A 50,414-nucleotide genomic window follows, 5' to 3' on the forward strand; every position below is an offset into this window, starting at 1 on the left:
CCCGCCACTTCCGGGAGCTGCTGGGGCAGGAAGGCCAGGCGCCGGGCAAGATCCCGCTGGCCATAGCGCGCCAATGGTTCCCCGTCCAGCCGGATCTCGCCTTCGTCCGGTCTCATCTGCCGCGCCATAAGCTGCATCAGGGTGGACTTGCCAGACCCATTGTGACCGAGGATGGCGGTGAACTCGCCGTCACGCAGGGTCAGTTCCTCCAGGCCGAGTATCGTTCGCCCGTCACGGTGAACCCGGATATCAGACAGCGACAGCTTCATGACTCAACTCCTCCAGTTGGCGCCGCTCCCGCTCCGAATGCGCCAGCTTGGGGCAGGACGAGCAGTAACAGCCGTCATCCCGCCGGTAATGCATGCAGCAGGCGCGGCGCTCCAGCCCCAGCACTTCCCGTCCGTTCTGGAGCTGCAGGGGCAGATACCGGCTCTGATGGCGCAATCCGGCTGCCGCCAGCCATGCCTCGCCCAGTGACTGAAGGCGCTCGTTGCTGAATCCGGTTTCGACCATCGCCAGGCGCTGCAGGGCAAGTAACAGAATATCCGCCATCAGGCGGTTGGCCGTCAGTGGCTTGATCCGGGCAACACGCCTCAGATCCTCGAGAAGCGCATCCCGAACCCTGAGCAGCCTTGCCGTGGCGTCCCTGATGAGCTCCTCCTCCACAGCCGGCGCGACAGGCCAGTGTTCCTGAAGCCTGAAACCCGCGACGATGCCCTCTTCCACTCTCTGCCACAGCCGATCAACCGGGACCACGACGCCATGGCCATGCACGCCCAGGACCGAGAGGAACACGGGCTGCCACATCAGAAGCGTCCAGGTTCGCACCGAGGAATACGGCTCCCCGGCTTCTGGATAGGCGTCCGCCCAGACACTGTGAATCGCGTCGATCACCCGGGCATTGTCAGCACCGTGCTCGAGGCCCGGTTCCGCAGACGGCGCCGCTGCGCCGTTGAGCCCCGGGTGAACCCGAGCCGCAAGCGCAAGGAAAGCCGATTGTTCACAATGATCCGATGCCTGCATAAACCGCACTCGCGGGTCCGGAGACCGGGTGGACAAAACTCCGTGCCATTGTGCAGTCCCGGGGGAAATAGCGCAAATACGAATCCGTATCATTTGGGGAGCACTGATGACGACGGTTGCTTCCCAGGACCCTCTTCGCTAACCTGAGACCGTTATTCCAACCATCGGGAGAGCGGCCGTGACCGCCGGACTGAAAGAAGCAACTCTGATCGTGCACCCCGCACGCTGGGCGAACCCGCGCTGGCGATGGTGAAGCGTCACCACTGAGCGCCCGTGGCCGAAGCCACGATTCCACAACGCCCATGCTTGTTTCAGGAAAGACCCATGACGCCCGAACAGTTCGACGCCTATGCCGGTGAAGGCTATAACCGCATTCCCGTTCACCGGGAAGTGTATGCGGATCTCGACACCCCACTGAGCACCTATCTCAAGCTGGCCGACGGCCCCTACTCCTACCTGCTGGAATCCGTCCAGGGCGGCGAGAAGTGGGGCCGTTATTCCATCATCGGCCTGCCAGCCCGCGAACGGGTACGGGTGAACGGCCATGAGATCGTGCACGAATCCGACGATGGCGTAATCGACTCGCTCACCGCCGAGGATCCGCTGGCCTACATCGAGGCCTTCCAGGCCCGTTACCACTCCCCGGACCTGCCGGACATGCCGCGCTTCAACGGCGGCCTGGTGGGTTACTTCGGCTATGACACGGTGCGCTTCATCGAGCCCCGGCTGCGGGACAGCGTACCGCCGGACGAGCTGGGCACACCGGATGTCCTGCTGATGGTTTCCGACGAAGTGGTGGTGTTCGATAACCTGCGCGGCAAGCTCCACCTGATCGTCCAGGCCAGCCCGGCAAGCGCCGGAAGCTATGAAGCGGCCGTTCAGCGGCTGGATGAACTGGAAAAACGGTTGCGCGAAACCCGTGTCACCAGCCCGGTTTCCGAGGCCACCGGCAATCGCATCGAGGAGCGTGACTTCCACTCGGACTTCACCCAGACCGACTTCGAAGCGGCGGTGGAGAAGATCCGGGAATACGTGTTGGCCGGCGACGTCATGCAGACCGTACTCTCACGACGCATGTCCGTGGCCTTCGAAGCCCCACCGCTGAATCTGTACCGTGCTCTGCGCTGCCTCAATCCCTCGCCCTACATGTACTTCCTCAACCTGAAGGACTTCCACATCGTGGGCTCCTCGCCGGAGATCCTGGCTCGAGTCGAGGATGAGGAAGTGACGGTGCGCCCCATCGCCGGCACCCGCAAGCGCGGCGCCAGCCGCGAAGAAGACGAGGCGCTGGAACGGGAGTTGCTGGCCGACCCCAAGGAACGCGCCGAACACCTGATGCTGATCGACCTGGGTCGCAACGATATCGGCCGTGTGACCGAAACCGGCTCGGTGACGCTCACGGACACCATGACGGTCGAGCGCTACTCCCACGTCATGCACATCGTCTCCAACGTCACCGGCAAGCTGCGCGAGGGCCTCTCCTGCATGGACGTGCTGCGCGCCACACTGCCGGCGGGCACGCTCAGCGGCGCCCCCAAGATCCGCGCCATGGAGATCCTGGACGAGCTCGAACCGGTCAAGCGCGGTGTCTACGGCGGCGCCGTGGGCTACCTCTCCTGGAGCGGCAACATGGACACGGCCATCGCCATCCGTACCGCGGTCATCAGGGATGAGACCCTGCATATCCAGGCGGGTGCCGGTGTGGTGGCGGATTCCGTGCCGCGCCTTGAATGGAAGGAGACCCAGAACAAGGGTCGCGCCATCTTCCGGGCCGCCGACATGGCCCTGACCGACTTCGACCACTGAGGCGAGGGAGACCCGCATGCTGTTGATGATCGATAACTACGACTCCTTCACCTACAACGTGGTCCAGTATCTGGGCGAACTGGGCGCCGATGTGGAGGTCCACCGCAACGACACCATCAGCCTCGACGAGATCGAGGCCATGGCCCCCGAGCGGATCGTGATCTCGCCGGGCCCCTGTTCACCGGACGAGGCCGGCATCTCGCTGGAGGTGGTGCGCCGCTTTGCCGGTCGCATCCCGCTTCTGGGCGTGTGCCTGGGTCACCAGTGCATCGGCCAGGTCTTCGGCGGCAAGGTGATCCGTGCCGGCCAGGTCATGCACGGCAAGACCTCGATGATCCATCACCGGGGCGAGGGCGTTTTCGCCGGGCTGGAGAATCCGTTCGAGGCCACACGCTACCACTCGCTGGTGGTGGACAAGGATCACTGGCCCGACAGCGAACTCGAGATCACGGCCTGGACCGAGAATGAGGACGGCTCCATGGAGGAGGTGATGGGCCTGAGGCACCGTACCCTGACCATCGAGGGTGTGCAGTTCCACCCGGAGTCGATCATGACGCGCCACGGCCATGAGCTGTTGCAGAACTTTCTGAACATGACGAACCGGGGGTAGACCACCATGGACATCCAGACCGCCATCGCCAAAGTCGCCGAGCGACAGGACCTGAGCACCGAGAACATGAAGGCTGTGATGCGCACCATCATGCAGGGCGAGGCCACGGACGCTCAGATCGGTGGCTTCCTGATCGGCCTGCGCATGAAGGGCGAGGCCATCGACGAGATCACCGGCGCCGTGGAAGTCATGCGGGAGCTGGCCACCGGCGTCACGCTGGATGTGCCCAATGTGGTGGACATCGTCGGTACCGGCGGTGACGGGGCCAACCTGTTCAACGTCTCTACTGCGGCTACCTTCGTTATCGCCGCGGCCGGTGGCAACGTGGCCAAGCACGGCAACCGCTCGGTTTCCTCGCGCAGCGGCAGCTCAGACCTGCTCGACCAGGCCGGGCTGCGACTGAACATGACGCCGGAGCAGATCACCCGCTGCGTGCACGAGCTGGGCGTGGGCTTCATGTTCGCCCCCAACCACCACACGGCCATGAAGCACGCCGTGGGGCCCCGCAGGGAGCTGGGCATCCGCACCCTGTTCAACATCCTCGGGCCCATGACCAACCCGGCGGGCGTAAAGCACCAGGTGATCGGTGTGTTCAACGGCGACCTCTGTGTGCCCATGGCGGAAGTCCTGCGCCGGCTCGGCAGCGAGCATATCCTGATTGTCCACTCCGAGGACGGGCTGGACGAGATCAGCTTGGCCAGCCGGACCCGGGTCGCGGAACTGAAAGACGGTGAGATCAGCGAATACCATATCCGCCCGGAAGACATGGGCATCAGGGCCCAGCCGATCTTTGACCTCCAGGTGGCCGACGCCGCCGAGTCCCTGGCCCTGATCCGGGAGGCCCTGAGTCCGAGTCCGGGTGAGCGCGCCGCCGTCGCCCGGGACATGATCGCGCTCAATGCCGGAGCCGCACTCTATGCCGGCGACCTGGCGGAATCACTGACCGAAGGCGCTCGCAGGGCCCTGGCCGCCATGGAAAACGGCAGTGCCCTGGAACGCATGGAGCAGCTGGCCGAACTCAGCCAACGAATGGAGCAGGCGGAATGAACGACGGTACGCCCACGGTTCTCAAACGCATCGTCGCCCGCAAGCATGAGGAAGTGGCCGAGCGCCAGCGGCGGTTGTCTTTCGAGGACTGCCGGAGCGAAGCGCGGGAACAGCCCGCCACGCGTGGTTTTGCCGCCGCACTGCAACGGCGGATCGATGCCGGTGATCCAGCGGTGATCGCCGAGATCAAGCGGGCCTCGCCCAGTGCCGGTGTGCTTCGCGACCCCTATGACCCCGCCGCCATCGCCCGCGACTACGAGGCCCACGGCGCAGCCTGCCTCTCCGTCCTGACCGACAGGGACTTCTTCCAGGGCGGTGAAGCCGACCTGTTGGCCGCCCGTGAAGCCTGCACCCTGCCCGTCCTGCGCAAGGACTTCATGGTGGATGAATACCAGATCCACGAGAGCCGCATTGCGGGCGCCGATTGCATCCTGCTGATCGCCGCCTGCCTGTCCGTCAACCAGATGCAGGCGCTGGCCGGGACCGCCCGGGAACTGGGTATGGATGTTCTCGTGGAGGTCCATAATGAGGCGGAGCTCGACCAGGCACTGCAAGTGGACAGCCCGCTGCTCGGCATCAACAACCGGGACCTCCACACCTTCGAAGTCTCCCTGGACACCACCCGGACCCTCCACCAGCGCGTACCCGACGGGCGCCTTACCATTACGGAAAGCGGCATCCACACCCGTAAAGACGTGGACGCCATGCGCGAACGCGGCATCCACGCCTTCCTGGTGGGCGAATCCTTCATGCGGGCGGGGAGCCCCGGCTACCGGCTGGGCGAGCTGTTTTTCACCTCCGCCCCGCGGTGACCGCAAACATCACCACCTGGGAGCCACGCCGAAAGCCCGCCGCCAGCATTACACCGCTGCGGACGCCCGCTGGGAAATGCGGTCGTACCAGGCCTGCAGGTTCGTCTGATCCGGCTGGATACCGATCTTGTTGACCTTGTTGAAGTCGACGGTGCACAGGGCACTGATGTCCGCCGCCGTGAAGTGATCGCCCACGATGAACTCACGCCCTTCCAGGTGCTTGTTCAGGAAGTGCATGAATTTCTCCACTCCCTTGCGGCATTCCTCGCCCCATTCCGGGAACGGTGTCATCCGGTCCTTGAATACGCCACTCGTATGCTGGAAGCACATGCCGGTGGGCATGAAGAAATAGAGCTCAAGCCAGCGCAGCCACTGCTCCACTTTTGCCCTGTCCAGCGCATCCTTGCCCAGCAGCGGCGGCTGCGGGTGCAGCTCCTCGAAGTAGCGGCAGATGGCCATGGTCTCTGAGATACAGGTGCCGTCATCGAGCTCCAGCACCGGCACCTTCTTCATGGGATTCTTCTGTGCGAATTCGGGCGTAAGGTTCTCGCCCTGCTGAAGATCCATCTCAACAAATTCCGCCTGGTCGAGAATGCCCTTCTCGGCCATGAACATACGCACACGCCTCGGATTGGGCGCCTTTTTCATTTCGTAGATTTTCATCATCGGGTTCCGTAAACAACCATGGTTTTACCGGAGACCTGTACCAGGCCCTGGTCTTCGAGTGTTTTCAGGACGCGGCCCACCATCTCGCGGGAGCAGCCCACGATGCGGCCGATTTCCTGGCGGGTGATCTTGATCTGCATGCCGTCCGGGTGCGTCATGGCATCCGGCTCCTCGCACAGGTCGAGCAGCGTGCGCGCGACCCGGCCGGTCACGTCGAGGAAGGCCAGATCGCCAACCTTGCGGGTGGTCTGGCGCAGGCGCGACGCCATCTGTTCGCCGATGAAGTACAGGACCTTCGGGTCTTCCTGGGAGATCTCGCGGAACTTGGTGTAGCTGATCTCGGCAACCTCACACTCGGTCTTGGCCTTCACCCAGGCGCTGCGCGAGTCCATGTTGTCGAACAGGCCCATTTCGCCGAAGAAGTCGCCGGCGTTGAGGTAGGCCATGATCATCTCGCGGCCGTCGTCGTCCTCGATGATGACGGTGACAGAGCCCTTGACGATGTAGAACAGTGAGTCGCTCTTATCGCCGGCGTAGATGATGGTGCTCTTTGCCGGGTAACGCCGCCGGTGGCACTGGGACAGGAAGTAGTCCAGGTGCTTGGTCTTGTTGTCGACGGGTCTGGCAATACTGGTCATGATGGCATCCTGATTCTGTTATGGACGTTTCCGTTCTGGCCCCGGCGGGGCATCTCCTTTTGATAGCACCCAGTATAGAACAGCACAAGGGGTTCGTCGTCCGGTGCGATACCCTCAAGATTTAAGGCTGTGGTAGCCTGCTCCTTTCCTGCAGGGAGGCGCGGTCTGGCGGTGTTATCCGGGAATCGCTATGAATCCATCCCTGGACGCTGCGCGGTCGCCATCCCTGGCGACCGAGCTTCCCGTATAACACCGCCAGACCAAACCTCCATCCAACGTTTTGGGAGATCGCCGCTGTTATGGCCATGAACACCACGATTAACTGGACCGGCGCCGCCAGCTTCCGCGCCACCACCGGCTCCGGCCACGACATCCAGCTGGACGGCCCGCCCGACCACGGCGGCGAGAACCAGGGCGCACGCCCCATGGAAATGATGCTCGTCGGCCTCGGCGGCTGCACCTCCTTCGACGTCATGAGCATCCTCCAGAAATCCCGCCAGAACGTCACCGACTGCCGCGCTGAAGTCACCGCCGAGCGCGCGGATACGGTTCCCTCCGTTTTCACGAAGATCCATATCCACTTCCACGTGACCGGACAGGATCTGAACGAGAAACGCGTCGCCCGCGCCATTCAGCTTTCGGCCGAGCAGTACTGCTCCGCCTCGATCATGCTGGAAAAAGCCGGGGTTGAGATCACGCATGATTACACCATGTATGAGGGGTAAGGGGGCAACGAGCAAGGAGCGAGAAACAAGGTCCCGGTCATCAAGGCGGTCTGAGCAGCAAAGGCGGTGGCAGCCAATTAAATGCCTTGTGACAACTTCCGATTCAGTCGGGGAAATCCCTGAGCAAACCAATGGTGTTCAGCCCAGAGCGACGCAGGCATAATACGCGGCTTTACCGGCACCGTGTGCAAGAGAGTGGAGGGGCATGCCGATGGAACCCAAACTGGAACTTCACGGCTTCAACAACCTGACCAAGTCCCTCAGCTTCAATATCTACGATATCTGCTACGCGCGCACCGAAGAGCAGCGCAAGGCCTACATCGAGTACATCGACGAGATGTACAACGCCGAACGCTTGACCCAGATCCTCACCGACGTGGTGAAGATCATCGGCGCCAACATCCTCAACATCGCGCACCAGGACTACGACCCCCATGGCGCCAGCGTCACCATGCTTATCGCCGAGCACGAGGAAGCCCCGGAAGGCAACATCAGCGAAGCCTCCCCCGGCCCGCTGCCGGAAACCCTGGTGGGTCACCTCGACAAGAGCCACGTCACCGTCCACACCTACCCGGAAAGCCACCCCTACGAGGGCATCAGCACCTTCCGGGCGGACATCGACGTCTCCACCTGCGGCCTCATCTCACCGCTGAAGGCGCTGAACTACCTGATCCACAGCTTCGACTCCGACATCGTCACCGTGGACTACCGCGTGCGCGGCTTCACCCGGGACGTCAACGGCAAGAAGCACTACAGCGACCACGAGATGAGCTCCATCCAGGATTACCTCACAGAGGACACCCGCGCCGCGTACCAGATGATGGACGTGAACGTGTACCAGGATAACCTTTTCCACACCAAGATGATCCTGCGCGAGTTCAACCTCGACAACTACGTCTTCGGGGTAAACGCAGCCGACCTGGACAAGGAAGAAGCCGACGATATCCTCCAGCGTCTTCAGAAAGAAATGCTGGAGATCTTCTACTCCCGCAACCTGCCCTGAGCACCGGGGACCCTCCTCCCCACACCCGTTATCCCTGCTGACTCCACACCCGGTCCCGGGTGCCAATGGGCACGCCCCTGCATACCGTTACATTGCTGAATGTCACTTTCTTCACTGAAAGTCTTTACACCGAAGTATACATTCGTCTACGTTGGTAGACAGATGTATACAGGCAAGCAGGGAGAAGGCCCATGGCCCAACAACAACATGGCACCATCGCGACCCGACACACCCAGGTGGCCATCATCGGCTCCGGCTTCTCCGGGCTGGGTATGGCCATCCGGCTCAAGGGGGAGGGCCGCCACAGCTTCCGGATCTTCGAGAAGGATGACGGCATCGGCGGCACCTGGCGGCAGAACCACTACCCCGGATGCGCCTGCGACGTGCAGTCCCACGTCTACTCCTATTCCTTCGAGCCCAATCCGGAGTGGACGCGGATGTTCGCGCCCCAGGAGGAGATCCGCCAGTACCTGGAGCACTGCGCCGACAAGTACCGGATCCGCCCTCATATCCACCTGAACACGCCGTTGACCGAGGCAAAATGGGATGAGTCCAGGGCCCTCTGGCAGCTGAAGGACAACCACGGGCGTGATTTCACCGCCAGCGTCCTCGTCTCCGGCATGGGCGCCCTTTCGATTCCGGCCTATCCCGACATCCCGGGTACGGACCGCTTCCAGGGCAAGGCTTTCCATTCCCAGGACTGGGACCACGACTACGACCTGACCGGCAAGCGCGTAGCCGTGATCGGTACCGGCGCCTCGGCCATCCAGTTCGTGCCCGAAGTGCAGAAGGAAGCCGGGCAGCTCTACCTGTTCCAGCGCTCCGCCCCCTGGATCATGCCCAAGCCGGACCGTGAGATCAGCGAGAAGGAACGCGGTATCTTCCGGCGCCTGCCAATGGTCCAGCAACTGGAGCGCAAGGCGCTGTACTGGATGCTGGAGAGCCGGGTCGTGCCCATGCTCATCAACCCGAAGCTGCTCAAGGCAGCCCGGCATATGGCGAAATCCCATATCCGCCGCCAGATCAGCGACCCGGAGCTGCAGCGCAAGGTCACCCCGGATTACGAGTTCGGCTGCAAGCGGGTCCTGATGTCCAACAACTATTACCCGGCGCTGGACCAGCCCAACGTCGACGTGGTGACCGACGGTATCCAGGAGATCACGGAGACGGGCATCGTGACGACGGATGGCCAGCACCGTGAAATCGACGTGCTCATCTACGGCACTGGCTTCAAGTCCACGGACCCGGTCCCGAAGGGACTGATCAAGGGCCGTAATGGGCAGGACCTGAACGAGTTGTGGCAGGACGGCCCGGAGGCCTACAAGGGCGCCGCCATCTCCGGCTTCCCCAACCTGTTCATGGTCATGGGCCCGAACACCGGCCTGGGGCACAACTCCATGGTCTACATGATCGAATCCCAGATCCAGTACGTGATGGATGCCATCCGCACCATGGAAGAGAAGGACATCGACTGGGTCGATGTTAAGCACAGGACGCAGAGGCAGTACAACCAGCGGCTACAGGGCCGCCTGGATGGCTCCATCTGGAATGATGGGGGCTGCACCAGCTGGTATATCCATCCGGAGACGGGCAAGAACGTGGCCCTGTGGCCGGACTTCACCTTCCGCTTCAGCCGCCAGACACGCCAGTTCGACGCCGCCGCCTACCACGCCGGTACTGCCGGGGAGCAGGCCGGCACCGGATTCCACGACCAGGTATCATCAACCAAAGCCAACCTGGAGGAACAGCCCGCATGAAGTCCTTTTCCGGCAAGGTAGCCGCCGTTACCGGCGCAGGGTCCGGCATTGGCCGGGCCCTGGCCTGCGCACTGGCAGCCGAGGGCTGTCACCTCGCACTGAGTGATGTGGACGCGGAGGGCCTGGCTGAAACCGCCCGCCTGTGTGAAAACCGGGGCGTCAACGTGACCAGCGCCACGGTCAATGTGGCCAGACGCCGCGAGGTGGAAGACTGGGCCAAAAACGTGGTCCGCGACCACGGCCAGGTCAACCTGATCTTCAACAACGCCGGCGTGGCCCACGCGGGCTCCGTGGCCGAGTCCAGCTACACGGACTACAACTGGATCCTGGACATCAACTTCAAGGGCGTGCTCTATGGCACCAAAACCTTCCTGCCCTACCTGAAGGAAGCCCCCGGCGGCGGCCATGTGGTCAACATCTCCAGCATCTTCGGTCTCTTCGCCCAGCCCGGAATGAGCAGCTACAACGCCACCAAATTCGCGGTGCGCGGATTCACTGAATCCCTCCGCCAGGAACTCGACATGGAAGGCGGCAGCGTTTCCGCCACCTGCGTGCATCCTGGCGGCATCAAGACCAACATCGCCCGCACCGCACGCATGGACGAGAGCATGTCCGAGCTTATGGGTGAGGAGACGGGCGCCCTGACAGCCAACTTCGAGAAGCTGTTCCGTACCACTGCGGATGACGCTGCACAGGCTATACTGAAGGCTGTAAAGCGTGACCGCCGCAGGCTACTGATCGGCACAGAGGCGCATGCCGCGGACTGGATGCAGCGACTGCTGCCCGCCGGCTACCAGGGCCTCGTGACCGGTGCGCTGAAGCTCAACCGCCAACGCCAGAGCGCAGCACGGAGAAGCTGATGGAAGCGACCACCTTCAATGCGATACTGGACTCCCTCCAGAAGGTAAGCGACTCCTACCTGAAGGCACCCTCGGCCCAGCCGGACCGTGCAACGCTGGATCGCTGGCAACCAGCGACCAGCGCCTGGCAGAAGCTTCAGGCCATCAGTGGCTGGATTCCCGGCATCCAGGCGGAAAGCATCGAGATCGACGGACACCGCATCCAGCATTGGCGCATCGGCTCGGGGCACGGAACGCCGGTGGTTCTGCTCCATGGTTTCGGCGCCAGCAAGGAGAACTGGGCCAGCCTGATTCCGGCCATCCGACGCCGCAGTATGACGCTCTACCTGCCGGATCTGCCCGGGTTCGGCCAGAGCGACTACCGCGCGGACGCCCGCTACACCTACGAGGTCCAGGCCCGGCGCATGGCGGAATGGGCCAGGCACCTGACCCTGCCCCCGGCGTTCTGGATCGGCTCCTCCATGGGCGGTGCTGTCAGTGCCACCCTGGCCGCGAACCACCCCGAACACGTCGCCGGCCTGGTCCTGATGAATGCCGCTGGAATGGGCAGTGCCCGCCACAGCCCCATGGAAAGCCAGCTCATCGAGGGACGGAACCCGCTGATCCCCGGTAACGCGGACGAAACCCGCACTCTCTTCCGCTATGCCACCTGGCGGGGGCGCGGGGTCTTCAGCCGTGTCATGCCCCTGGCGATGGGGCCGGAAATGCGCCACCGGCGCCCGGTCAACCAGCACCTGTTCATGGACATGATGCAGCCCCACGAGCGCATCCCGGAGCTTCTGGAGCGGGTCCAGGCGCCGGCACAGGTGATCTGGGGCGAACGGGACCAGGTCCTGGACGTTTCCTGCGCCCACCACTACGGCGCACTGCTGCCCAATGCGGAAGTGACGGTGCTTCGGGGTATCGGCCACCTTCCGATGCTGGAAGCGCCAGTACAGACAGGCCGGCTGGTCCGCCGCTTTCTGCGCGACCACGGCTGAACACGGGCGCTACCAGGCGTAGCGCTTGTGTTCCATCAACTCCAGTATCCGTGGCCTGAGGATCAGATCGATGGCGAGGGGCAGCTTGGGCCCCGGAATCACGATCGTGTCCTGGCGTGACATGAAGCTCCCCGGAATCATCTGCAGCAGACGCTGGAAATCCACATCCGCGTAGTGGCGGAAGTGGACCACGATCATGCTCTCATCCGCGGACGGCACCTCCCGCACCACGAAGGGGTTCGAGGTGTCCACCGTGGGAACACGCTGGAAATTGATGTGGGTATTGGAGAACTGCGGCACGATGTCCTGGACGTAGTCGTCCATGCGGTTGATGATCGTCTCCACCACCTCATCCTGGCTGTAGCCCCTGTGGTGGGTATCCCGGTGAATCTTCTGGATCCATTCAAGATTGACGATGGGCACCACCCCGATCAGGAGATCCACATGGCCGGCCACGTCGTGCTGCTCCGTCTGCACGCCGCCGTGCAGCCCCTCATAGAACAGCAGGTCGCAATCCGCCGGCAGGTTCTGCCAGGGCGTGAAACTGCCCGGTTCATGACCCTCGGCGATCAGCTCGCGGTCGTCATCGTGCACGTATTCCCGGTACTGCCCGGTGCCGGTACTGGCAAAATCCTGGAACAGGGCTTCCAGCTTATCGATGTGGTTGGCTTCAAGACTGAAGTGGTTGAAGTCACCATAGTCGCCGCGCTCGGCAACCAGCGCCATCTCCTCCCGGGTATAGCGGTGAAAGCTGTCCCCGCTGACGGTGGCCGCATGCAGGCCCTCACTGACAAACAGCTTTCTGAAGGCACGCCCGGTAGTGGTGGTGCCGGCACCGGAGGATCCGGTGACCGCGATGATCGGGTACTGGCTGGACATGATCGAATGGCCCGCTCTGCACTGGGGGTCCCTGTTTCGGGAATCCGCTATGGTGCATGGGGGACCGTCGACTGGCAAGCCTCAATGATGCAGCAGCCGTGGCCGGGCGATGGCACTGCCCTGAGCATAGTCCACACCGAGCTCGCGCAGCCGCTCAATCCGTTGCGAACGGCTGACCCCGGAAACAACCACTTCCGCTCCCAGCTGGTGGGCCGCCGTCACCACCGCCCTAAGCCTGGGCTCCCGGCCAACTTCATTCTCCTCCTGGGATCTGGCACGCACACGAATCAGATCCACAGGCAGCCGCCTGACCAGGTATGCCAGCCCAGCATCGGTTTCATCCGCATCCAGACAGATGCGACAGCCCAGCTCCCGCACCTCGCGCATGAACAGCGCCACGGTATCCGGGTCCGCGAGAGCGTCCGCGTCCGAGATGCAGAACCAGAGGCGGTGCACGGGGCAGGGCTGGATCCGGAAAACCTCGTGGATGAATCGCACCAGCCCGGGCTCCGTGAGCGTGTAGCCCAGCACCGGGATACAGATGCCCGGATCGGCTTCCGGCAGCGTCTGCATCGGGCGTGACAGGCAGTCCAGTACCGCCTGCATCAGCCACTCATCCAGATTCCGGGCACCGGCGAAGCGCTCCGCCAGGGGAATCAGCTCCCGCGCCATCATCAGGTTGCCATGCTCATCCGGAAGGGTCATCAGCAGCTCATACTGCGCTGCCATACGGGTTGCCCCGTGAAGTGGGATGATCCGTTGGGCCTGAAGCATGAGTTCCTCCTGCCGCAGCCGACCATTGCCCGCCAGCCGATCCACCAGGCGGCGTATATAGCGGCTGCGTTCGGCGGGGACACTGGCAAAACGGAAGGCGGGCGGGTACTCGAACGGCGCCGTCCTGGCGGCTTCCTCCGCCAGGTGGTACCAGCGGGAAGCCGTCACGATGGCTGGATCACCCACGGCCACGCCAGCGCAGACGTGATTGCCGCCATCCGCGACCAGTGCATTGCAACGCTGCATCAGCAGGACCAACCAGGACTCAAGGTTCGCCCGCTGGCACCGGAACGCCATCCGGCGCGCGCCAACCTGCCCGACCATACCGCCCTTCCCGAGCTCCCGACGCACTTCCCCCGCCAGGGCTGCCGCATCAGCACTGCGATCCCATGACAGCACCACCAGTGCCTGCTCACGGTCCAATGGCGCGGCGTGCAGGACACGCTCCAGCCATCCCAGGAAGGTCTCACGATCCGCGAGTCCGGTCTCGGGATTCAGCGTATGCTCATAGATCCGGCGTTCATAGAGCTGTTCCAGAAGCCGCCCCAACGCCTCTTCCACGAGAGACTGCTCCTGGCGTTTGACCGGGATAAGCGCGCCCTCAGCCACCTGATGGGCAAGCTCAACCAGACTGAGGTCATACTGTTTGCGCCCCGAGGGCGTTACCAGCACAAACCGGCGGCGCCGGGCATTGGTCCAGGCCAGGCGCACCGGCGGCTGCCCATGGTGTCCGTCCATGAACCAGCTGCCGAGAGGCATTCCTTCGAGCCCGGGACGCCACAGCTTCAGCCACTCATCATCCGCTGACTCGTCCGCATCCTGCGCAAACCCCTCGCTCAGACGTACCAACTGCTGAACGCCCGCTTCCCGTAGACAGGCGTTGAGCATGGCACGAGCTGAATCACAGTCGCCCTGAACACCACAGATGGCCTCAAGCTGCGCACTGACATCGTGGCCGCTGCACTCACCCGGATGCCGATGATACGCCAGCAAAGCATCCAGTAGCGCCAGCGCCTTCCGCCATAGGGTACTGGACTCCCCTTCATGGAGATGCAGAAGCACCAGACGGTTGCGCCAGTCATTCTCGACAAACCGCAATACCGACAGAGGAATCGGCCCTCCCAGAAGACGGGCATCCAGCGCACTGTCGGTGGCTGCCTCTGCTTCCCGCAGGCGCTCGCTGCCCGCCACCGCCTTGGTCACCCGGCGCAGATTGCGCTGGTGCGCGTCATCGCGCTGCTGGAGCTCCGCGCTGAGAATCCCGGCCGCCTCGGCCAGGGCCTCCTCATCGGCCCCCTCCGGAGAACGCAGCGTTCGGAGCAACGCATCAGGCCAGGGGCCCGGACTCTCATAATCCGCGGTTTCGAGGTCGCCGATCCGGTTGAGCAGCTTCCGCAGGGGGTGGTCCTTGAGAGCCAATGCCTCGGGGTTCCTCGCCAGATTCCGTTCGACCACCGGCGTCAGCCAGTCGAGCAGCGTCCGGCCGCGCCCGGTCATACGGGGGCTCTCGCCCATTGTCCGGATGAGGTCCGGAACCAGCTCTCCCGGAAAGACGCCGGAGCCTGACTCGCTGTCCCCGTAAAGACGGGCAATGGCCTCATGCATCGCAACCCCGCCCAGAGGCTCCTGGCGCATGGCTTCAGGCTCAATCAACGAGGGTACCGGTGGGATCGCAGCCTGCCGGACTGCCGCCTCCGCCTGGCGCCCACGGGCGCTGGCGGACGGGGCCCGGCTTGGGACCACACCCGGAGCCTGATGGGGCCTGGAGGGAGCAAGCCCGGACTGGGCCAGCAACATCTCGAAACCCTGAAGGGCATCGTCGGCGAAGTGGATTACCAGGAACCCGGGCCCCGAACGGACCACGTACCCACGAATCGTCTGCCAGCGGTCCAGAGTCCCGTGATGGAACTGGAGTCGGATACAGTCCCCCCCTGACTCCAGCCAGCTCCGGACCGCAGGTTCGCGCGAGGCGGGGTAGCGTATCGAAACCGCTTCCGAGGAGAAATCGGTCACCTGACAGAGCCAGGAGAGCCCCTGGGGCGTCACGGCCCTTACAGCGAGGCGGATATTGTGCCGGCGCGTATCGCGTCGATCAGCGTTACGGCTGAGCAGTCCTGCGTTTCCCCTTTCCATGAGGTTGTTCCCTGCATTTCCGATAACGGCAGCAGCCTACGGTGATACCACATGGAGAGACCATTACGGGTTTCCGTATCGCGGTAATCCGCAGGTCAGAGTTGCTTCACGAAAATCCGGGAATTGCGACCTGTGTCATAGTCTCGGCGTTTTTCCGGTGGCAAGGCATCCGCGCCAACCAGTTCAAAGCCGCGCTCCGCAAACCAGTGTGAGGTCTGCGTGGTCAGCACGAACAGCTCGCCCAGCCCTTCCGCCCGAGCGTGGCGTTCGGCCATGGCAAGCAGACGGTCGCCGCGTCCTCCCCCCTGGTAGTCCGGGCTCACGGCAAAGCACGCCAGCTCCATCATGGCACTGGATGGATAGGGGTAGAGGGCAGCGCAGCCAACCACCCGGCCGTCGCGCTCGTCCACCAGGAAACGGTCAACCTCGGTCTCGATCAGATCCCGGGGGCGGCTGACGAGAATGCCCCTGGCCTCCAGCGGCTGAATCAGTTCCTGGATGCCACTGATGTCCTCCGGCGTTGCGAAGCGGATGTGCTCGTAGTCGTCGTCGGTCACCAGGGTACCGAGACCATCAAGGGTGAACAGTTCCTCCAGCAGTGCGCCTTCACGCCCATAGCTGATGATGTGCGCACGGCGGACATTGCGGTCGCAGGCATTAGCCGCGGCATCGAGCCCGGCCGCGTCGTCCTCGCCCAGATGGCCTTCGCTGAGCAGCTCCCGGGCACGGGCAACGCTGATTTCCCGCATGAGCTCACCGCTCGCATCCGGGATGCCACTGCGACCACTGAACAGGATGAGCTTATCCGCCTCCAGTGCCGCCGCGGCTTCCCCGGCCACCTCCTCGTGGGAGAGATTGAAGGCATCACCGGTGGCGGAGTAGCCCAGCGGGGGCAGCAGGACCACCTGCCCCAGCGACAGCTGCTCACGGATACTGGTGGCGTCCACCCGGCGTACCCGCCCGGTGTAGCCGTGATCCACACCCCCGATCACGCCGATGGGACGGGCAGTCAGCCAGTTGCCGCTGGCCACCCGGATCTGGGCCCCATGCATGGGCGAATTGGCCACTCCCATGGAAAGGTGGCTTTCCAGCAGCGCCCGAACCCGGCCAACCGCCTCAAGTACCAGCGGCAGCTGGGTTTCCGTGGTCACCCGCAGCCGCCCCTGGTAACCGGAGGTCTCACCCGCCTCATCCAGGCGCTCGCGGATCTGCGGCCGCGCCCCGAAAGCTACCACCAGCCGCACCCCCAGACTCGCCAGCAGGGCGATGTCATGGATGATGGTGGTCAGGTTCGGATGCGCCAGCGCGTCACCGCCCAGGGTGATGACAACCACCCGGCCGCGATGGGCATTGATGTACGGCGCGGAATGGCGGAACCAGTACAGCCAGTCTTGGTCACTCACCCCGGATCTCCTCCCTTGGCGCAGCATTGTTCGATCAAGCCGGTCAGTATAGTCACCATGGGCTCGATCTGGGAGAGGGCCAGGAATTCATCCGGCTGGTGGGCCTGGTCAATGGAGCCCGGCCCCAGCACCAGGGTCTCCATGCCCAGCTGCTGCAGAAAGGGCGCTTCGGTGGCGAAGGCGACGCCTTCCGCCGCATGCCCTGTGAGCCGCTCACAGATCCCCACCAGCCGGGCGGTTTCCAGTTCCTCAAACGGAGGGACCCCGTCAAACAGGGGTTCAAACGTGCAGCTGAGGCCCCGCTGCTCTGCCACCGGCCCCACCCGCTCCAGGATGCCCCGACGGAGCGCCTGGGGATCCATCCCCGGCAGCGGGCGCAGGTCAAAGTGAAGCTCGCATTCCGCACAGATACGGTTGGGGTTGTCGCCACCATGGATATGGCCGGGATTCAGGGTCGGGTAGTCCACCCGGAATCCGGGATGGCGATGATTCCTCTGCAGCTCATCCCGGTACGCCAGAATGCGCGTGAGTGCCTCATTCATCCCTTCCAGGGCATTGCGCCCCAGCGCGGGGTTGGAGGAGTGGCCGGACTGCCCCCGGAACACGAGCCGTTCCATCATGATGCCCTTGTGCATGCGCACCGGCCGCAGTTCCGTGGGCTCGCCGATCACCGCATGCCGTGCCTTCGGGCGACCGGCTTCAATCAGTGCCCGGGCCCCGCCCATGGCACTCTCCTCGTCCGCCGTGGCCAGGATCACCAGCGGTTCCGCCAGGTCCTGCCCGCGCGTGCGCCAGGCCGCCTCCAGCGCCAGGGCGAAGAAGCCCTTCATGTCGCAGGTACCGAGGCCATACCAGCGGTCATCACGCTCGGTAAGCGCGAAGGGATCACTCTGCCACCGCTGGTCATCGAAGGGCACAGTGTCCGTATGGCCGGAGAGCACCAGTCCGCCCGGCCCTTCACCTCGTGTGGCGATCAGGTTGAACTTGCCCGGCGCTCCCGGTACGGGCATGGTCTCCACCCGGAAATCCAGCTCCCCCAGCCACTGGGCCAGGCGGGTGATCACCGCTTCATTGCTGCGGTCCCACTCCGGGCTCACACTGCTGATCGAGGGCATGGCAACCAACTCGCCAAGCATTCCCCGGATATCCGGAATCGGCCGCTGCATATCAGTTCTCCCGTGAGTCGGATGCCGACGGAATCGGCTGCATCTTCCCGAGATCCGGGTTCAGGAAGTCCTCCAGCCCCGGTCCGCTGTCGCCATCGGATATCGGCCGGCCCATGTCATCGGCACGCCGCCACACCTCAAACCGCTCGACGTCTGTTACCGGGAAGGGCGCCACCACGGAGCCGCCCTCCAGGGTCCGCCGTATATGCAGCTGCTCCTCCTCCAGGGCCACGAGCTGCCCTTCCACCTTCCGACCCGAGCTCAGCCTGAGGCGTACACGGCGGTCGATCCAGGCACCGGCTCGCTCCGTATCGGACTCGCGGAAGGCCGGCTCCGGGGCGGGCTCATCCATCTGCACCAATGGGGCGCGCTCCGTCTCCTCCGGCGGGTCGCTGGGTTCACTCAGGCTGAACCCGATGTCGTCCAGCTCGCGGCCGTTATGGACAACCTGCAGCCCCGTTGTCTCACGCCACTGCGCCGCCGAGACTCCGTTCCCGGGCCAGCCCTCGCCAGCCAGCGCCCAGGTGAAAGCCAGCTCGCCTCCCTCAAGGAGCCATTGCCGGTAGAGTTCGGTAGTGGCCTCGGTTGGCGCCAGGCCCTGACCGGTCATGGCCTGGTTCCAGTGACTCGAGGCGCGGCTGACCCATTCCCCGACCGGTTCATCCTCCGCTGCCGCACAGAAGGAGGACAGGCGCCGCATCAGCCCGGCATCCCGGACGACCAGTTCCGCCTTCCGCGGGAAGGCTGGGACACCACTCCCGCCCGAGACCACCGGCACCTTGAGGTCGTCCGCCTGCCAGAGCAGGGAAAGACTTCCAAGACGACCGGCATCCATTTCCGCCCGGTAGCGGTATTCGCCGGAACCATTCCCCGTGTCCTGGAGCTCGATGTCACCGCTGATCCGGTCCACACCCATGCGCAGCAGATCCGCGGGCGTCAGCGCCGGCTGCTCACCGCAGCCGTGGAAGTGCAGGGGGTGGTGCTTCAGCGAAAGCGCCCGACGACTGCGGGCCCAGGGCCGGAAAAGGTCCGGCTCGACCACCAGCTCCATGTCATCCACACGCAACTGCCACCGGGAAGGCTGCTCGCCCCCCAGAAGCCAGGCCGGCAGTGCCAGCATCCCGGGTGTTTCCAGAGTCACCTGTTTGACGCGTACCGGCCGGGTGATGTCGAACCAGTGCCACCGCACTCCCTGGAGCGTCACGCGGCCATCCCAGGTTGGGCGGACCGCGTCCCAGTGGAGATTGCCCCAGGGGCTGACAGCATCCTCCAGTTCCGAAGCGGCTGTCCGTGCACCGTACCAGAGCGTCGTGTACCAGGCGCCTGCGGCCAGGAACAGCAGAATCACAAGGGCGCCGAAGATTCGTTTCATGGTCGACCATCCGGGGTCATGGCGTGGCAGAACGTGCTGATCATCGTATCGTACCTGATCAATTGGCGATAATGCGGCAACCGTCGCACAAACCGGCCCTCTGCTGAGGCAAAAATTATGGAATTCACTATAGTAGGGGCAGGAGACAGATGATAACTGTCACCGATGATCAGGAGGCGCCATGAACGCGCACCAACACCCGGGCCGGACTTTCATCCGGCATCCCATCGACATGCCGATTGACGTGAAGCCACGTGAAGGCGAGCACTACCTTGAGGAGCTGCGCAACCTCAGCCTCGGTGGGGTTGCGTTCTCCTCAAAGCAGCCATGGCGCGGGGGCACGCCGATACGCATTACCATCAGCTGCTGCACACCCGCCGCCAGCATGGATGGCCATGTCGCCTGGTGCGAAGCCTGTGGTGATCACTATGAGGTGGGTGTCGCATTCGAGGACAGCGCGGACGCCTACCGGATGCGGCTGGTGGAGCAGGCCTGCCATATCCAGCAGTACCGCCTGGATCAGGTGGTCCATAACGCGCGTTACCTGACCCTGGACGAAGCCGCCGCGGAATGGATCCAGCAGTACGCCCCCTACTTCGCCCCACTGGAGAAGGGAACCTTCAGGTCCGCGTGATCAGGGTGCCGACGCCCTCGTCCGTGAAGATCTCCAGCAGCGTGGCGTGCGCCACACGCCCATCGATGATGTGGGCGGAGGTCACCCCGCCTTTGACGGCATCCAGCGCACACTGGATCTTGGGAAGCATACCGCCCTGGATGGTGCCGTCCGCGATCAGCTCGTCCACCCGTTCGGCGGTGAGCCCGGTCAGCACATTGCCCTCTCTGTCCTGAAGCCCTGCCACATTAGTCAGGAGAATGAGCTTCTCCGCCTGCAGCGCCTCGGCCACGTGACCGGCCACGGAGTCGGCGTTGATGTTGTAGGCCTTGCCGTCATCACCCACGCCAATGGGCGCGATCACCGGAATCACGTCACTGGCGGTGAGCATGTTGATGACCTCGGTGTTCACGGACACCACCTCGCCCACATGCCCGATGTCGACGATCTCCGAGCGGGTGACCTCCGGGGAGGGGTCCCGGACTTCCAGCTGCCGTGCCCGGATCAGGCTGGCGTCCTTGCCGGTCAGGCCGATCGCACGCCCACCGTGCTGGTTCATCAGTGACACGATCTCCTTGTTCACCCGGCCCCCCAGCACCATTTCGACCACATCCATGGTCTCGCTGTCGGTCACGCGCATGCCGTTGATGAACTCGGAATGGATCTCCAGACGCTCCAGCAGCTCCCCGATCTGGGGACCACCGCCGTGGACGATGATGGGATTCATGCCCACCAGCTTCATCAGGACGATGTCCCGCGCGAAGCTGTTCTTGAGCTCTTCGTTCTCCATGGCATTGCCACCATACTTGATGACGATGGTCCTGCCGGTGAAGCGCTGGATGTAGGGCAGGCCCTTGCTGAGTACCGAGGCCACCTGCATGGCTGTGTCACGATCCATGGTCATGGAATACTCTGTCTCCTGAATGCTCAGAACGGAATCTTCAGTGACGGCTCCGCCCTGCCAAGCTGCTCCCGGAACACACCCTTGATGCGCTCCAGTGCCTCAACGTTCTGCGCTTCGAAACGCAGCACCAGGTTGGGTGTGGTGTTGGAGGCACGGCACAGCCCCCAGCCATCCGGGTAGTCCACACGCAAGCCGTCAATGTCGGTAATACTCGCCTCGCCGAAATCACCGCCGCTGGCAAGGCGCTCGATCAGTGCGAACTTGTCGTCATCGGCAACCGCCAGGTTGATCTCGGGGGTGCTTTCATCCTCGGGGAATTCCTCGAAAATGGCGTCCGCCTCACGGTCCTCGATCCCAAGGATCTCCAGAAGGCGGGCGGCAGCGTAGAGGCCATCATCAAACCCGTACCAGCGTTCGCGGAAGAAGATATGCCCGCTCATCTCACCTGCCAGCAGCGCACCCATCTCCCTCATCTTGCCCTTGATCCAGGAGTGGCCAGTCTTCCACATGACCGGACGACCACCGTACTCGTTCACCACACTGGCCAGACGGCGAGAGCATTTGACGTCATAGATGATGTCAGCACCCGGGTTGCGCGAAACCACATCCCGCGCGAACAGCATCAGGAGGCGGTCCGGCCAGATGATCTTGCCGCTGTTGGTGACCACACCCAAACGGTCACCATCCCCATCGAAGGCAATACCCAGGTCCGCGCCTTCCTTCTTCACGGTCTGGATCAGGGACTCGAGATTCTCCGGTTTTCCCGGATCCGGATGATGGTTGGGGAAATCACCATCCACGTCACAGTACAGCGGCGTCACCTCGCAGCCGAGCTCGCGGATCAGCTCAGGGCCGAGTTCGCCGGCCACACCGTTGCCGGCATCAACAACCACCCGCAGCGGCGCGGCCACGGCAATGTCGCCAACGATGGTATCAAGGTAGGCCTTGCGTACATCCCGCTCACTGCGCTGCCCCTGACCCTCCTCCAGCTGATGGTTGCGGATCCGGCTCAGCAGGGCCTGGATGGCATCCCCCGCCAGGGTATCCCCCCCGAGCATCATCTTGAGGCCATTATACTCCGGCGGGTTATGACTGCCGGTGATCATCACACCGGAGCCGGTCTCCAGGTAGTGGGTGGCGAAATACAGAACCGGTGTCGGCACCCGGCCGATACTGATCACATCCACGCCCGTTGCCAGAATGCCTCGCGTCAGCGCTTCAGCCAGATCCGGGCTGGAGTGGCGCCCATCGTAGCCCACGCAGATGCTCTGCTGCTGGCGGCTCAGGGCCTCGCTGCCGATGGCGCGACCGATGGTCTCAACAATCTCCGGGGTCAGGCTGTCGCCCACCACACCCCGGATGTCATAGGCCCGGAAGATGGAATCCGGAACATCCACTGTTACCGCCGCACTTTCTTCAAGACCCATGCTGCCTCCGCTGCTGTCACTGCCTCCGAGTCCGAGCACGTCCTCGTCACCGTCGAGCATGTCAATGTCGAGCGCATCATCCCCGAACAGAGGCTCACTGTCACTATCGGATTCCCCTGCGGTCTCGGCCGCCGGGGCTGTTGAGGGCGCCGTTGCCGCGTCGCCCGGTGCGGCCTTCCTGGCGCCGGCACCACCCGTGCTGGCGGATGCTGAGGGGCGCTCCCGTGCCAGCCGCTGCAGGGTCTCGGCCAGAGCCCGCGCGGCAGGGATACGCAGCTCCGGCGGCTTCGCCCGCTCACCCGCAAACGCTTTCTGGGCCCACTGGCTAAGGCCGGACACATCCTGCCGGAGCTGCTTCTGGAGCTGACCGAACACCAGCCATATGCCCGCCAGGATGACCACCGCCACGACAGCCAAAACGCCCCAGAGCGCCACAGGCGCGACCAGTTGTGGTGCCCCGGAAGTGGGCACATAGCGCACCGACCAGCCACTGACAGAGAGATCCCGGGCCACGCCTTCGCCCTGGCCGCTGCCGCGGGCAAAGACCGGCACATCACGCCCGTCCACCCGCTGACTCAGTACCACACGGCCCTCCAGAACACCGGCCGCCGAGAGCACCGGATCCATCACCGAATCATCAAAGATCACCAACAGGCTGCCACCACCGGTGCCGCCAACCGGCGCCGCGATCTGCACAAACCAGCGGTCGTCCCGCTGGAAGGCATCCATCCGCGTATCGCCTTCACGCTCGGCCTGGCGTGCCAGATCGATACTGGCGAAGCCCAGCTCCCAGCTGCGGTCCTCGGGCTGGCTGACATCGCCGGGTTCAAACAGGAAAACGGCTTCCGCAGCGGGCAGGGTGTCCTGGAGGATCCGTGCGGCGTCCTCCCGGTCATCACTGCCACTGGTGGCAGTCCGGATGGATTCCTGGGCCGCAAAGGAGGCAACCACGTCGTGAAGGTAAGTCAGATGCTGATCAAAGCGCGCCTTGAGCACATCCGCCTGCTCCCGGGTATTGCTCTGCTGGACTTTCTGCTCAGCCGGCGCGACCAGGAAGAAGCTGATCAGAACCCCTGCAAGGGCCAGCCCGGCCATGGCCACCAGCGACTGCAACACTGGTACCCGGGAGAGGGAAAATGAACGGGCATCGGCTGATTCGGATTCCGGCCCTGAAGCGGCCTTTCTGAGTCGGAATTTCATGGTGTCATCCTTGGGTCTGGGAGGGCTCTGGAGGCCAGTATAGATGCCTGCCCGATGATTGCATCCTACTACTGGCCACCGGTGGAACCGAAACCACCCTCGCCACGTTCGGAAGCACTGAATGTCTCAACCACCTGGAAATCGGCCTGGACCACGGGCACCACCACAAACTGTGCGATACGGTCACCGGGATCGATGGTGAAGGTGGTATGGCCGCGGTTCCAGCAGGAGACCATGAGCTCACCCTGATAGTCCGAGTCGATCAGACCGACCAGATTCCCCAGCACAATGCCGTGCTTGTGCCCCAGGCCCGAGCGCGGCAGGATCATGCCCGCCAGGCCCGGGTCGGCAATGTGCACGGCCATGCCAGTGGGCAGCAGCTCGGTCTGACCCGGCTCCAGCGTCAGCGGTGTCTGAAGGCAGGCCCGCAGATCCAGGCCGGCGGATCCCTCCGTGGCATAGTCGGGCATGGGGATGCTGTCGCCCAGGCGCTCATCAAGGATCCGGACTTCTATGGATTGGTTCGCCATGGCAGGCAGGTGCTCCTCGTTAGGCTCGTTAGGATTGGGGTAAGCGGTTGCTCTGGTGTGACTGGAAAAGGCGGATCAGGTCCCGGGCCAGTTCGCGTTTCGGGCGTGCCTCGAACCGCTCGCTGCCATCCGCCCAGAACACCTCAACCGCATTGCTGTCACTGTTGAAGCCGAGCCCGGGCGTGGCGACGTCATTGGCCACGATCAGGTCCAGCCCCTTGCGGGTGAGCTTGTCGCGGGCGTACTCGGCCACGTTGCGGGTCTCGGCGGCAAAGCCGATGGTCAGCGGCCGCTGTTCGGTGAGCGCCGCCACGCCGGCCAGGATATCCGGACTCTCTGCCAGTTCGATCACAGGAGAACCGGTACCAGCCTCTTTCTTCATCTTCTGGTCGGCCACCGCCACAGGCCGGTAATCCGCCACAGCGGCCGTGGCGATGAACCAGTCCGTGCCGGCCGCAACCGTCTGATCCACCGCCGTCTTCATTTCCTGTGCGGAGGTCACATCGAGACGCGTGACGCCCATCGGCGTGGACTGCTCAACCGGGCCGGCAACCAGGGTCACGTCCGCCCCCTGTTGAGCAGCTGCCTCCGCCAGGGCAAAGCCCATGCGGCCGGAACTGTGGTTGGAGATATAGCGGACCGGATCCAGCGCCTCGCGCGTGGGGCCGGCGGTAATCACAACCCTCAGCCCCGCCAGCGGCTGCTCCTGCAGGGCAGCCACCTCCTGCACCAGCACCGCCGGCTCCAGCATCCGCCCCGGTCCGGTGTCGCCACAGGCCTGATCCCCGGCTTCCGGGCCCCAGAGCCGGAACTGGGGATCCGCCGCAAGCAGGCTCCGGTTGCGCTGGGTACGGGCATTGCGCCACATCGCCTGGTTCATGGCCGGAGCCAGCGCGATCTGGGCCTCAGTAGCGAGGCAGACGGTCGTGAGCAGATCATCCGCCAACCCGCAGGCCAGTTTCGCCATGATGTCCGCCGAGGCGGGCGCCACCAGCACCAGCTCCGCCCACTTCGCCAGCTCGATGTGGCCCATGCCGGCTTCCGCATCCGGATCCAGCAGGTTCTCGCGCACCGGGTTGCCGCTCAGGGCCTGGAAGGTGAGCGGCTGCACGAAGGCTCGCGCGCCGCCGGTCATCACCACCTGCACCTCATGCCCCTGGCGGCGCAGCTCACGTACCAGCTCTGCGCTCTTGTAGGCGGCGATGCCACCGGTTACGCCTAGAAGAATCCGTTTGCCCACTGTCGCCTCTGGGTGCTGTTTTGTCGTCAAAGATACCAGATCCCGAGGCGGTATTGGCAGCGGGAAGTGGTGACGCTAGACTCAAGGCTGACCGCCTGGAGGGCGGTGCCCTGAAGGATCAGGAACCATCAGCGAAGGAGCCGCCATGTCACTGAAAGACCTCCCTGTTACCGAACGCCCGCGGGAAAAGCTGCTGCACCTGGGCCCGGACAGCCTCACGGATGCGGAACTGCTGGCCATTTTCCTGCGCACGGGCAGCGCCGGCCGCCCGGTCATGACCCTCGCCCGCGAGCTGATCAGCGATTTCGGCAGCCTGCGCGCGCTCACCGGCGCCTCGGCGGAGCGCTTCTGCCAGACGCCGGGCCTGGGCACCGCCAAGTTCGCCCAGCTGCAGGCCGCGCTGGCTATGGCCCAGCGGGTCATGGAATCCCCCGTCACAAACGGCGAGCCCCTCACCTCACCGGCCGCCACCCGGAGCTACCTGAAGTCGAAACTGGTGACCCGCCACCATGAGGTGTTCGCCTGCCTGTTCCTGGATACCCGCCACCGGGTGATCCGCTACGAGGAGCTGTTCAACGGCACCATCGACGGCGCGGCTGTCTACCCCCGGGAGGTGGTGCGGCGGGCACTGGAGACCAACGCCGCCGCGGTGATACTGGCGCACAATCACCCCTCCGGCGTGGCCGAGCCCAGCAGTGCGGACGTGAACCTCACGGAACGCCTGCGTTCCGCGCTGGGCCTGATCGATGTGCGGGTTCTGGATCACATGATTGTGGGGCATAATGAGGTCACCTCGATGGCGGAAACGGGCCACCTCTGAGAACGAAAATCTTTGCGTCAACCGGCCTTTTCTGGTATAAAACCGGCCTTTTCCGGGAGCGTCAGGCGCGAGCCGTCAGCGGGTGCAACGAAGGCTGCGGGGCACCACCGGGCGCGGGATTCGATTTCAATCATTATGACCAACGCTCAGTTGGAGGCCGAATATGTCCAGAGTCTGTCAGGTGACCGGTAAGCGCACGGCCACCGGTAACAACGTTTCACACGCCATGAACCATCGCAAGCGGCGGTTCCTGCCCAATCTGCAGACCCACCGTTTCTGGGTGGAAAGCGAGAAGCGCTTCGTGAAGCTGCGCGTCTCCACCAAGGGTCTGCGCACCATCGACAAGAAGGGTATCGAAACGGTCCTGCAAGACCTGCGTGCCCGCGGCGAGAAGGTCTGAGGAGAACATCATGCGCGAGAAGATCAAACTGGCTTCCAGTGCCGGCACAGGTCATTTCTACACCACGACCAAGAACAAGCGGAACACCCCGGACAAGATCGAGATCAAAAAGTACGATCCGGTTGTCCGTAAGCACGTTCCGTACAAGGAAACCAAGCTGAAGTAAGCGGGTTTCCGACTGCCCCACTACCGGTGGGGCACTCCTTTCTAGTTCTCCATATCCTCCAGAGCCGCGGCATGATGCAGGAATGCCTGTCGTATCTGGCTCCGCAACTGTTCATCATCCCAGGGTTTGGTCAGGAACTTGTAGATCGCCCCTCGATTGACCGCGTCGGTCACGGAATCCAGGTCGGTATAGCCTGAAAGGACAATGCGGATGGTGTCCGGATAGAGCTCCTTGACGCGACTCAGGAAATCAGTCCCCGTCATCTCCGGCATGCGCTGATCCGACAGAACCACCTGGAATTCATACAGGGCAAGCAGATTCAACGCCTCCTGCGCCGACGTAACCGTGTGGATCTCATACCCATCCCGCCTGAGGAGCCGCTTGAGCGACCTGAGGATATTGGGCTCATCATCAAGGATCAACAATCGCCGGCTGGCCTGATCGCCTGGCTCACGCCCGTTCACCTCGGCTAGCGCCTCCCGGGTCTCCGCGCTCAGCTCATGGGTTCGTAACTGTTCAAATGGCATGGGCGGCCCCGGCAGAAAGCCCTGCACCAGATCGCAGTGATTGCGAAGCAGGAATGCCAGCTGATAGCGATCCTCAACCCCCTCCCCCACAACCTGCAGGTTCAGCTTGTGGGCTAGCGCGATGACGCCCCGCGTGATCGCGGCATCGGCACTGTCCGAGACAATATCGCGGACGAAGGAGCGGTCGATTTTGATCCTCGAGGCGGGAACCTGCTTGAGGTAGTTCAGGCTCGAGAAGCCGGCACCGAAGTCGTCGATCATCAGGCCAATTCCCAGGGTACGGATCTCATCAAGGGCCCTGCGCACCGGTTCGTCAAACGACAGGAAGGTGGATTCAACCAGCTCCAGGTTCAGGCAGGCGGGTTCAAGGCCGGTGCTTTCCAATACGCTTTTCACCGATGAGACCACATCGCCACGCACAAAATGGTTGGGTGAGATGTTCACGGAAACCCACAGCATCCGGCCGGTTTCTTCCATGAGCCGATTGAGATCCGTGCAGGCCCGCCTGAGCACCCAGTCCGTGACCTCAACCATGAGGCCGCTGGTTTCGATCGCCTGAAGAAAGTCAGCCGGAGACAGCATGCCCTGCTCCGGGTGGTGCCAGCGCAGCAAAGCCTCGATGCCGACGACCTCCTGGCTTCGCGCCTCCACAACCGGCTGATAATAGAGCTCAAACTGCTGCTCGCTCAAAGCGTGCTGCAGCTGATTGTGAAGCTTGAGGGTCCATTCCACCTCTTCAGCGAGCAGAATACTGTACCACCGGTAGCTACCACCGCCACACTGCTTGGCATTCCTCAATGCCAGACTCGCATGGCTCATCAGTTCATCGGCGCCCGCGACATTCTCGCCAGTCCACGCGATACCGGCACTGGCGGTCACAAAAAGCTCCTGCCCTTCCAGCCGGAAGGGAATGGACAGCACCGACACCACGGAATCCACCAGCGAACTCACATCATGGCTACCCAGAACCTCGGTCTGGAGAATGGCGAATTCATCCGCACTCAGACGCGCCAGCAGATCACTGCGCCCAAGCAGTGGCGTTACCCGGTCCACCACAGCCTTGAGCAGCTGATCAGCAGCCCCGGCTCCGAAAGTGGCGTTAATCGCCTTGAAGTTATCAATATTGAACAGCGTCAGTGCCACGGCGTGCCGGTGATGCCCCGACTCCTCGCATGCCTGGCCGACACGGTTCCTGAACTGCTCAAAATTGGGAAGCCCGGTCAGGCCGTCATAACTGGTGCGATAGGCCAGTGCCGATTCCGCATCCATGCGCGCGGACACATCATTGATGACCCCGATATAATGGGTGATGTGACCGCCATTCTCACGCACCGGTGAAACCTGGAGCTCGTTTGAGAAGCGTGAGCCATCCCTGCGGTAGTTGCGCATCTGCACAAGCGCCGGTTTGCCGGCCCGAATGGCCATCCTCACCTGGTCCACCCCGGGCTGCTTGCGATCACTGCCCTGAAGAAAACGGCAGTTACAGCCGTGGACTTCCTCCGGCTCATACCCGGTAATCCGGGAAAAGGCCTGGTTGACATGAACGATGGGCATGTCATCGGCGCGAGCATCCACAATAACGATGCCGTTGGCGCTGGCTTCAACGCAGGCCTGAAACAGGGTTGAATGCTGCCACAGCCGGATCTCATTGAGCAGCTGCCCCAGCACCCGGCGCAGGAGCCCATCATCCCCGCCGGGCTCCGGAAGGCACCTCAGATTAAAGCGCTCCTCCAGACTTTCCGGCAGCGCACTGGCGCCCAGAATCAGGAAGGCGGTTGCCTGGTTTTCCGCAACCAGCTCGTCCGTCAGGATACGGGGAGATTCTGCCGGGTCATCCCCATTCCCCCCCAGGACCACAAGATCAACCCCCCCATCATCGAGAAGCCCTATCAGCGACTCCCCGCTCAGCGCTGACGTCATCTCTGCACCGGGAAAACCGGCTCGCGCACAGGCTCTGGCAAGGCGATCGGCTTCAGGGCCTTCAAGGCCCCAGAGCAGCAGACGGGGGAACGAAGCGGCGTGTTTCATGGCGTGCGGGCGCTGTCTCCATTTCCATTACCACCAGTGTAGCCACGCACAGCCGTTCATGCCTGTGACTGCAAAACATCACGCGCAGAAACAGACCATTTACACCCACGCCGGGCAGAATGCACAAAAGCATATAGACTGCCTGTAAGAACACATGATCAGCGGCCGGATACAGCCCCATGAGTAAGTACCAGCACTATCTCTGGTCCGAGATCCATGAATGGCTCAGGCATGTCCACCGGGAACAGCCCGAATTCCACCGTGAGCTTCTGACCCGGGCGAGCCTGCTGTGTGAAGGTCACGCCGGAGGTATCGCGCTGGACCCCAGCCACTGCGTTTCCTGGATCAGCCGGGACCTGACGCTGGAGAAGATACTCGAATGGGAGGAACAGGGCTACGGCCTCCTGACTCCGGATGCCCCCTGGAGTTGTCACTGCCCTGCGGGAGAAGAATCCCTCCCCCTTATGGCTGCCCCCTACCGCCAGGGCGAACAGCTTACTCTGACACTCGTACTGATCCGCAATGCCGGCAGCGAGCCCTTCACGCGCGAGGATGAACTCAACGCGAACCGGCTGATACAGGAGGCCATGAGTGCTATGGACAAAAACACCCTCCTCGATGAGCTCGCATCGAGCAACGCTGCGCTGCGCCAGCGCCAGAACGAACAGGATGAGTTGATTCGCGAGCTCAAACAGGCCCGCGACCAGCTGATGCAGTCCGAAAAGATGGCAAGCATCGGGCAGCTGGCGGCCGGTGTCGCGCATGAGATCAACAACCCCATCGGCTATGTGCGCTCCAACCTGTCCTCACTGCGCGAATACACCGAATCCCTCCTGGCCCTGAATGATGCGTTTGCCGAGGCGCTGGGGGAAAAATTCCAGTCTCCGGAACTCCAGTCCCTGTGTCGCAGCCATGATCTCGAATTCATCCGGGAGGATCTGCCCTCCCTCCTGGACGAGTCCCGGGACGGCATCGAGCGGGTGGAAAAGATCATCCGTTCCCTCCGGGACTTCTCCCGCACGGATACCGGCGAAATGGAATCACTGGACATCCATCAGTGCCTGAACAAGGCGCTGGCAGTGGCCCGGAATGAAATCAAGTACAGGGCCACGGTTGAAACCGACTTTGCGGAGCTGCCAACGATCACGGGCGTGGACTCCCAGCTGGGCCAGGTCTTCCTGAACCTGCTGGTGAATGCGGCCCAGGCGATTGAGGAACAGGGCCTCATCACCATTTCCACGGAGCATCATGATGCGGATCACGTTGAAGTACGGATCGCCGACACCGGCAAAGGCATAGACCCTCACAACCTGGACCGGCTCTTCGAGCCATTCTTCACAACCAAGCCCGTTGGTAAGGGCACCGGCCTCGGCCTGTCGCTTTCCTATGGCATCGTACAGAGTCACCAGGGCGAGCTGAGCGTTGCCAGCACTCCCGGTGAAGGCACGACCTTCCGCGTTGTCCTGCCCATCAGGCAGACATCGAGTGAGGCTGTGGAATGAGCGATTACCGTTTCCGCATCCTGTTCGTTGATGATGAGGAACCCATACTGAGCGCCCTCCGGCGTCTCATGCGCCGCCACGACTACGACTGCTGGTTCGCGACCAGCGGCAGGGAAGGACTGGCGATCCTGGAACAGAACCCGATCGACCTGGTCATCTCCGACATGCGTATGCCGGAAATGGACGGTGCGCAGTTCCTGAGCGAGGTCAGAAAGCGCTGGCCATTCAGCGTGCGCTTTCTGATGACCGGGTATGCGGACATGAGTGCCACCATTGATGCGCTCAATCAGGGCGGCATCAACCGCTACGTCTCCAAGCCCTGGGATGACGAGGCTCTGATCGAGGCCATCGAAGAGGGCCTGCGCATCCGCAAGCTGGAGCGCCAGAAAAAGCGGTTGATCGACCAGACCCGGGAACAGAACCGGGAACTCCAGGACCTGAACAGGGATCTTGAACAGCGGGTACATGACCGCACACGCGCACTGGAATCCCGTACGGCCGACCTGCAGAAAGCTTTCCGCCAGCTCGAGAACAGTTACGACTCCTTTGTGCGCGTGTTCTCATCCGTCATTGCCAGCCGCCCCCATCTCGTGAAAGGCCGCTCCCGGGAGGTTGCGGACCTTGCCCGGCGCATTGCCCAGCGGCTGGAACTGGACACGGCCCGGCTCCGCTACGTCTACTACGCAGCCCTGCTGCACGAGGTGGGCAAGCTGAGCCTGAACGATGATGTCCTGGGACGCTCGGAAACCCAGCTGACCTACCGGGACCTGGCCGAGTACCGCCAATACCCCACACTGGGTGAAATGGCACTGATGCCGATCAAGGCCCTGCGCCCCTGCGCCGAGCTGATCCGCGCCCATATGGAGAATATGGACGGCACGGGCTACCCCGACGAGCTGGCCGGAGAGGCCATTCCCCAGGGAGCGCGCATCATCCGGGTGGCAAGGGACTTCGTGGGCCAGCAGACGCCTCTGCTCCGGGACCCACCTGTCTCTCCAGCGGAGGCCTTTGAGAGCATGAAGGAGCGCTCCGGCCGGTTCTATGACCCGGAAGTGTTGGCTGCGCTTGAGCCCATCGTCAATCAGTTCACGCTGGAGCCCCAGGACGATGAAACCGGAAGGATGCTGCCCATCTCGGAGCTGCGCCCGGGTATGGAGCTGACACGCGACATCGTCAGCGCCAACGGGATCCTGCTGATGGTCAAGGGAACGGTGCTCAACGACAGCGCCATCAAACGCCTTACCCGGATGAGCTGGGAGGACCGCCGACACCTCAAGGTGTCCGTGACGGTACCGGCCAGGGACGTCCACACCAACGAGGAGTGAGCCCATGTCGGAGGAACAGAAGCCCGTCATTGCACTGATCGACGACGAGCCGGAGATTCTGAGCGCTCTGGTGCGCCTTTTCCGTCACCGGAACTGGATCACCCTTACCTGCAAGGACGCCCGCAGCGCCCACGCTGAACTCAGACACCATCGGCTGGATCTGATCATCTCCGACTACCGCATGCCCGGCACGGACGGCGTCACCCTGCTCAACCAGTTCAAGCAGTCCCATCCTGACGCACTGCGGATCGTGCTCAGCGGTCAGGCGGACCTTGAAGGTGTGGTGAACGCCGTGAACGACTCGGAAGTGTATCGCTTCATCCTGAAGCCGTGGTCCAACGAGGACCTGCTGGTCACGCTCGACAATGCCCTGCGCTACAAGGAGATGGCGCTGGAGAACCAGCGGCTGGCGGAAAAGGTTCGGCGCCAGCAGCGCGAACTGGAAACCCAGAAGAAGGAACTGGAACGCCTGGAGTCGGAAGCACCGGGGATAACGCGGGTCGAGCGGGACCAGGACGGGTTCATCACGCTGTCAGACGAGGATTAAACGACCTCAGATGTCGATCTGACTGCCCAGCACCCGCAGGATCTCCGCCAGGTTCGTCTCGCCCGCCTCAACGCGGTAGCGGGCATCCGCGGCCAGCGTGACCAGCCCGTCGCTCTCCGCCTGCTCCACCATCTCGCGCACCGCTCCGCCGGAGGCGATCACGTGGCGCATGGACTCGGTCACGCTCAGAACTTCATGCAGCGCGACCCGGCCCTTGAATCCCTGGTGGTGGCACCGGTCACAGCCCCTGGAAACATGATCGTAGAGACCGGGGCTCGCGAAGGCTGGCCCCAGCAGTTTCTGGACCTCTGGATCCGGCGTGCTGGGTTCACGGCAGTGCGGGCACAGCCGGCGCACCAGCCGCTGGGAGATCACGCATTCCAGCCCATAGGCCACCACATAGGGTTTCAGGCCCAGGTCCAGGAGACGGGCGACGGAGGCAATGGCCGAATTCGTGTGCAGCGTTGAGTAGACCATATGACCGGTCATCGCGGCATGGAACGCCACCTCCGCAGTTTCCCGGTCGCGGATCTCACCCAGCAGTATGACATCCGGGTCCTGGCGCAGGATGGCCCTGAGCACCGAGGCGAAATCCAGCCCTACCTTTTCCCGGACCGGCACCTGGCCCGCCATGTCCATGTAAAACTCCACCGGATCCTCAATGGTGACGTAGTTCTTCTCCGGCGTGGCCTGATGCTGGAGCATGGCATAGAGGGTTGTGGTCTTACCGCTGCCGGTGGGTCCGGTGGCCAGGATGATGCCCTGGGGCCGGGTTATGACGTTGAGCAGCCGTTGCCGGTTGAGATCCGAAAGCGCCAGCTGATCGATGTTCTTGATGCTGGAATTGCGATCCAGCACCCGCATGACCACCTTCTCACCATTGAGCGTCGGCAGGGTCGACAGCCGCAGGTCCACAATCTTCATGGGTGTCTTCACGGTCAGGCGGCCATCCTGGGGCCTGCGCCTTTCGGTGATGTCCAGCTCCGACATCACCTTGATCCGCGAGACAATGCTCATCTGCATGGTGCTCGGAATACGGATCTTGTCCTGCAGAACCCCGTCAATCCGGTAGCGGACCACCACCACATTGGTACGTGGCTGGATGTGGATATCGCTTGCCCCCAGCCGCAGTCCCTCCATGATGACGGCGTTGACCACACGCACCGCCGAGGGCTGCTGGGTATCCGACAGCAACCCTTCCAGGTCCACATCGGAGTCATCGTCCTCGATGACCAGCTCGATGGTGTCACCAGGATCATTGGCATCGAAGACGGACTCGAGCTCCTCCATGCCTTCCCTGGGATCGCCGAACAACTGACCCAGCCGCTCCTCCAGCTCATCCACCCGCACCAGCACCGGCTCAATCTTCAGCCCAATGGCGAAGGAAAGTTCCTCGATGAGCGGCTGGTTGAGCGGATCCGCCATGGCAAGCACCAGACGGCGCCCCCTGACCCGCAGGGGCAGCAGAAGCTGGCCCTGGCAGACATCCGCGGGGATCAGGTCCAGGGCTTCCGGATCAACGGCGAATTCCGCCAGCGCGACCTCATCAAAGAGCAGCTCGTCGCGCAGGAGGCTGTAGAGCTTTTCCCGGGAGACCCATTCCTTCTCAAGCAGCAGCCGGATGGTCGCCACCTTGCGCGCCTGCTGGATCTTGTAGACCTCCTGGACCTGCTGGCGGTTGATGAGTCCATGCTTGTGCAGCATCAGCGCCAGCTGGCTGCGCTGCTGCTGATTCATCTTGCGGAAGACATCCAGGTCCTTTTCCTGGCGACTGGTTGTCTTTTCCAGGCTGCGGTTCTTCTCCCGCAGCTCGTATTGCTCCAGCGCCAGGGCCACCGTCACGCGCAGGTCGTCATCGTTCCAGGGCTTGAGGATGAAGCGATAGACCGCCCCTTCATTGATGGCGGTCATCACCGCCTGGGTATCCGCATGCCCGGTCAGCATGATGCGCATGGTGTCCGGCGAGATCTCCCTGACTTCCCGCAGCAGGTCCGCCCCATTCATACCGGGCATCTTGAAATCGGTAATCATCAGATGGAAACGCTCGGAACGCACCAGGGCCAGAGCCTCCTCAGCACTGGCCGCACACTGGATCCCATAGTTCTCCCGGTGAAAGGTCCGGCGCAGGGAACTCAGCACATTGGGTTCATCGTCCACAAACAGCAGACGATACTGGCCTGTTTGCGGAGAGTCTGGCTCAGACTCTCCGGACTGTTTGCTGCTGGACAGAAAGTACTGGTCAAATTCGGACATGCAACACGCCTGGTTCAGCTGTCACCAGCAGATGGGTTCCCGGGAAGCCATACTGACACGTCGGTTCCGGAACCAGGCTCACTGCTGATCTCAATGCCTCCGCCGTGGGCCCGGATGGTGTCACGGCACACACTCAGCCCAAGACCAGTGCCAGCCCCTACAGACCTTGTCGTATAGAAGGGATCAAAGGCCCTGGCCAACACCTCCGGAGCCATCCCGTCACCATCATCCCGGAGCCGCACGCGCACACCCTGCTCATGGCCCTCGGTTGCAACAGCCAGCCCTACCGGGCGTTCCGCCGCCAGTGAGGCATTCTCCATAAGATTGTAGAAGGCCTGACTGATCCCTGCCCGATCCACTTCAACCGTTGGAATGGATTCATCCAGCGCCCAGTTGACCGTCACATCCCCAAGGCTTCCTTCCGCCACCGCCCAGACGCCCTGCAGTAACTCATTGATACAGACAGAGGAGACACCACTTTCATCCGTGCCGGCAAAGCGGCGCAGTGCACTCACAATCGCCGCAACACGGGCGGAACCATCAATGGATTCATCAATCAGGTCCTGGAAATCAGGGACCACGAAATCCAGGTCCAGCTCGCGGGCCAGCTCTTCGCCCCCCGGCAGGGTGCGCAGCCGCTTCGACAGTTCGGAGAAAGTCCCCAGGTAATCCCGCGCCGAGTTCAGGTTGGAGCGTATGAAGCCAATGGGGTTATTGATCTCATGGGCAACCCCGGCCCCCAGGCGCCCCACCGCATTGAGTTTTTCCGACGCGTACAGACGCCGTTGACGATCCTCGATCTGTGCCACCTGAGCCTGAACGCGCTCCTCCAGCTGCTCTGAAAGCTCCCGGTACCGGGCCTCCGATGCCTGTAGCTGGGCGTGCTGCTGCTGGAGCTCCTGGTAATTGCGCTGGACCACATCCAGATGCAGATTGGCCGCCAGGTAATAGCGGGAGGCCTGGTACAGCACCCGTTCCGCCGTACGGGCAAGCCCCTGGAGCAGGCCGGTTTCAAGATCCGCACTGACCCAGGCCACGGTCTGAAGCTGATGGCGAATGGGAGCAGCCGGCTGTTCTCCGGCGGCCATGACGATGGCAACCGGCGCCCCGGCAACCTGCGTCAGCGACTTCTCCAGCAGCGCCGTTTCGCGCTCGCTCATCAGATCATTCCAGCCGAGCTGCTCCAGCCTCGCTTCCAGCTCACCGAAGTCCCCAATCCCGGGCTCAACAGACGGCATCACTCTGCCCCAACACGTTCTGTACAAATGTCACGCGATCCAGGCCATGCTGTTCCCCCAGTGCGTAGTCACGGTCAAGCGCACCCCAGGTCCGCTCCAGAAGCAGTTGGAACGTCTCCAGAACCCCCTTGTTCTCCAGGGCAGTCGCCAGCTTGATCGGCCACCAGGGGCTGCTCTGCCACCGGGCAACCAGATCCGGCTTCGATACCACGTCCCCGAGATCCCGCTTGTTGAACTGGACGGCCAGCGGCAGCGCCCCGAAATCCAGCCCAACACGGCTGGCGTTCTCGCTCAGGTTCCGGAAGGATTCCAGGTTGTTCTGTTCCTGGTTACGCTGGGAATCGGCTACGAAAGCCACACCGTCCGCACGAGAAAGGACCGCCTTGCGTGTGCTGTCATGCTGGACCTGGCCGGGCACGGTATACAGTTTGAGGGTCACGGTCAGTCCGGAAGGCAGCTGAAAGCCGAGAGGGAACAGATCAAAGAAAAGGGTGCGGTCGTTCTGGGTCTCAAGCACCATCATATCGCCCTTGAGATCCGGCTGAAGCAGATCATGGAGAGCGGCAAGGTTCGTGGTCTTGCCACTGAGGGCTGGCCCATAGTAGACCAGTTTGATCTGGAGCTGATTACGCTCCTCATCGAATTCCGCCATGGTCAGCCCCGGGGCCGGAAAGAATCGCCGTTCTCTCCGAGTATAGCCCATAAGGTGCTCCTGCCCAGCAGGGCCGACACCGGGAGTGGCCCCGTCTACCCGGTAACCCCAGGAATCTCGATCTCCATACTGACCGGCAGGTGATCCGACACCGGATAGTCCACAACGCGGGTGTCGTGCACATCCAGTGTCGGGCTCACCAGGATGTGATCCAGCGCCTTTTCCGGGCGCCAGCTGGGAAAGCTCATCGCCGAATCCGGAAGCGGAATCAGCTCTGCCGAGCGCAGCGGGGAATGGGTCAGAAGCTGCTCAGCATGGGCATTCATATCGCCCATGAGCACCACATGCCGGTAAGGGGCGATCAGTTCCCGGATGTAACCCAGCTGGCGATTCTGCGCCCCCTTGCTCAGGGACAGGTGCATCAGCACCAGAACGAGCGGATCCTCCGGGTTGCCGTAGAACGCCATCATGGCACCACGCCCCGGAATCAGCGCCGGCAGGCGGTGCTCCTCCACCCTCAGGGGCTGGTAACGGCTGAGGATACCGTTGCTGTGCTGGGCGATACGCCCGAGATTGCGGTTGAGCTGCTGGCGCCAGTAGGGGAAGCCGCCCTGGCTTGCCAGGTACTGGACCTGGTTGACGAAACCACTGCGCAGCGAGCCACCATCGCATTCCTGAAGAGCCACCACATCGTAGTCCCGCAACAGTTCCGCAATGCGGTCCAGGTTGTCCCGGCGCTGGGAATGGGGCAGCAGATGCTGCCAGCTCCGGGTGAAATAGTGGTGATAGGCTTCAGTGGCAATGCCCACCTGAATATTGAAGGTGAGCAGCCGTATCCGGCCCGTCTCGGCCAGGGAGGGGGCGCTGTTGGAGGTTGAAGCCGCTCCCCGGGGGCGGCCGGGGGCGGCCAGACGCCGGACCTGGTCACGCAGCTTCGGATACACAGTCAGTCGCCGGAGCGTTCCTTTTCCAGCAGGTGATCGGCAATGGCCAGCATATTCTCGTAGCTGCCGGCCGCCCTGACGGAGATGACATACTTACCCTCAACGACCAGGGTCGGGGTGCCGGTCACCTTGGCCCCCTGCTGGAACTGGCGGCCACGGCGCATGGCGGTGTCAACCGCAAAACTGCCCCAGGCATCCCGGACCTCCGAGGCTTCCGCCACTCCCTGCTCCTCGAAGAAAGCAGCAATGGCATCGACATCATTCAGGTCACGCCGTTCGCCAGCCAGCGCATCAAACAGCTCGGAATGGATCCCGTCCACAACACCCAGCTGACGCGCGGCGTAGAACGCTTTCGCGTGGGGTGCCCAGTCACGCCTCAGCGATGCCGGTACATGACGCAGGTTCACATCATCGGGCTTGGTCTCCTTCCACTCCTCGATGACGGGCTGCATGCTGTAGCAGGAAGGACAGCCGTACCAGAAGACCTCAGCCAGTTCGAGCTGGTCCCCGGATCGGGTCTCAACAGGTTCGGAAAGGGTCCTGTAATGGGTGCCTTCCTCCCATTCCGCAGCCATTGCGGCCGGGACCATGGCGAGGAAGGCGGTAAGTGCGATCAGGCTGCGGTAAAGCATGCCGTTCTCCTGCGGTCACTGAAAGTGAAAAGCGCCTCCTATTGAAGCGAACTTTGCAGGAGTCGGCAAGTAGCGGTTCCGCGGAAAGCTCTCAGTAGAGCCCTTCGATGTACTCGGCCACCGCCGAGATCTCATCATCGTTGAGCTTACTGGCGATGTCGCCCATGATCTGGCTCTGCGCATTATAGACGCGCTCACCGGAGCGGTAGTCCTTCAGGGACTTGACCACATACTCCGCGGACTGGCCGCTCAGCCGCGGATAACCGGCAGGCTCATTGCCCAGCCCTTTCGGGCCATGACAGGCAATGCAGGCCGCCACATCGCGCGACAGGTCACCACCGCGGTAGAGGGATTCGCCGGCGTCCACCTTCTCCGGGTTCGCCTCGCCACGGGGCATCTCCTGCTGGTTGTAGTAGGCCGCCAGATTGCGCATGTCCTGCTCATCCAGCCCCCTCACAATGCCCATCATCTCCGGCACATTGCGATCGCCGCTCTTGATCGCGCTCAGCTGTTTGAACAGGTAGTCCTCACCCAGTCCGGCCAGCCGTGCGTAATTCGGCTGCAGCGGCTCAACGCCATTCTGCCCATGGCAGGAAACGCACTGGTTCTGGGCGATTTCTCCCCCGGCGCTCGGGTCGGCCGCCTGAGCCAGTCCGGCCAGGCCCACTGTCAGTACAAGACCGGTCAGCAGTTTTCTCATCGTGACACCACTCGGATTACACATTGTCCGTTCGGCCGGCTCCTTCAAAGGCGCCGGCCCCGCAAACTGGTGTGGTATTATACATGTTTCGCCACCGACTGAAATCAATGGACGCAGGCCGCGCCGTGACCGGACATACGACCCGTATCGCTTTCAACAGTGCCCGTTTTCTGACCAGCGCCGCACGGCTCGACCAGTGCCCCGAAGACACCGGGCGCGAGGTGGCCTTTGCCGGGCGCTCCAATTCGGGCAAATCCAGCGCCATCAATGCCATAACCCGGATCGGAAGCCTGGCTCGCACCAGCAAGACACCGGGCCGCACCCAGCTGATCAATTTCTTCTCACTCAGTACGCCCGGAACCCGGCTGGTGGATCTGCCCGGCTACGGTTTCGCGCGCGTCTCGCGCAATACCCAGAAGCAGTGGGAGAAACACCTGGGCGACTACCTGGCCCACCGGCAGTCGCTGGTGAGCATGACCCTGATCATGGATCTGCGCCACCCACTGTCGGAGTTCGACGCCATGCTGATCGAGTGGTGCGAGCATCACGGGCTGCCAATGATGCTGCTTCTGACCAAGGCCGACAAGCTCAAGAGCAACCCGGCGCGGCGACAGATTGAGAGCGTCCGGCGGGACCTCGAAGGCATTGAGTGCATTCACCACATCCAGCCATTCTCAGCCCTCAAGGGGCAGGGCGTGGAACCGGCCCGCAACCACCTCAGCGACTGGCTGCTCGGCGTGGAACCGGCGTCAGACTGACAGATCGGGCTCCTCCGCCCGGGAGCCCCCCTCCATGACACTGAGATCCGGCCGGTACTGCTCCCGGATCGCCGTCACACGCTCGTAATACGCCTCCGTCAGATACGGCATTTCCAGGGTGAGCACCTGGTAGATGCCCTGCTTGAGCTCCCGCTGGGTATTGCCGTCGCTGCCGCCGTCGGCACTCGCTGTCTTCAGGAACGCCATCCAGTTGGTCACCACCAGCCACACATTCAGGGCCATGGCCTCATGCTCCTGCTCGGAGTGGGGGCGGAGAATGCCCGCTTCCTGAAGCCCTTTCAGGACAGCCCGGATCTCTCCCAGACAGTGGAAGGTGAACTCCCGGTAGTCGTGGCGCAGCCGCTCATCCATGGTCAGCAGGTACTCCAGATCGCGGTGGAAGAATCGGTAGTGCCACAGGCCGTCGAAAACGGATTCCAGATAGAACATCTTGTCTTCCACCGTGAGCGTGCGGTTGCGCGGCACCTTGAGATACCGGTCCACCAGCCCCCGATACTGCAGGAACAGCGAATAGATGATGTCCGCCTTGTTGCGGAAGTGGTAATAGAGGTTGCCCGGCGAAATGCCCAGGTGCGCGGCGATGTGGTTGGTGGTCACATTGCGTTCACCCTGTTCGTTGAACAGCTGGAGGCTGGCTTTGAGAATCCTGTCACGGGTTTTCATGGCAATCCTCGGCCCTGGAGACGCATTCCATCGGCGCTGGTGTATTGACTGCTAGAGCACATGCTCTAATATTGATCCTAGAGTACATGCTCTAGATCTGCCAGCAACGGATCCGCCACAAAGGATCAGCGGCAGAACTCCGGGACAATACAGGAGAACCAGCCATGGTCGCCAACGTTGTTCAGCTGACGGATAACCGTAAGCAGATCCAACAGATCAGCCGTGCGTTCAGCGCCCAGCGGGAGGCCTTCAGGGCCCAGCCCATGCCCAGCGGCACCGAGCGCCGGGAGCATCTCAAGCGTCTCAAGCGCGTGCTTCTGGCCAACCAGGATGCGCTGTGCGACGCCATCAGCGAGGACTTCGGCGGCCGCTCCCGGGACGAAACCCTGCTCGCCGAGATCATGCCCTCGATCCAGAACATCAACTACAGCCTGAGCCACCTCAGCAGCTGGATGAAGCCCGAGAAGCGCAAGGTGCACGTGCTCTTCCAGCCGGCCCGCAACGAGGTGCACTACGAACCCCTGGGCGTGGTCGGCATCATGGTGCCGTGGAACTACCCGCTGTTCCTGGCCGCCGGGCCCCTGACCGCGGCGCTGGCCGCCGGCAACCGGGTGATGCTCAAGCTCTCCGAGTTCACACCGGCCACCTCGGCCATGCTCGAACGGCTGCTGCACGAGACCTTCCCGTCCGACCTGGTCACTGTCATCAACGGTGAGGCGGACGTGGCCCAGGCCTTCTCCTCACAGCCGTTCGACCACCTGCTGTTCACCGGCTCCACCCCCATCGGGCGCATGGTGATGAAGGCGGCCGCCGAGAACCTCACGCCGGTAACCCTGGAGCTGGGCGGCAAGTCGCCCGCGATTATCTCCCGGGAAGTGCCCATGAAGGATGCGGCCGAACGCATCGCCTTCGGCAAGTGCATCAATGCCGGCCAGACCTGTGTGGCACCGGACTACATCCTGTGCCCCCGTGACCGGGTGAACAGCTTCGTGGACAGCTTCCGGAGTGCGGTGGCCCGCATGTACCCCACGATCAAGGACAACCCGGACTACACCAGCATCATCAACGAACGCCAGCACGAACGCCTGACGGGCGTGCTGGATGACGCCCGCGGGAAGGGTGCCGATATCATCCAGATCAACCCGGGGAACGAGTACTTTGGCGAGGACACCCGCAAGCTGCCGCCGCACCTGGTCCTGGGTGCCACGCAGGACATGCAGGTGCTGCAGGACGAGGTCTTTGGGCCGCTGCTGCCGATCGTGGCCTATGACCAGCTCGAGGATGCGCTTGATTACGTGAACAGCGGCCCGAACCCGCTGGCCCTGTACTACTTCGGCTATGACCGCAGCGAGCAGCGCCGGGTGCGGGAACAGACCCATTCCGGCGGCATGTGCATCAACGACACGCTGGTTCATGTGGGGCAGGATGACCTGCCGTTCGGGGGCGTCGGCCATTCCGGCATGGGCGCCTACCACGGCCGCGAGGGCTTCGTCACCTTCAGCAATGCGCGGGGCGTCATGAGCAAGCAGCGGCTCAACAGCGGCAAGGCCATACACGCACCTCACGGCACACTGTTGCACAGGGTGATCTACAAACTGTTCATCCGCTGACAGGAGCCTGGCCCATGGATTCATCTTCCCCCGACCCGGATCGCCGCCAGTTCCTCCGCCTTGGCTTCCAGGGCGGGGTGGCGGCCGGCGGCGCTCTGGTTCTGGCCGGACTCGCCGGCTGTTCCGCCCGACCCACCCACGACCCGATGATCCCGGCCACCACCGCCGACCCAGACCGGCATTGGCGCTTCATGACCGAGGAGGATCGGGTGGTCATGGCGGCATTGCTGCCCGCCATTGTGGGCCCCGGCATGCCGCGGGAGGCGGAGGCGAGGAACAGCGCCCTGTCGGAGACCCTGGTCGCCATGGACGAAGCCTTCCACGCCATGGGGCCGCCCAACCAGCGCCAGTTCCGCCAGCTGTTCGACCTGCTGGAATCCTCCATCACCCGGCTGACCCTGGCCCGCGTTTCCTCCTACTGGCCCAATGTCTCCGGGGAGCAGGCCGAGGCCTTTCTCCAGCGCTGGCGCGGCAGCATGTTCAACATCTTCAACCAGGCCTACCTGGGGCTGATCCAGGTGAGCAATGCAGCCTGGTACGGTCAGCCGGCACACTGGGAACAGATGGGCTACCCCGGACCGCCCGCCTACACCTATGACGCACTGCCCCAGATGCAGAAGGCATCCGCCTGAACTGACCCCGACATGACGGACACGGAGCCCCGATGGCCAATTTCAATCTGTATGGCAAAGGCATAAATGACGGCTGGGACGTGGTCGACGCGGCCCTGCTGGAAGAAGACCGCACACTTGAGGCGGATGTGGCCATTATCGGAACCGGAGCAGGTGGCGGCACCACCGCCGAAGTGCTCGCGCGCGCCGGCCTGAAGGTGATCATGGTGGAAGAGGGCCGCCTGTATCACGACCCGGACTTCACCATGGACGAACACAAGGCCTACAGCCGGCTCTATCAGGAAGGCATGACCCGCGCCACAGCCGACGCCAGCATCGCCATCCTCCAGGGCCGGTGCGTGGGAGGGTCCACCACCGTCAACTGGACGTCCAGCTTCCGGACACCGGAACAGACCCTCCACCACTGGCAGAACACCCACGGCGTGCAGGACTGCGATCCGGAAACCCTGGCCCCCTGGTTCGCCAACCGGGAACAGGCCCTGAACATCCAGACCTGGAACGTGGATCCCAACCGCAACAACGACATCCTGCGCGACGGCTGTGAGCGCATGGGCTGGGACTGGAAGACGATTCCCCGCAATGTGCGCAACTGCTGGAACCTGGGCTACTGCGGCATGGGCTGCCCCACCAACGCCAAGCAGGGCACACTCGTGACCAGCGTGCCCTCAGCCCTGGGTGATGGCGCCACGCTGATCCACTCGCTGCGCGTGGACCGGCTCAATCACCAGGGAGATCAGGTGCGCGAACTCCGGGGCACGGCCCTCGGCAGCGACGGCGTCACCGTCACCGGCCGCCGGATGCGCATCCGGGCCCGGCACTTCGTGGTCGCCGGCAGTGCCATCGGCTCTCCCGGTATTCTGCTGCGCTCAGAGGTTCCCGACCCCTATGACCGCATCGGCCGCCGCACCTTCCTGCACCCGGTCAACGCCACAGTGGCGCGCATGCCGGAGACCGTGGAGCCCTACTACGGCGCGCCCCAGTCCATCTACTCGGACGAATTCCTCTGGCGCAACGGCGTCACCGGCAGCCCCGGCTACAAGCTGGAAGTGCCGCCGCTGCACCCGGTCATGGCGGCTGCCGTGCTGCCGGACCACGGCGAGGCCATGGTCGAACAGGCGCGCCACTTCCCGCAGACCCAATCCATCATTGCGCTGCTGCGTGACGGCTTCAACAGCGACAGCGAGGGCGGTACCGTCACCCTGCGCGACGACAACAGCCCGCAGCTGCATTATCCCATCAGTGACTCGCTGTGGTCCGCCTTCCGGCATGCCTGGCTGCGCATGGCCGAGATCCAGTTCGCCGCCGGCGCCGAAGCGGTGCGCCCGGTACACATGGATGCGCCCTACTGGCACAGCTGGAAGGAAGCCGAACAGGGCATCCGGGAGCTGCCCCTGGCGGAACTCCGGGCCCGCCTGTTCACGGCCCACCAGATGGGTGGCTGCGCCATGGGCGATGATCCGGCCCGCAGCGTGGTCAACAGCTGGGGCGAGCACCATCACCTGAGCAATCTCTCCGTGCACGATGCGTCGATCTTCCCCACCAGTCTGGGTGCGAATCCGCAGCTGACCGTGTATGCTCTGGCGGCACGCAACAGCCACAGGCTGGCTGGGCGACTCCAGAGCAACGCATAAGGCATTGGAGAAACGCTGATGAACACTGCCATCTACCCGGGCACCTTTGACCCGGTCACCAACGGCCACACGGATCTGGTCCAGCGCGCATCCCGCATTTTCGACGAAGTCGTGGTCGCCGTTGCCTCCAGCACCAAGAAAGGCCCCCTGCTGCCCCTGGAAGAACGGGTCCGGCTCTGCGAACACGTCCTCTCGGACCTGCCCAACGTCCGCGTGATGGGCTTCAGCAAACTGCTGGCGGACTTCGTTAAGGAACAGAACGGCAACATCATCCTGCGGGGTCTGCGCGCAGCTTCGGACTTCGAATACGAGTTCCAGCTCGCGGACATGAACCGGGAACTGGCACCCGGGGTCGAAAGCATTTTCCTGACACCGGCCAACCACCTGTCCTTTCTCTCCTCCAGCCTGATCCGGGAAATCGCCGGTCTGGGCGGGGATGTCAGCGGCTTTGTCGACCCCGAGGTTTCGGAGAGCCTCCACCGCCATTTCCAGCAACGCAACGGCTGAGGAGACACGCCATGAGACGCATCGGCAGCCTGTTCACCGCAGCGCTCGCCGCGCTGCTCATGACCGGATGTGCCCTGAGCGGCGGGCAGCCCGAGCCCAACGCCGGCGTTGCCTCGGCCCACCCCATGGCCACCGAGGCCGGGCTCAAGGTCCTTGAGAACGGCGGCAATGCCGTGGATGCGGCCGTCGCCACCGCTGCCGCCCTGGGCGTAGTGGAACCCTACAGCTCGGGCATTGGCGGTGGCGGCTTCTGGGTTATCCGGCAGGCCGACGGCGAGACTACCGTCATCGATGCCCGGGAAGAAGCGCCTGGTGACGCCCACCCCGAACTCTACCTCAATGAAAAAGGCGACGTCCGGGAAGGCAAGCCCTCGCTGAACGGCGCCCTGGCCGCAGGCATTCCCGGCCAGCCCGCGGCTTTTGACCACATGGCCTCGGAATACGGTCAGCTGCCGCTCACCCGCAGCCTGGCCCCGGCCATCCGCCTTGCCCGTGAAGGCTTCCCCGTGGATGAGCGTTACCGCAATCTCGCCAACTTCCGCCTGGAGGTCATGCGGGAGTACCCCGGCACCCGTGACCTTTTCCTGGAGGACGGCAGAGTCCCGGATAAAGGCCATGAAATCCGTCAACCGGCACTGGCACGGACACTGGAAACCCTGGCCGATGAAGGACGCGCGGGGTTCTACCAGGGACCGGTCGCGGAACAGCTGGTTGAGGATGCCCGCGAGGCCGGCGGCATCTGGACCATGGAAGACCTGGCCGGCTATGAACTGATCGAGCGCGATCCTGTACGCATCGATTACGGCAATGCCACCCTGCTGACCGCTCCGGCACCCTCTTCGGGCGGCATGGCACTGGCCCAGCTGTTCGGCATGCTGGAGCAGCGGCCGGTTCCCGAGGACGCAGACCGGGTAACCCGCGTACACTGGCTGGCCGAAATGATGCGCCGGGCCTACCGGGATCGCGCCGTGCACATGGGCGACCCCGCCTACACCGATATCCCCCGGGAACGGCTGCGCGATCCGGCCTACCTGCGAACCCTCGCGAGCAGCATCAACCCCCAGCGCGCAACGCCCAGCGCCGATCTGGGTGGCCCCGGCACCGACGGCCACCACACCACCCATCTGTCGGTCATGGACACCGAGGGCAACATCGTATCCGCCACCCTGAGCATCAACTATCCGTTCGGCTCCGGGGTCACCTCCGAGGACACCGGCGTTGTACTGAACAACGAGATGGATGACTTCAGCATCCGCCCCGGGCATGCCAATGCATGGGGGCTGGTCGGCGGTAAGGCGAATCAGGTGGAAGCCGGCAAGCGCCCGCTTTCCAGCATGAGCCCGCTGATCATCCGCAGCCCGAAAAGGATCACGGCGCTGGGCGCCCCGGGCGGCAGCCGGATCATCACCATGAACTTCCTGGCCGCACTGGATGTGCTCGATGGCAGGCCCCCTGAAACGGTGGTCAGCCGTACGCGCTTCCACCACCAGTATGAGCCGGACCGGATCGAGCATGAGCCGCAGACCTTCTCACAGGCCGAGAAACAGGCACTGCGGGCCATGGGTCATGAACTGCACGACGTGGACCGCACCTACGGCAACATGCAGTTGATCCAGCGGGACAGGAGCTCGGGGCTCATCCGGGGCGCCGCCGACCCGCGCGGCATCGGCAGCGCTGGCCTCATCCACCTGCCGGCGGACTCAGAGTAAGGGGGGCACCTCGAAGCGGGCGTCGTTGACCCGGAGCTGCATCGATTCCAGACGCAGGTCCAGGTGATAGCGCCCGTCCCGGGGCGTGACCACGTTCTCCCGCTCGAGCCGGCCGAGTAGGCGTCGCGCGACCCGCGGCAGGGCCCAGACCATGCCGCGGTCCACATACAGGACACCCTCGGCCTTGGCATGCCGGAGCAGACTCACCGGCTGCTCCCACTCCGACTCGGGCCGGCGCGGGTAAGCCAGGAAGCCCTCCCCTTCCACAGTGCCATCCGGCAGCGTCAGAAGCAGCTCCTCCAGGCTCAGGCGCCCACCACGCGCGGACAGCGTCTGCAGGTTCCGGGAAAGACGGGTGTACCGGTCCATGAGTTCCTGGCCCTGCAGCCCAGTGCCGTCCCCGGCATCCGCCTCGGCCGAGCGCAGTTCCATGAAACTGTCCACAGCGTTGTTGAGACTGGTTGTATGAAGATCCTCCGCCTTCAGCACCAGCGCCTGACGACCGAAGGAACGCCCCGCGTTACGCAGCTCCCCGATCACAGCCTCCAGGCTGGCATCCAGATAGCCTTCCTCGTCTCCGGCCAGGAGCCGGAAACGGACATCCTCGGCCACGATCGGATCGTCCAGAACCGGGTCCACCGTCAGCGAAGCCACATCAAGCCGGCTTTCGCCCTGCCAGAGACGCTCACCCAGAGGGCCGAGCCGGTGATCGAGCTTAACGCTGTCCACCTCGATGCGGGCATCGCCCAGATCCATGGAAAGACCCGCCCACTGCATACTCAGCCGGTGGTGATTCCCCCGCGACCATTCCCCGGTCAGATCCACCGGGGCGACCTCGCCGCTGGAACCTGCCAGCTCGGGGACCGGCGTGTCCGGCCCCCATTCAAGCCGGGGAATACGCATGCGGATATCAGCGCCACCACCGACGCCAACCTCGACCCGGAGCCTTGGCTCCTGCCCCTCGGGCATCAGCGGGGAAAGCGATTCAAGAGCGTCGTCCGTCAGGCGCGTTACCGCCCGCACATCCGTCAGCCCATGGTTGAAGCGTGTCACCAGCGGAAGCACCTGCTCCCGGCCATCGCCCGAGCGCCAGCGCAGCTCATACCGGGCAACCGCGTTGAGATAGCCGCGCTCGTAATCCAGGTTGGTCAGCCGCCAGTCACGGCTCTCCCGGTCGAAATCACGCACAACCGAACGGAACCCGGATTCCGTGAGCGCCCCCAGACCATAGGGAGCACCCCCGGCAATAGCGACCAGCAACGCAAGCGCAATCAGGGGCAGCCAGCGCATGGTTCAGCTGGACCCCGTGAGCCGCTGCATCAACGCCTGCTGACTGGCCACACGTTTCTCCCCGGCAGCCGGCTGGCGCTGAATGTAATTGCCGTCGGGCTGAAGTTCCCAGCTCTGGGCGTTGTCCCTCAGGTACACCTCCAGATCCCGGCGCAGCCGCCGCGCCAGCCGCCGGTCCTCAATCGGGAAGCAGGTTTCCACCCGGCTGATCAGGTTGCGCTCCATCCAGTCGGCGCTGGAGCAGTAGACCTCCGGTTCCCCGGCATTGGCGAACCAGTAGACGCGGCTGTGCTCCAGGAAGCGCCCGATGATGGAAACCACACGGATGTTGTCGGAGAGCCCCTCGACCCTGGGGCGCAGGCAGCAGATGCCACGCACGATCAGATCCACCTGGACCCCGGCGCAGGAGGCCCGGTAGAGCGCCCGGATCACCTCCGCCTCGGTCAGGCCGTTGACCTTGACGATGATGCGCGCGCGTTTGCCGGCCAGCGCATTGGAGGTCTCACGCTCAATCATCTCCAGCACCCGCTTGTGCAGGGTAAAGGGCGCGTGCAGCAGCTTCTGGATGCGCAGGGTCTTGCCCATGCCGGTCAGCTGCTGGAAGATCTTGTTGACGTCGTCGCCCAGGGCGTCGTCGCAGCTCATGAAACTGTAGTCGGTATAGAGCCGCGCGTTGCCGGCATGGTAGTTGCCGGTCCCCAGATGCACATAGCGCTTCAGGCGCCCGTTCTCCCGGCGCACGATCAGGATCATCTTGGCGTGGGTCTTGTAGCCCACCACGCCGTAGACCACGATCACACCGGCCTCCTGGAGCCGACTCGCCAGCTCCAGGTTTTCCGCCTCATCGAAACGGGCCCGCAACTCGATGACCGCCGTCACTTCCTTACCCCGTCGTGCCGCCTCGGCCAGGGCCTCCACCATCTCGGAGTCAGCGCCGGTGCGATACAGGGTCTGACGGATGGCCAGCACCTGCGGATCCCGAGCGGCCTGGCGCAGGAAATCCACCACGGGCGAGTAACTTTCGTAGGGATGCAGCAGCAGTATGTCCTGCTGACGCACGGCATCCAGGGTACTCTCACGGCCCTTGAGGGTTTTGGGCAGACCCGGCGTCATGGGGGGATGCTGCAGGTCCGGGCGGTCCACCAGATCGCTGACGGCGGTCAGGCGCGCCAGGTTCACAGGACCGTTGGCCCAGTAGAGTTCGCGCTCCGTCAGGCCGAACTGGCGCAGCAGGAAATCCGCCAGGTGGCGGGGGCAGTTGTCCGCCACCTCCAGGCGTACCGCATCGCCAAAGCGCCGGCTCAGAAGCTCACCCCGCAGGGCGGAGGCCAGATCCTCCAGATCATCCTCCAGTTCCAGGTCCGCGTTGCGCGTGAGGCGGAACTGGTAGCAGCCCTTGATGCGCATACCGGGAAACAGCAGGTTGGCGTGCGCGTGGATCATGGAGGACAGGAACACCAGATTGTCGCCACTGGTGCACACCTCGTCCGGCAGCCGCACCAGCCTGGGCAGCGAACGCGGCGCAGGCACGATCGCCATGCCGGTCTCCCGGCCGAAGGCGTCCTTACCGTCCAGTTCCACGATGAAGTTCAGGCTCTTGTTCACCAGTCGCGGCAGCGGATGGGATGGATCCAGCCCGATGGGGTTAACCACCGGCATGATCTCATCCCGGAAATAGCGTGCCACCCAGTCCGCCTGGGCCCGGGTCCAGTCCCGCCGACGCACGAAGTGGATGTCCTCCTCGCGAAGTTCCGGAATGATCCGTTCGTTCAGGATCCGGTACTGTTCCTCCACATAACGGTGGGCAACATCGGCGATCTCGCTCAAAGTCTGCTGCGGCGCCCGCCCATCCGGGCCGGGCACTTCCCGACCGTACTTGAGCTGCTGGCGCAGACCGGCGGCCCGGATCTCAAAGAACTCGTCCATGTTGCTGCTGAAGATGCAGCAGAACATGAGCCGTTCCAGCAGCGGATGGCTTTCATCACAGGCCTGACGCAGCACCCGGTAGTTGAACTGCAGGTGGCTGATCTCGCGATTGAAATAGTTCTCCGGCGCCTTGAGGTCCGGCAGCTGCAGGCTACTGGTGTCGGTTACCGCCTGGTTCATGATGCGTCCTTATGCGTTGGTGCCCCTGAGCAGGCGTGCAGCCCTGACCGCGAAATAGGTGAGTATGGCATCGGCACCGGCACGGCGCAGGGCGGTCAGGCTCTCCATCATCACCGCATCGGCGTCCAGCCAGCCCTTCTCGCCGGCGGCCATGTGCATGGCGTACTCGCCGCTGACCTGGTAGG

Annotated in this window: 45 protein-coding genes and 1 pseudogene; 22 read left to right on the plus strand and 24 right to left on the minus strand. The window is 63.4% G+C overall.

Annotated features, from left to right (window positions below):
• Both QZ501_RS04530 and QZ501_RS04535 read right to left on the minus strand, forming a co-directional pair.
• A partial coding sequence (locus QZ501_RS04530) for an ABC transporter ATP-binding protein (protein ID WP_295717558.1) occupies positions 1 to 269 on the minus strand: 269 nt, incomplete at its 3' end.
• On the minus strand, positions 250 to 1,023 hold the full coding sequence (locus QZ501_RS04535) for a siderophore ferric iron reductase (RefSeq protein ID WP_295717561.1): 774 nt from the start codon (positions 1,021 to 1,023) through the stop codon (positions 250 to 252). The genes QZ501_RS04530 and QZ501_RS04535, both read right to left, overlap by 20 nt.
• A gap of 324 nt (positions 1,024 to 1,347) precedes the next feature.
• Between QZ501_RS04535 and trpE the strand changes: the two genes are divergently transcribed.
• The 4 genes from trpE to trpC are packed head-to-tail and all read left to right on the plus strand — an operon-like array spanning position 1,348 to position 5,298.
• Complete coding sequence (gene trpE, locus QZ501_RS04540) at positions 1,348 to 2,829, plus strand: anthranilate synthase component I (RefSeq protein WP_151439869.1); 1,482 nt, start codon at positions 1,348 to 1,350, stop codon at positions 2,827 to 2,829.
• A gap of 16 nt (positions 2,830 to 2,845) precedes the next feature.
• On the plus strand, positions 2,846 to 3,439 hold the full coding sequence (locus tag QZ501_RS04545) for an aminodeoxychorismate/anthranilate synthase component II (protein WP_160899000.1): 594 nt from the start codon (positions 2,846 to 2,848) through the stop codon (positions 3,437 to 3,439).
• Positions 3,440 to 3,445: 6 nt separating this feature from the next.
• Entirely contained in the window at positions 3,446 to 4,486 is a 1,041-nt protein-coding gene (gene trpD, locus QZ501_RS04550) for an anthranilate phosphoribosyltransferase (RefSeq protein ID WP_151439867.1), read from the plus strand.
• Positions 4,483 to 5,298 (plus strand): indole-3-glycerol phosphate synthase TrpC, encoded by an 816-nt coding sequence (gene trpC, locus QZ501_RS04555; RefSeq protein ID WP_295717567.1) that lies wholly within the window; start codon positions 4,483 to 4,485, stop codon positions 5,296 to 5,298. The genes trpD and trpC overlap by 4 nt, the downstream gene beginning before the upstream one ends.
• 48 nt (positions 5,299 to 5,346) lie before the next feature.
• Here trpC and QZ501_RS04560 read toward each other — a convergent pair whose 3' ends face one another.
• Both QZ501_RS04560 and crp read right to left on the minus strand, forming a co-directional pair.
• On the minus strand, positions 5,347 to 5,964 hold the full coding sequence (locus QZ501_RS04560; RefSeq protein ID WP_295717569.1) for a glutathione S-transferase family protein: 618 nt from the start codon (positions 5,962 to 5,964) through the stop codon (positions 5,347 to 5,349).
• Positions 5,961 to 6,602 carry a cAMP-activated global transcriptional regulator CRP gene (gene crp, locus QZ501_RS04565; RefSeq protein ID WP_095615851.1) on the minus strand — a complete coding sequence of 214 codons (642 nt, stop codon included), beginning with the start codon at positions 6,600 to 6,602 and terminating at the stop codon, positions 5,961 to 5,963. Before crp ends, QZ501_RS04560 begins: the two co-directional genes overlap by 4 nt.
• 305 nt (positions 6,603 to 6,907) lie before the next feature.
• Here crp and QZ501_RS04570 point away from each other — a divergent pair, with 305 nt between their 5' ends.
• The 5 genes from QZ501_RS04570 (at position 6,908) to QZ501_RS04590 (ending at position 11,927) form a co-directional block, all read left to right on the plus strand.
• Positions 6,908 to 7,327, plus strand: coding sequence for an OsmC family protein (locus QZ501_RS04570; RefSeq protein WP_160899091.1), 420 nt, complete (start codon positions 6,908 to 6,910; stop codon positions 7,325 to 7,327).
• A 211-nt stretch (positions 7,328 to 7,538) separates the two neighbouring features.
• On the plus strand, positions 7,539 to 8,330 hold the full coding sequence (speD, locus tag QZ501_RS04575; protein ID WP_295717572.1) for an adenosylmethionine decarboxylase: 792 nt from the start codon (positions 7,539 to 7,541) through the stop codon (positions 8,328 to 8,330).
• A 191-nt stretch (positions 8,331 to 8,521) separates the two neighbouring features.
• On the plus strand, positions 8,522 to 10,087 hold the full coding sequence (locus QZ501_RS04580) for an NAD(P)/FAD-dependent oxidoreductase (protein ID WP_295717575.1): 1,566 nt from the start codon (positions 8,522 to 8,524) through the stop codon (positions 10,085 to 10,087).
• A complete protein-coding gene (locus tag QZ501_RS04585; RefSeq protein ID WP_160898991.1) occupies positions 10,084 to 10,947 on the plus strand; it encodes an SDR family NAD(P)-dependent oxidoreductase in 864 nt (287 codons plus the stop codon). The genes QZ501_RS04580 and QZ501_RS04585 overlap by 4 nt, the downstream gene beginning before the upstream one ends.
• Positions 10,947 to 11,927: an alpha/beta fold hydrolase gene (locus tag QZ501_RS04590; RefSeq protein ID WP_295717579.1), complete on the plus strand. Its 981-nt coding sequence runs from the start codon at positions 10,947 to 10,949 to the stop codon at positions 11,925 to 11,927. The genes QZ501_RS04585 and QZ501_RS04590 overlap by 1 nt, the downstream gene beginning before the upstream one ends.
• A 9-nt stretch (positions 11,928 to 11,936) precedes the next feature.
• Here QZ501_RS04590 and QZ501_RS04595 read toward each other — a convergent pair whose 3' ends face one another.
• The 5 genes from QZ501_RS04595 to QZ501_RS04615 form a co-directional block, all read right to left on the minus strand.
• Positions 11,937 to 12,806 (minus strand): phosphoribulokinase, encoded by an 870-nt coding sequence (locus tag QZ501_RS04595; protein ID WP_151439857.1) that lies wholly within the window; start codon positions 12,804 to 12,806, stop codon positions 11,937 to 11,939.
• Between the two features lie 81 nt (positions 12,807 to 12,887).
• Positions 12,888 to 15,713: a DUF1631 family protein gene (locus QZ501_RS04600; protein ID WP_295717582.1), complete on the minus strand. Its 2,826-nt coding sequence runs from the start codon at positions 15,711 to 15,713 to the stop codon at positions 12,888 to 12,890.
• Between the two features lie 95 nt (positions 15,714 to 15,808).
• Positions 15,809 to 17,116 (minus strand): amino-acid N-acetyltransferase, encoded by a 1,308-nt coding sequence (gene argA / locus QZ501_RS04605; protein WP_295717585.1) that lies wholly within the window; start codon positions 17,114 to 17,116, stop codon positions 15,809 to 15,811.
• Complete coding sequence (argE, locus tag QZ501_RS04610) at positions 17,113 to 18,282, minus strand: acetylornithine deacetylase (RefSeq protein ID WP_295717588.1); 1,170 nt, start codon at positions 18,280 to 18,282, stop codon at positions 17,113 to 17,115. Before argE ends, argA begins: the two co-directional genes overlap by 4 nt.
• A gap of 1 nt (position 18,283) precedes the next feature.
• Positions 18,284 to 19,654 carry a hypothetical protein gene (locus QZ501_RS04615; RefSeq protein ID WP_151439853.1) on the minus strand — a complete coding sequence of 457 codons (1,371 nt, stop codon included), beginning with the start codon at positions 19,652 to 19,654 and terminating at the stop codon, positions 18,284 to 18,286.
• A 181-nt stretch (positions 19,655 to 19,835) separates the two neighbouring features.
• On the opposite strand from QZ501_RS04615, the gene QZ501_RS04620 reads away from it, so the two are divergent.
• The gene (locus QZ501_RS04620) at positions 19,836 to 20,288 is read left to right on the plus strand and encodes a PilZ domain-containing protein (RefSeq protein ID WP_151439852.1); all 453 of its coding nucleotides are present in this window, start codon (positions 19,836 to 19,838) and stop codon (positions 20,286 to 20,288) included.
• Here the strand turns inward: QZ501_RS04620 and argB are convergent.
• From argB to coaBC, 4 genes are all read right to left on the minus strand, one after another.
• On the minus strand, positions 20,275 to 21,171 hold the full coding sequence (gene argB / locus QZ501_RS04625; RefSeq protein WP_151439851.1) for an acetylglutamate kinase: 897 nt from the start codon (positions 21,169 to 21,171) through the stop codon (positions 20,275 to 20,277). The two genes, QZ501_RS04620 and argB, sit on opposite strands and share 14 nt — an antisense overlap.
• 23 nt (positions 21,172 to 21,194) lie before the next feature.
• The gene (locus QZ501_RS15090) at positions 21,195 to 23,798 is read right to left on the minus strand and encodes a phosphomannomutase/phosphoglucomutase (RefSeq protein WP_363174555.1); all 2,604 of its coding nucleotides are present in this window, start codon (positions 23,796 to 23,798) and stop codon (positions 21,195 to 21,197) included.
• 68 nt (positions 23,799 to 23,866) lie between these two features.
• Complete coding sequence (gene dut / locus QZ501_RS04635) at positions 23,867 to 24,328, minus strand: dUTP diphosphatase (protein WP_151439849.1); 462 nt, start codon at positions 24,326 to 24,328, stop codon at positions 23,867 to 23,869.
• 28 nt (positions 24,329 to 24,356) lie between these two features.
• Positions 24,357 to 25,598 (minus strand): bifunctional phosphopantothenoylcysteine decarboxylase/phosphopantothenate--cysteine ligase CoaBC, encoded by a 1,242-nt coding sequence (coaBC, locus tag QZ501_RS04640; protein WP_295717593.1) that lies wholly within the window; start codon positions 25,596 to 25,598, stop codon positions 24,357 to 24,359.
• Positions 25,599 to 25,713: 115 nt separating this feature from the next.
• On the opposite strand from coaBC, the gene radC reads away from it, so the two are divergent.
• From radC to rpmG, 3 genes are all read left to right on the plus strand, one after another.
• Positions 25,714 to 26,388 (plus strand): DNA repair protein RadC, encoded by a 675-nt coding sequence (radC, locus tag QZ501_RS04645; protein WP_151439848.1) that lies wholly within the window; start codon positions 25,714 to 25,716, stop codon positions 26,386 to 26,388.
• Between the two features lie 163 nt (positions 26,389 to 26,551).
• Positions 26,552 to 26,788, plus strand: coding sequence for a 50S ribosomal protein L28 (rpmB, locus tag QZ501_RS04650; RefSeq protein WP_077529634.1), 237 nt, complete (start codon positions 26,552 to 26,554; stop codon positions 26,786 to 26,788).
• A 10-nt stretch (positions 26,789 to 26,798) separates the two neighbouring features.
• Positions 26,799 to 26,954, plus strand: coding sequence for a 50S ribosomal protein L33 (gene rpmG, locus QZ501_RS04655; protein WP_077529635.1), 156 nt, complete (start codon positions 26,799 to 26,801; stop codon positions 26,952 to 26,954).
• A gap of 41 nt (positions 26,955 to 26,995) precedes the next feature.
• Here the strand turns inward: rpmG and QZ501_RS04660 are convergent, their stop codons facing one another.
• Positions 26,996 to 29,401 (minus strand): EAL domain-containing protein, encoded by a 2,406-nt coding sequence (locus QZ501_RS04660; RefSeq protein WP_160898986.1) that lies wholly within the window; start codon positions 29,399 to 29,401, stop codon positions 26,996 to 26,998.
• A gap of 287 nt (positions 29,402 to 29,688) precedes the next feature.
• Between QZ501_RS04660 and QZ501_RS04665 the strand changes: the two genes are divergently transcribed.
• From QZ501_RS04665 to QZ501_RS04675, 3 genes are read left to right on the plus strand one after another with little or no spacing between them, the layout of a single operon-like run.
• Positions 29,689 to 31,011 carry an ATP-binding protein gene (locus tag QZ501_RS04665; protein WP_151439846.1) on the plus strand — a complete coding sequence of 441 codons (1,323 nt, stop codon included), beginning with the start codon at positions 29,689 to 29,691 and terminating at the stop codon, positions 31,009 to 31,011.
• Positions 31,008 to 32,336: an HD domain-containing phosphohydrolase gene (locus QZ501_RS04670; protein ID WP_151439845.1), complete on the plus strand. Its 1,329-nt coding sequence runs from the start codon at positions 31,008 to 31,010 to the stop codon at positions 32,334 to 32,336. Before QZ501_RS04665 ends, QZ501_RS04670 begins: the two co-directional genes overlap by 4 nt.
• Positions 32,337 to 32,340: 4 nt before the next feature.
• Positions 32,341 to 32,883, plus strand: a complete 543-nt coding sequence (locus QZ501_RS04675; protein WP_160898985.1) for a response regulator — start codon at positions 32,341 to 32,343, stop codon at positions 32,881 to 32,883.
• Positions 32,884 to 32,889: 6 nt separating this feature from the next.
• Here the strand turns inward: QZ501_RS04675 and QZ501_RS04680 are convergent, their stop codons facing one another.
• The 6 genes from QZ501_RS04680 to QZ501_RS04705 form a co-directional block, all read right to left on the minus strand.
• Positions 32,890 to 35,136: an ATPase, T2SS/T4P/T4SS family gene (locus QZ501_RS04680; RefSeq protein WP_151439843.1), complete on the minus strand. Its 2,247-nt coding sequence runs from the start codon at positions 35,134 to 35,136 to the stop codon at positions 32,890 to 32,892.
• Positions 35,137 to 35,150: 14 nt separating this feature from the next.
• The gene (locus QZ501_RS04685; protein ID WP_295717600.1) at positions 35,151 to 36,374 is read right to left on the minus strand and encodes an ATP-binding protein; all 1,224 of its coding nucleotides are present in this window, start codon (positions 36,372 to 36,374) and stop codon (positions 35,151 to 35,153) included.
• Positions 36,361 to 37,026, minus strand: a complete 666-nt coding sequence (locus QZ501_RS04690) for a GTPase domain-containing protein (RefSeq protein ID WP_160898983.1) — start codon at positions 37,024 to 37,026, stop codon at positions 36,361 to 36,363. Before QZ501_RS04690 ends, QZ501_RS04685 begins: the two co-directional genes overlap by 14 nt.
• Before the next feature lie 95 nt (positions 37,027 to 37,121).
• Positions 37,122 to 37,970, minus strand: a complete 849-nt coding sequence (locus QZ501_RS04695) for an endonuclease/exonuclease/phosphatase family protein (protein WP_151439840.1) — start codon at positions 37,968 to 37,970, stop codon at positions 37,122 to 37,124.
• A 2-nt stretch (positions 37,971 to 37,972) separates the two neighbouring features.
• Positions 37,973 to 38,602 carry a thiol:disulfide interchange protein DsbA/DsbL gene (locus QZ501_RS04700; protein ID WP_160898982.1) on the minus strand — a complete coding sequence of 210 codons (630 nt, stop codon included), beginning with the start codon at positions 38,600 to 38,602 and terminating at the stop codon, positions 37,973 to 37,975.
• A 91-nt stretch (positions 38,603 to 38,693) separates the two neighbouring features.
• A complete protein-coding gene (locus tag QZ501_RS04705; RefSeq protein ID WP_151439838.1) occupies positions 38,694 to 39,302 on the minus strand; it encodes a c-type cytochrome in 609 nt (202 codons plus the stop codon).
• A 125-nt stretch (positions 39,303 to 39,427) separates the two neighbouring features.
• Between QZ501_RS04705 and yihA the strand changes: the two genes are divergently transcribed.
• Entirely contained in the window at positions 39,428 to 40,060 is a 633-nt protein-coding gene (yihA, locus tag QZ501_RS04710) for a ribosome biogenesis GTP-binding protein YihA/YsxC (protein WP_225741683.1), read from the plus strand.
• Here the strand turns inward: yihA and QZ501_RS04715 are convergent.
• Positions 40,052 to 40,744, minus strand: coding sequence for a TetR/AcrR family transcriptional regulator (locus tag QZ501_RS04715; protein ID WP_151439836.1), 693 nt, complete (start codon positions 40,742 to 40,744; stop codon positions 40,052 to 40,054). The two genes, yihA and QZ501_RS04715, sit on opposite strands and share 9 nt — an antisense overlap.
• A gap of 164 nt (positions 40,745 to 40,908) precedes the next feature.
• On the opposite strand from QZ501_RS04715, the gene QZ501_RS04720 reads away from it, so the two are divergent.
• From QZ501_RS04720 to ggt, 5 genes are read left to right on the plus strand one after another with little or no spacing between them, the layout of a single operon-like run.
• A complete protein-coding gene (locus QZ501_RS04720) occupies positions 40,909 to 42,354 on the plus strand; it encodes a coniferyl aldehyde dehydrogenase (protein WP_295717605.1) in 1,446 nt (481 codons plus the stop codon).
• Positions 42,355 to 42,368: 14 nt separating this feature from the next.
• Positions 42,369 to 42,986: a hypothetical protein gene (locus tag QZ501_RS04725; RefSeq protein WP_151439834.1), complete on the plus strand. Its 618-nt coding sequence runs from the start codon at positions 42,369 to 42,371 to the stop codon at positions 42,984 to 42,986.
• A 32-nt stretch (positions 42,987 to 43,018) separates the two neighbouring features.
• Positions 43,019 to 44,617 (plus strand): GMC family oxidoreductase, encoded by a 1,599-nt coding sequence (locus QZ501_RS04730; RefSeq protein WP_295717607.1) that lies wholly within the window; start codon positions 43,019 to 43,021, stop codon positions 44,615 to 44,617.
• 18 nt (positions 44,618 to 44,635) lie between these two features.
• On the plus strand, positions 44,636 to 45,124 hold the full coding sequence (coaD, locus tag QZ501_RS04735; RefSeq protein ID WP_095615882.1) for a pantetheine-phosphate adenylyltransferase: 489 nt from the start codon (positions 44,636 to 44,638) through the stop codon (positions 45,122 to 45,124).
• 11 nt (positions 45,125 to 45,135) lie between these two features.
• On the plus strand, positions 45,136 to 46,833 hold the full coding sequence (gene ggt, locus QZ501_RS04740; protein ID WP_295717609.1) for a gamma-glutamyltransferase: 1,698 nt from the start codon (positions 45,136 to 45,138) through the stop codon (positions 46,831 to 46,833).
• Here the strand turns inward: ggt and QZ501_RS04745 are convergent.
• The 3 genes and pseudogenes from QZ501_RS04745 to QZ501_RS04755 all read right to left on the minus strand — a co-directional run.
• On the minus strand, positions 46,825 to 48,123 hold the full coding sequence (locus QZ501_RS04745; protein ID WP_295717611.1) for a DUF945 family protein: 1,299 nt from the start codon (positions 48,121 to 48,123) through the stop codon (positions 46,825 to 46,827). The genes ggt and QZ501_RS04745 overlap by 9 nt on opposite strands.
• 3 nt (positions 48,124 to 48,126) lie before the next feature.
• Positions 48,127 to 50,229 carry a polyphosphate kinase 1 gene (ppk1, locus tag QZ501_RS04750; protein ID WP_295717613.1) on the minus strand — a complete coding sequence of 701 codons (2,103 nt, stop codon included), beginning with the start codon at positions 50,227 to 50,229 and terminating at the stop codon, positions 48,127 to 48,129.
• A gap of 9 nt (positions 50,230 to 50,238) precedes the next feature.
• Positions 50,239 to 50,414, minus strand: a pseudogene (locus QZ501_RS04755) (porphobilinogen synthase); the annotation flags it as partial.

Source organism: uncultured Halovibrio sp. (assembly GCF_913056445.1).
Taxonomy (GTDB): domain Bacteria; phylum Pseudomonadota; class Gammaproteobacteria; order Pseudomonadales; family Oleiphilaceae; genus Halospina; species Halospina utahensis_B.

Bases quoted from the DNA above. Each gene is read 5' to 3' on its own strand.
- QZ501_RS04535 (WP_295717561.1), bottom strand. From the start codon at position 1,023: ATGCAGGCATCGGATCATTGTGAACAATCGGCTTTCCTTGCGCTTGCG.
- trpE (WP_151439869.1), top strand. From the start codon at position 1,348: ATGACGCCCGAACAGTTCGACGCCTATGCCGGTGAAGGCTATAACCGC.
- QZ501_RS04545 (WP_160899000.1), top strand. From the start codon at position 2,846: ATGCTGTTGATGATCGATAACTACGACTCCTTCACCTACAACGTGGTC.
- trpD (WP_151439867.1), top strand. From the start codon at position 3,446: ATGGACATCCAGACCGCCATCGCCAAAGTCGCCGAGCGACAGGACCTG.
- trpC (WP_295717567.1), top strand. From the start codon at position 4,483: ATGAACGACGGTACGCCCACGGTTCTCAAACGCATCGTCGCCCGCAAG.
- QZ501_RS04560 (WP_295717569.1), bottom strand. From the start codon at position 5,964: ATGATGAAAATCTACGAAATGAAAAAGGCGCCCAATCCGAGGCGTGTG.
- crp (WP_095615851.1), bottom strand. From the start codon at position 6,602: ATGACCAGTATTGCCAGACCCGTCGACAACAAGACCAAGCACCTGGAC.
- QZ501_RS04570 (WP_160899091.1), top strand. From the start codon at position 6,908: ATGAACACCACGATTAACTGGACCGGCGCCGCCAGCTTCCGCGCCACC.
- speD (WP_295717572.1), top strand. From the start codon at position 7,539: ATGGAACCCAAACTGGAACTTCACGGCTTCAACAACCTGACCAAGTCC.
- QZ501_RS04580 (WP_295717575.1), top strand. From the start codon at position 8,522: ATGGCCCAACAACAACATGGCACCATCGCGACCCGACACACCCAGGTG.
- QZ501_RS04585 (WP_160898991.1), top strand. From the start codon at position 10,084: ATGAAGTCCTTTTCCGGCAAGGTAGCCGCCGTTACCGGCGCAGGGTCC.
- QZ501_RS04590 (WP_295717579.1), top strand. From the start codon at position 10,947: ATGGAAGCGACCACCTTCAATGCGATACTGGACTCCCTCCAGAAGGTA.
- QZ501_RS04595 (WP_151439857.1), bottom strand. From the start codon at position 12,806: ATGTCCAGCCAGTACCCGATCATCGCGGTCACCGGATCCTCCGGTGCC.
- QZ501_RS04600 (WP_295717582.1), bottom strand. From the start codon at position 15,713: ATGGAAAGGGGAAACGCAGGACTGCTCAGCCGTAACGCTGATCGACGC.
- argE (WP_295717588.1), bottom strand. From the start codon at position 18,282: ATGCAGCGGCCGATTCCGGATATCCGGGGAATGCTTGGCGAGTTGGTT.
- QZ501_RS04615 (WP_151439853.1), bottom strand. From the start codon at position 19,654: ATGAAACGAATCTTCGGCGCCCTTGTGATTCTGCTGTTCCTGGCCGCA.
- QZ501_RS04620 (WP_151439852.1), top strand. From the start codon at position 19,836: ATGAACGCGCACCAACACCCGGGCCGGACTTTCATCCGGCATCCCATC.
- argB (WP_151439851.1), bottom strand. From the start codon at position 21,171: ATGACCATGGATCGTGACACAGCCATGCAGGTGGCCTCGGTACTCAGC.
- QZ501_RS15090 (WP_363174555.1), bottom strand. From the start codon at position 23,798: ATGAAATTCCGACTCAGAAAGGCCGCTTCAGGGCCGGAATCCGAATCA.
- dut (WP_151439849.1), bottom strand. From the start codon at position 24,328: ATGGCGAACCAATCCATAGAAGTCCGGATCCTTGATGAGCGCCTGGGC.
- radC (WP_151439848.1), top strand. From the start codon at position 25,714: ATGTCACTGAAAGACCTCCCTGTTACCGAACGCCCGCGGGAAAAGCTG.
- rpmB (WP_077529634.1), top strand. From the start codon at position 26,552: ATGTCCAGAGTCTGTCAGGTGACCGGTAAGCGCACGGCCACCGGTAAC.
- rpmG (WP_077529635.1), top strand. From the start codon at position 26,799: ATGCGCGAGAAGATCAAACTGGCTTCCAGTGCCGGCACAGGTCATTTC.
- QZ501_RS04660 (WP_160898986.1), bottom strand. From the start codon at position 29,401: ATGACGTCAGCGCTGAGCGGGGAGTCGCTGATAGGGCTTCTCGATGAT.
- QZ501_RS04665 (WP_151439846.1), top strand. From the start codon at position 29,689: ATGAGTAAGTACCAGCACTATCTCTGGTCCGAGATCCATGAATGGCTC.
- QZ501_RS04670 (WP_151439845.1), top strand. From the start codon at position 31,008: ATGAGCGATTACCGTTTCCGCATCCTGTTCGTTGATGATGAGGAACCC.
- QZ501_RS04675 (WP_160898985.1), top strand. From the start codon at position 32,341: ATGTCGGAGGAACAGAAGCCCGTCATTGCACTGATCGACGACGAGCCG.
- QZ501_RS04680 (WP_151439843.1), bottom strand. From the start codon at position 35,136: ATGTCCGAATTTGACCAGTACTTTCTGTCCAGCAGCAAACAGTCCGGA.
- QZ501_RS04685 (WP_295717600.1), bottom strand. From the start codon at position 36,374: ATGCCGTCTGTTGAGCCCGGGATTGGGGACTTCGGTGAGCTGGAAGCG.
- QZ501_RS04690 (WP_160898983.1), bottom strand. From the start codon at position 37,026: ATGGCGGAATTCGATGAGGAGCGTAATCAGCTCCAGATCAAACTGGTC.
- QZ501_RS04700 (WP_160898982.1), bottom strand. From the start codon at position 38,602: ATGCTTTACCGCAGCCTGATCGCACTTACCGCCTTCCTCGCCATGGTC.
- QZ501_RS04705 (WP_151439838.1), bottom strand. From the start codon at position 39,302: ATGAGAAAACTGCTGACCGGTCTTGTACTGACAGTGGGCCTGGCCGGA.
- QZ501_RS04715 (WP_151439836.1), bottom strand. From the start codon at position 40,744: ATGAAAACCCGTGACAGGATTCTCAAAGCCAGCCTCCAGCTGTTCAAC.
- QZ501_RS04720 (WP_295717605.1), top strand. From the start codon at position 40,909: ATGGTCGCCAACGTTGTTCAGCTGACGGATAACCGTAAGCAGATCCAA.
- QZ501_RS04725 (WP_151439834.1), top strand. From the start codon at position 42,369: ATGGATTCATCTTCCCCCGACCCGGATCGCCGCCAGTTCCTCCGCCTT.
- QZ501_RS04730 (WP_295717607.1), top strand. From the start codon at position 43,019: ATGGCCAATTTCAATCTGTATGGCAAAGGCATAAATGACGGCTGGGAC.
- coaD (WP_095615882.1), top strand. From the start codon at position 44,636: ATGAACACTGCCATCTACCCGGGCACCTTTGACCCGGTCACCAACGGC.
- ggt (WP_295717609.1), top strand. From the start codon at position 45,136: ATGAGACGCATCGGCAGCCTGTTCACCGCAGCGCTCGCCGCGCTGCTC.
- QZ501_RS04745 (WP_295717611.1), bottom strand. From the start codon at position 48,123: ATGCGCTGGCTGCCCCTGATTGCGCTTGCGTTGCTGGTCGCTATTGCC.
- ppk1 (WP_295717613.1), bottom strand. From the start codon at position 50,229: ATGAACCAGGCGGTAACCGACACCAGTAGCCTGCAGCTGCCGGACCTC.